Origin of the sequence: Guptibacillus hwajinpoensis (assembly GCF_001039475.1) — a bacterium.
GTDB classification, from domain to species: Bacteria; Bacillota; Bacilli; order Bacillales; family Guptibacillaceae; genus Guptibacillus; species Guptibacillus hwajinpoensis.
Genome location: NZ_LELK01000001.1, coordinates 1,841,853 through 1,899,523, shown reverse-complemented (window position 1 = coordinate 1,899,523; position 57,671 = coordinate 1,841,853). Strand labels below are relative to the sequence as shown.

At 40.3% G+C, this 57,671-nt stretch carries 56 protein-coding genes, 1 pseudogene, 1 riboswitch and 1 other annotated feature (2 of these 59 cut by a window edge); of the genes and pseudogenes, 34 read left to right on the top strand and 23 right to left on the bottom strand.

Translation table 11 applies throughout. The features are described from left to right. The 4 genes from AB986_RS09510 to AB986_RS09495 all read left to right on the top strand — a co-directional run. Window positions 1-170, top strand: the 3' portion of a protein-coding gene (locus tag AB986_RS09510) for a penicillin-binding transpeptidase domain-containing protein (protein WP_053216107.1). It extends 1,831 nt beyond the left edge of the window; 170 of the gene's 2,001 nt are visible here — the last part of the coding sequence; its start codon lies off the left edge, out of view; the stop codon is at window positions 168-170. A gap of 276 nt (window positions 171-446) precedes the next feature. Next, a complete protein-coding gene (locus AB986_RS09505) occupies window positions 447-974 on the top strand; it encodes a DinB family protein (protein WP_048310583.1) in 528 nt (175 codons plus the stop codon). A 41-nt stretch (window positions 975-1,015) separates the two neighbouring features. Then, a complete protein-coding gene (locus tag AB986_RS09500; RefSeq protein WP_048310582.1) occupies window positions 1,016-1,573 on the top strand; it encodes a GNAT family N-acetyltransferase in 558 nt (185 codons plus the stop codon). Next, a complete protein-coding gene (locus AB986_RS09495; protein WP_236690342.1) occupies window positions 1,518-2,237 on the top strand; it encodes an alpha/beta fold hydrolase in 720 nt (239 codons plus the stop codon). Before AB986_RS09500 ends, AB986_RS09495 begins: the two co-directional genes overlap by 56 nt. Before the next feature lie 207 nt (window positions 2,238-2,444). Here the strand turns inward: AB986_RS09495 and AB986_RS22060 are convergent, their stop codons facing one another. Continuing rightward, window positions 2,445-2,606 carry a Fur-regulated basic protein FbpA gene (locus AB986_RS22060; protein ID WP_236690341.1) on the bottom strand — a complete coding sequence of 54 codons (162 nt, stop codon included), beginning with the start codon at window positions 2,604-2,606 and terminating at the stop codon, window positions 2,445-2,447. 219 nt (window positions 2,607-2,825) lie between these two features. Here AB986_RS22060 and AB986_RS09490 point away from each other — a divergent pair, with 219 nt between their 5' ends. Both AB986_RS09490 and AB986_RS22710 read left to right on the top strand, forming a co-directional pair. Beyond that, window positions 2,826-3,176: a GNAT family N-acetyltransferase gene (locus AB986_RS09490; RefSeq protein WP_236690340.1), complete on the top strand. Its 351-nt coding sequence runs from the start codon at window positions 2,826-2,828 to the stop codon at window positions 3,174-3,176. 9 nt (window positions 3,177-3,185) lie between these two features. Continuing rightward, the gene (locus AB986_RS22710; protein WP_236690339.1) at window positions 3,186-3,323 is read left to right on the top strand and encodes a GNAT family N-acetyltransferase; all 138 of its coding nucleotides are present in this window, start codon (window positions 3,186-3,188) and stop codon (window positions 3,321-3,323) included. Window positions 3,324-3,334: 11 nt separating this feature from the next. Here the strand turns inward: AB986_RS22710 and AB986_RS09485 are convergent, their stop codons facing one another. Beyond that, window positions 3,335-3,661, bottom strand: coding sequence for a YciI family protein (locus AB986_RS09485; RefSeq protein WP_048310581.1), 327 nt, complete (start codon window positions 3,659-3,661; stop codon window positions 3,335-3,337). A gap of 257 nt (window positions 3,662-3,918) precedes the next feature. On the opposite strand from AB986_RS09485, the gene AB986_RS09480 reads away from it, so the two are divergent. Together AB986_RS09480 and AB986_RS09475 are read left to right on the top strand one after the other, a co-directional pair. After that, window positions 3,919-5,508 (top strand): solute:sodium symporter family transporter, encoded by a 1,590-nt coding sequence (locus AB986_RS09480; protein WP_048310580.1) that lies wholly within the window; start codon window positions 3,919-3,921, stop codon window positions 5,506-5,508. A 66-nt stretch (window positions 5,509-5,574) separates the two neighbouring features. After that, window positions 5,575-5,823, top strand: coding sequence for a hypothetical protein (locus AB986_RS09475; protein WP_048310579.1), 249 nt, complete (start codon window positions 5,575-5,577; stop codon window positions 5,821-5,823). Between the two features lie 46 nt (window positions 5,824-5,869). Here the strand turns inward: AB986_RS09475 and AB986_RS09470 are convergent, their stop codons facing one another. Next, on the bottom strand, window positions 5,870-6,736 hold the full coding sequence (locus tag AB986_RS09470) for an AraC family transcriptional regulator (protein ID WP_048310578.1): 867 nt from the start codon (window positions 6,734-6,736) through the stop codon (window positions 5,870-5,872). 231 nt (window positions 6,737-6,967) lie between these two features. On the opposite strand from AB986_RS09470, the gene AB986_RS09465 reads away from it, so the two are divergent. The 11 genes from AB986_RS09465 to AB986_RS09415 all read left to right on the top strand — a co-directional run bounded on the left by AB986_RS09465 (window position 6,968) and on the right by AB986_RS09415 (window position 21,498). Further along, complete coding sequence (locus AB986_RS09465) at window positions 6,968-9,217, top strand: alpha-galactosidase (RefSeq protein WP_048310577.1); 2,250 nt, start codon at window positions 6,968-6,970, stop codon at window positions 9,215-9,217. Further along, entirely contained in the window at window positions 9,214-10,380 is a 1,167-nt protein-coding gene (locus tag AB986_RS09460; RefSeq protein ID WP_048310576.1) for a galactokinase, read from the top strand. The genes AB986_RS09465 and AB986_RS09460 overlap by 4 nt, the downstream gene beginning before the upstream one ends. Then, complete coding sequence (galT, locus tag AB986_RS09455) at window positions 10,377-11,885, top strand: UDP-glucose--hexose-1-phosphate uridylyltransferase (protein ID WP_048310575.1); 1,509 nt, start codon at window positions 10,377-10,379, stop codon at window positions 11,883-11,885. Before AB986_RS09460 ends, galT begins: the two co-directional genes overlap by 4 nt. A gap of 235 nt (window positions 11,886-12,120) precedes the next feature. Beyond that, window positions 12,121-13,548, top strand: a complete 1,428-nt coding sequence (locus AB986_RS09450) for a sodium:solute symporter family protein (protein WP_053216105.1) — start codon at window positions 12,121-12,123, stop codon at window positions 13,546-13,548. Next, window positions 13,526-15,208, top strand: coding sequence for a sensor histidine kinase (locus AB986_RS09445; protein ID WP_048310574.1), 1,683 nt, complete (start codon window positions 13,526-13,528; stop codon window positions 15,206-15,208). Before AB986_RS09450 ends, AB986_RS09445 begins: the two co-directional genes overlap by 23 nt. Continuing rightward, window positions 15,209-16,585 carry a sigma-54-dependent transcriptional regulator gene (locus AB986_RS09440; protein WP_053216104.1) on the top strand — a complete coding sequence of 459 codons (1,377 nt, stop codon included), beginning with the start codon at window positions 15,209-15,211 and terminating at the stop codon, window positions 16,583-16,585. A gap of 144 nt (window positions 16,586-16,729) precedes the next feature. Then, complete coding sequence (locus AB986_RS09435; protein WP_048311045.1) at window positions 16,730-17,956, top strand: NRAMP family divalent metal transporter; 1,227 nt, start codon at window positions 16,730-16,732, stop codon at window positions 17,954-17,956. Window positions 17,957-18,058: 102 nt separating this feature from the next. Beyond that, window positions 18,059-18,787, top strand: coding sequence for a 5-oxoprolinase subunit PxpB (gene pxpB / locus AB986_RS09430; protein ID WP_236690338.1), 729 nt, complete (start codon window positions 18,059-18,061; stop codon window positions 18,785-18,787). A gap of 2 nt (window positions 18,788-18,789) precedes the next feature. Continuing rightward, entirely contained in the window at window positions 18,790-19,563 is a 774-nt protein-coding gene (locus AB986_RS09425; protein ID WP_048310572.1) for a LamB/YcsF family protein, read from the top strand. After that, a complete protein-coding gene (locus AB986_RS09420) occupies window positions 19,556-20,509 on the top strand; it encodes a 5-oxoprolinase subunit C family protein (RefSeq protein WP_048310571.1) in 954 nt (317 codons plus the stop codon). The genes AB986_RS09425 and AB986_RS09420 overlap by 8 nt, the downstream gene beginning before the upstream one ends. 236 nt (window positions 20,510-20,745) lie before the next feature. Continuing rightward, a complete protein-coding gene (locus tag AB986_RS09415) occupies window positions 20,746-21,498 on the top strand; it encodes a putative hydro-lyase (protein WP_048310570.1) in 753 nt (250 codons plus the stop codon). A 287-nt stretch (window positions 21,499-21,785) separates the two neighbouring features. Here AB986_RS09415 and AB986_RS09410 read toward each other — a convergent pair whose 3' ends face one another. The 6 genes from AB986_RS09410 to guaC all read right to left on the bottom strand — a co-directional run bounded on the left by AB986_RS09410 (window position 21,786) and on the right by guaC (window position 27,485). Further along, window positions 21,786-22,031 (bottom strand): hypothetical protein, encoded by a 246-nt coding sequence (locus tag AB986_RS09410; protein WP_048310569.1) that lies wholly within the window; start codon window positions 22,029-22,031, stop codon window positions 21,786-21,788. Window positions 22,032-22,059: 28 nt separating this feature from the next. After that, a complete protein-coding gene (locus AB986_RS09405; protein ID WP_048310568.1) occupies window positions 22,060-22,632 on the bottom strand; it encodes an HMA2 domain-containing protein in 573 nt (190 codons plus the stop codon). After that, the gene (locus AB986_RS09400; protein WP_084006472.1) at window positions 22,581-24,710 is read right to left on the bottom strand and encodes a heavy metal translocating P-type ATPase; all 2,130 of its coding nucleotides are present in this window, start codon (window positions 24,708-24,710) and stop codon (window positions 22,581-22,583) included. The genes AB986_RS09405 and AB986_RS09400 overlap by 52 nt, the downstream gene beginning before the upstream one ends. Beyond that, a complete protein-coding gene (locus AB986_RS09395) occupies window positions 24,707-25,237 on the bottom strand; it encodes an HMA2 domain-containing protein (RefSeq protein WP_048311042.1) in 531 nt (176 codons plus the stop codon). The genes AB986_RS09400 and AB986_RS09395 overlap by 4 nt, the downstream gene beginning before the upstream one ends. Further along, the gene (locus tag AB986_RS09390) at window positions 25,234-25,563 is read right to left on the bottom strand and encodes an HMA2 domain-containing protein (RefSeq protein ID WP_048310567.1); all 330 of its coding nucleotides are present in this window, start codon (window positions 25,561-25,563) and stop codon (window positions 25,234-25,236) included. Before AB986_RS09390 ends, AB986_RS09395 begins: the two co-directional genes overlap by 4 nt. Before the next feature lie 938 nt (window positions 25,564-26,501). Further along, the gene (guaC, locus tag AB986_RS09380) at window positions 26,502-27,485 is read right to left on the bottom strand and encodes a GMP reductase (protein WP_048310565.1); all 984 of its coding nucleotides are present in this window, start codon (window positions 27,483-27,485) and stop codon (window positions 26,502-26,504) included. A gap of 237 nt (window positions 27,486-27,722) precedes the next feature. Between guaC and AB986_RS09375 the strand changes: the two genes are divergently transcribed. Continuing rightward, the gene (locus AB986_RS09375) at window positions 27,723-28,154 is read left to right on the top strand and encodes a VOC family protein (RefSeq protein WP_048310564.1); all 432 of its coding nucleotides are present in this window, start codon (window positions 27,723-27,725) and stop codon (window positions 28,152-28,154) included. Between the two features lie 125 nt (window positions 28,155-28,279). Further along, complete coding sequence (locus AB986_RS21590) at window positions 28,280-28,573, top strand: TIGR04104 family putative zinc finger protein (protein ID WP_084006471.1); 294 nt, start codon at window positions 28,280-28,282, stop codon at window positions 28,571-28,573. Between the two features lie 112 nt (window positions 28,574-28,685). Here AB986_RS21590 and AB986_RS09370 read toward each other — a convergent pair whose 3' ends face one another. Further along, complete coding sequence (locus AB986_RS09370) at window positions 28,686-29,306, bottom strand: class I SAM-dependent methyltransferase (RefSeq protein ID WP_048310563.1); 621 nt, start codon at window positions 29,304-29,306, stop codon at window positions 28,686-28,688. Between the two features lie 239 nt (window positions 29,307-29,545). Next, window positions 29,546-30,721 carry a S8 family peptidase gene (locus AB986_RS09365; RefSeq protein WP_048310562.1) on the bottom strand — a complete coding sequence of 392 codons (1,176 nt, stop codon included), beginning with the start codon at window positions 30,719-30,721 and terminating at the stop codon, window positions 29,546-29,548. A gap of 330 nt (window positions 30,722-31,051) precedes the next feature. After that, window positions 31,052-31,303, top strand: a binding site (T-box leader). A gap of 71 nt (window positions 31,304-31,374) precedes the next feature. Between AB986_RS09365 and AB986_RS09360 the strand changes: the two genes are divergently transcribed. Beyond that, complete coding sequence (locus AB986_RS09360; protein ID WP_048310561.1) at window positions 31,375-32,613, top strand: MFS transporter; 1,239 nt, start codon at window positions 31,375-31,377, stop codon at window positions 32,611-32,613. A gap of 44 nt (window positions 32,614-32,657) precedes the next feature. Here the strand turns inward: AB986_RS09360 and AB986_RS09355 are convergent, their stop codons facing one another. Continuing rightward, complete coding sequence (locus AB986_RS09355) at window positions 32,658-34,109, bottom strand: MDR family MFS transporter (protein ID WP_236690337.1); 1,452 nt, start codon at window positions 34,107-34,109, stop codon at window positions 32,658-32,660. A 333-nt stretch (window positions 34,110-34,442) separates the two neighbouring features. Between AB986_RS09355 and AB986_RS09350 the strand changes: the two genes are divergently transcribed. Beyond that, a complete protein-coding gene (locus tag AB986_RS09350) occupies window positions 34,443-34,985 on the top strand; it encodes a GrpB family protein (protein ID WP_236690364.1) in 543 nt (180 codons plus the stop codon). 45 nt (window positions 34,986-35,030) lie between these two features. Here the strand turns inward: AB986_RS09350 and AB986_RS09345 are convergent, their stop codons facing one another. Then, window positions 35,031-36,542 carry an esterase/lipase family protein gene (locus tag AB986_RS09345; RefSeq protein ID WP_048310559.1) on the bottom strand — a complete coding sequence of 504 codons (1,512 nt, stop codon included), beginning with the start codon at window positions 36,540-36,542 and terminating at the stop codon, window positions 35,031-35,033. A 376-nt stretch (window positions 36,543-36,918) separates the two neighbouring features. Then, the gene (locus AB986_RS09340; RefSeq protein WP_048310558.1) at window positions 36,919-38,715 is read right to left on the bottom strand and encodes an LTA synthase family protein; all 1,797 of its coding nucleotides are present in this window, start codon (window positions 38,713-38,715) and stop codon (window positions 36,919-36,921) included. 170 nt (window positions 38,716-38,885) lie between these two features. On the opposite strand from AB986_RS09340, the gene AB986_RS09335 reads away from it, so the two are divergent. Then, the gene (locus tag AB986_RS09335; protein ID WP_048310557.1) at window positions 38,886-39,332 is read left to right on the top strand and encodes a DUF4385 domain-containing protein; all 447 of its coding nucleotides are present in this window, start codon (window positions 38,886-38,888) and stop codon (window positions 39,330-39,332) included. 381 nt (window positions 39,333-39,713) lie between these two features. Beyond that, window positions 39,714-40,394, top strand: coding sequence for a RibD family protein (locus tag AB986_RS09330; protein ID WP_161797358.1), 681 nt, complete (start codon window positions 39,714-39,716; stop codon window positions 40,392-40,394). Between the two features lie 263 nt (window positions 40,395-40,657). Here AB986_RS09330 and AB986_RS09325 read toward each other — a convergent pair whose 3' ends face one another. Both AB986_RS09325 and AB986_RS09320 read right to left on the bottom strand, forming a co-directional pair. Further along, window positions 40,658-41,383 (bottom strand): Bax inhibitor-1/YccA family protein, encoded by a 726-nt coding sequence (locus tag AB986_RS09325; RefSeq protein ID WP_048311039.1) that lies wholly within the window; start codon window positions 41,381-41,383, stop codon window positions 40,658-40,660. Window positions 41,384-41,454: 71 nt separating this feature from the next. Then, entirely contained in the window at window positions 41,455-41,910 is a 456-nt protein-coding gene (locus tag AB986_RS09320) for a GNAT family N-acetyltransferase (RefSeq protein ID WP_048310556.1), read from the bottom strand. 223 nt (window positions 41,911-42,133) lie between these two features. On the opposite strand from AB986_RS09320, the gene AB986_RS09315 reads away from it, so the two are divergent. The 6 genes from AB986_RS09315 (at window position 42,134) to AB986_RS09290 (ending at window position 46,963) form a co-directional block, all read left to right on the top strand. Continuing rightward, complete coding sequence (locus AB986_RS09315) at window positions 42,134-42,337, top strand: hypothetical protein (RefSeq protein ID WP_048310555.1); 204 nt, start codon at window positions 42,134-42,136, stop codon at window positions 42,335-42,337. A gap of 149 nt (window positions 42,338-42,486) precedes the next feature. Beyond that, the gene (locus tag AB986_RS09310) at window positions 42,487-42,996 is read left to right on the top strand and encodes a GNAT family N-acetyltransferase (protein WP_048310554.1); all 510 of its coding nucleotides are present in this window, start codon (window positions 42,487-42,489) and stop codon (window positions 42,994-42,996) included. A gap of 161 nt (window positions 42,997-43,157) precedes the next feature. Then, complete coding sequence (locus AB986_RS09305; protein WP_048310553.1) at window positions 43,158-44,417, top strand: ATP-binding protein; 1,260 nt, start codon at window positions 43,158-43,160, stop codon at window positions 44,415-44,417. A gap of 77 nt (window positions 44,418-44,494) precedes the next feature. Continuing rightward, window positions 44,495-44,701: a PspC domain-containing protein gene (locus AB986_RS09300; protein WP_084006469.1), complete on the top strand. Its 207-nt coding sequence runs from the start codon at window positions 44,495-44,497 to the stop codon at window positions 44,699-44,701. Between the two features lie 526 nt (window positions 44,702-45,227). Beyond that, window positions 45,228-45,331, top strand: a riboswitch (purine riboswitch). A gap of 180 nt (window positions 45,332-45,511) precedes the next feature. After that, on the top strand, window positions 45,512-46,393 hold the full coding sequence (locus AB986_RS09295) for a 5'-methylthioadenosine/S-adenosylhomocysteine nucleosidase (RefSeq protein ID WP_048310551.1): 882 nt from the start codon (window positions 45,512-45,514) through the stop codon (window positions 46,391-46,393). Between the two features lie 150 nt (window positions 46,394-46,543). Next, entirely contained in the window at window positions 46,544-46,963 is a 420-nt protein-coding gene (locus tag AB986_RS09290; RefSeq protein WP_048310550.1) for a carboxymuconolactone decarboxylase family protein, read from the top strand. 236 nt (window positions 46,964-47,199) lie between these two features. Here AB986_RS09290 and AB986_RS09285 read toward each other — a convergent pair whose 3' ends face one another. From AB986_RS09285 to AB986_RS09275, 3 genes and pseudogenes are all read right to left on the bottom strand, one after another. Further along, window positions 47,200-48,009, bottom strand: coding sequence for an alpha/beta fold hydrolase (locus AB986_RS09285; protein ID WP_048310549.1), 810 nt, complete (start codon window positions 48,007-48,009; stop codon window positions 47,200-47,202). A 183-nt stretch (window positions 48,010-48,192) separates the two neighbouring features. Then, a pseudogene (locus AB986_RS09280) lies at window positions 48,193-49,638 on the bottom strand (alanine/glycine:cation symporter family protein). A gap of 89 nt (window positions 49,639-49,727) precedes the next feature. Beyond that, complete coding sequence (locus AB986_RS09275; RefSeq protein ID WP_053216102.1) at window positions 49,728-51,578, bottom strand: choice-of-anchor I family protein; 1,851 nt, start codon at window positions 51,576-51,578, stop codon at window positions 49,728-49,730. 158 nt (window positions 51,579-51,736) lie between these two features. Between AB986_RS09275 and AB986_RS09270 the strand changes: the two genes are divergently transcribed. Both AB986_RS09270 and AB986_RS09265 read left to right on the top strand, forming a co-directional pair. Continuing rightward, window positions 51,737-52,456: an MBL fold metallo-hydrolase gene (locus tag AB986_RS09270; RefSeq protein ID WP_048310548.1), complete on the top strand. Its 720-nt coding sequence runs from the start codon at window positions 51,737-51,739 to the stop codon at window positions 52,454-52,456. Then, complete coding sequence (locus AB986_RS09265; protein ID WP_053216101.1) at window positions 52,453-53,019, top strand: TetR/AcrR family transcriptional regulator; 567 nt, start codon at window positions 52,453-52,455, stop codon at window positions 53,017-53,019. Before AB986_RS09270 ends, AB986_RS09265 begins: the two co-directional genes overlap by 4 nt. Window positions 53,020-53,075: 56 nt before the next feature. On the opposite strand, the gene AB986_RS09260 is transcribed toward AB986_RS09265, so the two are convergent. Next, complete coding sequence (locus tag AB986_RS09260) at window positions 53,076-53,909, bottom strand: STAS domain-containing protein (RefSeq protein ID WP_048310547.1); 834 nt, start codon at window positions 53,907-53,909, stop codon at window positions 53,076-53,078. A 197-nt stretch (window positions 53,910-54,106) separates the two neighbouring features. After that, a complete protein-coding gene (locus tag AB986_RS09255) occupies window positions 54,107-54,373 on the bottom strand; it encodes a hypothetical protein (RefSeq protein ID WP_048310546.1) in 267 nt (88 codons plus the stop codon). A 405-nt stretch (window positions 54,374-54,778) separates the two neighbouring features. On the opposite strand from AB986_RS09255, the gene AB986_RS09250 reads away from it, so the two are divergent. Further along, window positions 54,779-55,561: an SDR family oxidoreductase gene (locus AB986_RS09250; protein WP_048310545.1), complete on the top strand. Its 783-nt coding sequence runs from the start codon at window positions 54,779-54,781 to the stop codon at window positions 55,559-55,561. 53 nt (window positions 55,562-55,614) lie between these two features. On the opposite strand, the gene AB986_RS09245 is transcribed toward AB986_RS09250, so the two are convergent. Beyond that, a complete protein-coding gene (locus AB986_RS09245; protein WP_048310544.1) occupies window positions 55,615-56,574 on the bottom strand; it encodes a sodium:calcium antiporter in 960 nt (319 codons plus the stop codon). Between the two features lie 230 nt (window positions 56,575-56,804). Further along, on the bottom strand, window positions 56,805-57,671 hold the 3' portion of the coding sequence (locus AB986_RS09240) for a catalase (protein WP_048310543.1). 702 nt of this gene lie beyond the right edge of the window; 867 of the gene's 1,569 nt are visible here — the last part of the coding sequence; its start codon lies beyond the right edge, outside the window; its stop codon occupies window positions 56,805-56,807.

The following is a 57,671-nucleotide window of genomic DNA, read 5'->3' as shown; positions in this document are numbered from 1 at the left end:
GTACTGCTGAATTAAAAGGAGCGGGTGAAGAAACCGGTCAGGAAAACGGTTTGTTCGTCGCTTATAACACAGATCGCAAAGACTTACTTATTGCGATGATGGTTGAGGATGCATCAAGTCACGATATTACTGGTAAAGTGAAGAAGGTTTTTGCTGAGATGCAGCCTTAAGCATTTCGTTTTGATGAGGAACAAAGGTTTATTGTCCAAAACGCGGATTTAATAGCCGAATTCGAAAGATATGAGCCAAAATTCGATTATATTGTCCAAAAGCTCATTTTATTGTCTAAACCCAACTAAATACAAGCAAGGTTCCTACTCAAATTGACAACTTTCAACGGGTAGGAACCTTTTTTCGTGAAAGTAAGGAATAGAAGAGGAATTCATGAGTCGAAAAAAGAAAGTAGTTAAGGATGGATAAAAAAGGATAAGAAAGGCGGATGTTTCATGAAGAATGACCATAGCCTTTGTTTAATAGGTGAAAAAGAAGGATTCACACCTGAAATTGGCAGGCTAATTTCAATGATGGACTATGTGCGACATACAACAGAGGAAGAGATTAAAGGATTAACGATCGAGCAGCTAGATTTCAAGCTTGACGAAAAAGGGAATTCGATCGGGATGCTCCTTCAGCATATGGCAGCAACTGAAAAAGCTTTTCAAATCATGACGTTCGAGGAACGTGAAATGAATGATGCCGAATGGAATGAGCTTAGCGTAGGACTTAATCTCGATGAGAGAGCGAAGCGGGAGGTACATGGACATGACCTTGATTACTATTGGAGTGAACTTAGTTTCGTGCGTGCGCAAACACGTGATGAATTTCGCAAAAAGGACGATGACTGGCTCGAGGGTGTTACCCCGTTTGGATGGGATGAACGAGCAAATCACTATTTCAAATGGTTTCATGTCATGGAAGATGAGATTAGTCATCGAGGTCAAATTCGATTAATTAAGAGAAGGTTAACTACATAAGAATTCATTCAGTCATCAAAGGAAGAGAGAGGAAAAGACACATGTTTAAATACCAGGTTAATGAAGATCTCTATTTAAGAATGTACACAATAGACGATGCTGCACCACTCTATCATTTAATTAATGAATCACGTGATCACTTGAAAGAGTGGCTAGCGTGGGTGGATTTCAACACGGACGTTGAAGCGTCGAAAGAGTGGATTAAGGGCACATTAAATGGCGTGATTGAAACAGGTGGTTACCCGAAAACGCTAGCGATTATTTATCAAGAGGAGCTTGTTGGAACGGTTGGATTTAACGAAGTGAATCGGACACATCGGTATGCATCAATCGGCTACTGGCTTAGTGAAAAAAATCAAAAAAAGGGGATCATAACTGACGCTTGTCGGGCAATTGTTACCTATGGTTTTCAAGATATCGGACTCAATCGAATTGAAATTCGCGCTGCATCAGGAAACAAGAAAAGCCGTTCGATCCCTGAACGTCTAGGTTTTCAAGAGGAGGGCATCCTCCGCCAGATCGAACTAGTAAACGATGAATTCTATGATCATATTGTCTACAGCATGCTTGCGAAAGACTGGCCAAAGAACGATGGTTGATGGCGAATTTGAGTATTATGTTGAGCGCATAGGAAAGGGAGAGTCGCTTGTTTTTCTACCTGCCGGAGGGTTTCCGGGCAATGAGGGAATGAATATCGCACACCAGTTACAAGAACACTATGAAACTCACATGCTTGATCTGCCTGGAATGGGAAGAGGATCTGGATTCGAAGAGCGAGTGTCCTCGATTGATATGGCAGATTGGATAAAGAATTATCTTGATGCTAGAGAGATAAAGCAAGCTGTAGTTGTAGGCCATTCACTTGGTGGCGCGATGGCCCTTAGCTTTGCAGTGCATTACCCTGAACGAGTAGATAAATTAGTTCTTCTTGACCAAGGGCATAAGCCATTTCCTAGAGTTCCAGTATCTGAATTCGGACCATTTGCAATCGCTTTTCCGCTAATGAATGTAATGGTTAGGACCATTGGCAAGCCTTTTACTGAGAGAATGGCGAGCTTTTTTAGTTCAGGTGACAGAGAGCTTGAAGATCAAGTTGATGCATTTTGTAAAGCCGTATCTATTGAGGAATCGGAGTATGTTCGGTTGGCCATTAAAGACCAGGTGAGCATGTCTGGTGATTCTCTTAATCTAATGTTTGGGTTCTATCATTTGAATCAAAAAAGGTTATGGAAACAGTTGCATGTTCCTACCTATCTTGCGTAGGCAACATTTAAAGGAATGGATCAAAAGGAAGCGCGAAGAACCCGAAAGCATATTCAAAAGTTAAAGAAAACGAATCTTCCTATCACGTATCGTTCAGTGGAAGGTGGCCATTACGTGCATTGGAGCGACGCACTCCTTTTACGAGATATCCAAACTTTTATCCAACAATAAAAAAGCCTGCAGAGGAGTTCCCTTTCTCTGCAGGTATTATTTCATATCAACTTGCCCCATTAGTGCTTGTAATTCTTCGATTGTGCATTCGTATAATTGTTTATCTTTTAATCTATAAACGCCACGGTCCAATAGTCGTTGAATGAAAGACTGTTTTTGTTGGTTTGATTTTCTGTCAGTTGTTCTAAGATCAGTCACTGTTAAATTCCTCCTGTTAGTTATATCCAGGTAATATGTTCCACTGAAACAGGTAAGTTAAACATCGTAATGTTCACTGGATTAAATAGGAATGTGTTATTTTATAGCGAATGATCTGTTATCATGTAGCAACGCTTGATTATGATAAAGAAGAAATTGATGAGAGATGTAAAACGTTCATCAAGAAATTAATTGGTTAACTGAGAGAGGGAGAAAAGCATGGAAATTAGACGTCTAACTGCCGACGATGCAGAAGCTTATTATGAGTTAAGGTTAGAAGCTTTAAAGAAAAATCCAGAAGCCTATGCCGCAAGCTATGAAGAAGCGATTCAAAAGGACGATCCTATTGAACAAACGGCTAGAAACATGAAATCTGGTTTCACGTTTGGCGCTTTTGAAGGAAAAAATCTTGTTGGAGTCGTTACGCTAGTTAGAGGTAGTGGAATGAAAGTTCGCCATAAAGCCGATCTCTTCGCTGTTTATGTGACACCAGAGCAACGAGGTAAAGGGGTAGGACGTGATTTACTGTCTCACGTGCTAGACTTTGCGAGGAATTTGGATGGTCTATAGAAGTTAAGTGTGTCTGTTGTAACGACGAATGAACGTGCAAAGACATTATACAAAAGCTTTGGATTCAAAACGATTCTAATTGAAGAGAAAGCATTATATGTGAAAGGCACCTTTCTAGATGAAGAACATATGGTGCAATTTCTTTAGTAAAGCAGACGTTATGAAGTCTGCTTTACTGTGAATTCTTCATTATAGAGAGCAACCTGATAAGGAAATAGCTCAGCGGTCATGATCCCGTTACGAACGGCGGGGTCATTTCTCATGAGCTTTTCTGCTTCATCTTCTGAAGACGCTTGAATAACTACGATTCCAAAAGAGGATGGATCGTTATTGGTTGTCCTACCCGCCATGATTAGCGTATTATTCTTTAACAGTTGCTGAAGCGAATGGAAATGCTCTGCTACGATGCTGTTTTCTTTCTCAGTCCAATTGCTTTCTTCCAATAGAGCTGGTATTAATGAGAGTTTATAAAGAAACTGTTTCATGTTGAACCTCCAGAATAATAGGGATACTACCTTTTTCTTGTTAACATTTTGAATTCCTGCATTTAGTCGCTATTCCGCTATTGGAAAGCGGCTTTTTTTGTGTTTATTTTTAAGAAATAGCAAAAAAGTGCAATAATTCCTGGTTTTTTTACCGTTGAAACGCTTACAAGTAGAGGTATAAAATGATACACAGACAATAAAACGCATACATAATTTTGTGCGAAACTTTGATTCCGCTTACAGAAGGAGAGGCAGCGATGAATATATTTACAATAGGTTCATTTCTATTCTTTACAGGTATGGTGGCATTAATTTCTTACCTGTTTACGAGAAAAGAAAACTTGGAAACACAGGACGGCTATTTTCTAGGAGGGAGAAGTCTAGGGGCATGGGTTATTGCTGGCTCGCTAATGCTGACAAATCTATCAACAGAGCAGTTAGTAGGTTTAAATGCACAAGGCTATTCCGATACGATCGCTGTGATGGGCTGGGAAGTAGGATCGGCGATTTCGTTAGTGATTGTCGCTTTCTTCTTACTTCCACGTTATCTTAAGGGTGGAATTACTACAATTCCTGATTTTCTAGAAGAGCGATATGACTTTGGAACAAAGCAAATTGTTACCATTCTATTTCTTTTTGGATACGTTTTCAACTTGCTTCCTCCCATTTTGTATTCTGGTGCGGTTGCGCTTAATGGATTGTTCGAAATCCCTGAGATACTAGGCTTAGGTCGAATTGCTAGTCTGTATGTTACCGTGTTTGCAATCGGTATTATTGGGGCTATATACGCGATTTTCGGTGGTCTTAAAGCGGTTGCCGTATCGGATACAATCAATGGCATTGGCTTGCTTATTGGTGGGTTGATGATTCCGATTATCGGCTTGTATGTTCTTGGTGATGGATCCATTTTCAGCGGGTTCAACACGATCGTAGAAAATTCTCCTGAGAAGTTAAATTCGGTTGGAGATGAGAACAGTCCTGTACCTTTTGGTACGATGTTCACAGGAATGCTTCTTGTTAACCTATTCTACTGGGGTACAGCGCAGCATATTATGCAGCGTGCGATTGCGGCAAAGAACTTAAAGGAAGGACAGAAGGGCGTACTGATTGCAGCGTTCTTGAAATTGCTAGGTCCAGTCTTCCTTATCTTGCCTGGAATTATCGCTTATAATATGTTCGGGCCAGGTCTTGAACCAACAGATGCTTATCCGCGACTTGTGACAGAAGTATTGCCAAAGCCGCTTGTAGGATTTTTCGCTGCAGTTCTGTTCGGTGCAATTCTTTCATCCTTTAACTCAGCGCTTAACTCATCTGTTACATTGATTGCACTAAATATCTATAAACCTTACTTTAATCCAAAAGCACCTGATCGGGTAGTTGTTCGAAAAGGGAAGTTTGTAGGAATTATACTGGCGCTATTTGCAATGTGCATCGCGCCACTAATTGATAAAGTGCCTCAGGGATTCTTTCAATACTTACAGATTGTGAATGGATTCTATAACGTTCCTATTTTTACCATTCTAATAGTAGGTTATTTAACTAAACGAGTTCCTTCGATTGCAGCGAAAATAGCGCTGTTTGTATTTATCTCAACATACGCTATGACGCAGCTTGTTTGGGACACGGGGATCCACTTCTTACACATCCTTGGCATCTTGTTTGTAGCATGTACCACTCTAATGTTAGTCATTGGTAAAATTGCACCACGTGATAAAGATTTCGAACTTGAAGAAAATGCGAAGGTAGATATGTCACCGTGGAAGCTTCTTTATCCAGTAGGGATAGCAGCTTCAGTAGCAATGATTGTAATTTATATTCTACTTTCACCAATTGGAATCATTTCGTAATGTTCCCTTCTACTTCCATTTGATATAATAGGTGCAATGTCAAATGAAATGAAGGAATGATGTGTGATGAGTAAGGCGAGTGAGCCAATCGAATCGCTATATCATAGCGTATACGAATCATTAGAAAAGTTACAATCACAAGTTCACGATCTAGACGAAAAGCTTGATCTTAAAGATCCAGCTGATATAGAGAAGCTTGAACGAACGCAGTTTGCACTTCAGCTTTCAAAAGACGTATTAGAGAACTTTGTAGCATCTGGGAAAAGCATGACCATTAATTATGACAAACGTTCGGTTACAATTGAAGTCTCCTAATGAAACAGGACCGCCAATGCGGTCCTGTTTTGTCTTTATTCCAAGGTTAGAGTGATAAATTTGTACTTGATCGATACTTTCCAGGCGACGTACCGGTTACCTTTTTGAACACTTTGTTGAAATAATTCGCATTCTTATATCCAATCAGTACGGCGATATCTTCTGAAGAATATTTCGTATTTAGCAGGAGTTCCTTCGCTTTCTTGATGCGAATATCGGTTAAATATTGAATGGGCGTCTGATTTGTATATTGCTTAAATTGCCTCGTGAAATGGTAGCGAGACATACCGGATGAAGCTGCCATTTCATCTGGTCCGATTTCTTCTCCGTAATGATTCATCGCATACATCGATGCTTCTACAATCGCTTCTGGCCACTGAGAAAGTCTCTTCTCAAGATTTGAACAATAGGTAAAGAGTTTCATTGTAAATTGATACGCATATCCTGAGGCCTGGTGAGCATTCGCTATTTGTTGTGATGCTGCCATTTCAAACAAATTTAATAAGTAAAGAACAGGCTCAGAATCGGGTTGGAAGTGTATGATATGTCCAATTTCCTTCTGAATATCGTTCCAATATCTCTCCACCACATCACCGTATAGTGTGAGGTAGATGAACTCCCAGCGCTCGCTATCGTCTGGTAGATAGTAGCGATAATCCCCAGGGATATTAACGATAAAGCCCTGGCCAGGTGTGAGTTCATGCGTAAGCCCATCGATTTCAATACACCCTTTTCCGGAGATGGTGTATTGAAAAATATACTTCCCAGTGTCCCTGCGATTTGTTCCATCCCAATCATAAAGAGAAGAAGTTTGCTCATCCCAACCGAGCGACCAAATTTGAGCAAGGCCTTGAAGCATTGGATCTGAAAAACGATACCCGTAGGATCCATATAATGTTGGCTTTTCTTCCATAGTAATTCTCCTTCATAAGCAAAATAGTGCAATTAATTTAAATAGATACAGGATGTCTATTACTTTCTATTAACTAGCTTAGCTTAAGAGTGAGGCTATGTCTAAGCAAGAAAAGGCAATAATTCTAATTTTATTTACCATTGAAGGTAAGGGTCCAATTTTCTAAACTAAAGGTGGATAAGAAATCACTTAAATGGAAACGTTTTCGAAAAACGTTCGGAGGTTACGACTATGCCAGTAATGATGAATAAAGATCTTTTGCAGTTCCATCTACAAGGTCAAAATGTAAGCTATATTTTTCATGTGATGGAAAATGGCCAGATCGGACAGCTATACTATGGAAAAAAGCTACGCGATCGAGCAGACTTTAGTCACTTATCGAAGAGAGAGACACGGGTTGCATCTTCTTACATAGAAGAGGATCCCTCGTTTTCCCTCGATTTGATTAAGCAGGAATACCCAGGCTACGGAACGTCAGATTATCGAGAGCCTGCTTTTCAAATTCAGCAGCCAGATGGTAGTAGAATATCGAACTTCACTTATCGTTCATTTGAACTCGTGAAAGGAAAGCCAGAACTTCCTTCGCTCCCTGCAACTTACGTAGAGAAAGAAGATGAGGCGGAGACGTTATTGATCTATTTAGAAGATGCCTATACGAATTTAGCGTTAACACTTATGTATACGGTTTACCATGATCGCGATGTGATTGTTCGATCCTCTTCCTTTAAGAATAATGGGGATTTAACTCATGAGATTAAGCGAGCGCATTCTGCTTCGGTTGACTTCCCTGATGCAGATTATGAAATGCTTCAGCTTTCAGGTTCGTGGTCACGTGAAAGGCATATTCATGAAAGACGCCTTATGCCTGGGGTGCAAAGTATTCAGAGCACGAGAGGAACGAGTAGTAGTCAGCACAATCCGTTTCTGGCTCTGAAGCGTCCGATGACAACGGAACATAATGGGGAAGTTTACGGATTTAGTCTTGTATATAGTGGAAACTTCTCAGCACAAGTAGAAGTGGACCACTATCATACGTCACGAGTAACGATGGGTATTAACCCATTTGATTTCTCTTGGAAGTTAAATGGTGGAGAACATTTCCAAACGCCTGAAGTTGTAATGGCGTATTCACCTAATGGAGTAAATGAATTAAGCAGAACCTATCACGAACTGTATCGAAGTCGCCTAGCACGTGGGGTATGGCGAGATGCTGAACGTCCGGTTCTCCTAAATAACTGGGAAGCTACGTATTTCGATTTTGACGAAGATAAATTACTGAATATAGCTAGAAAAGCGAAAGAGACAGGTGTAGAGCTGTTTGTTCTTGATGATGGCTGGTTCGGTAAGCGAAATGATGATAAAACTTCCCTAGGGGATTGGTTCGTTGACTCTGCAAAGCTACCAAACGGTTTGCCAACTCTTGTGAGTCAGGTTAATGATCTTGGGATGATGTTTGGGCTTTGGTTCGAACCAGAGATGATTTCAAAAGAAAGTGAGTTATATCGAAAGCATCCGGAATGGGTTATACAAGTGCCGGGACGTAGCCATTCGATTGGGCGACATCAGCTTATCCTGGATTTCACTAATTCTGAAGTTGTGGATTATATATATGAACGAATGGCAGGACTCCTAACGGAATCGAACATTGAATATGTGAAATGGGATATGAACCGCTACATGACAGAAGTTGGTTCGCTACAGTTGCACTCCGATCAGCAGGCTGAAGTGCCACACCGCTATATTCTTGGTGTTTATGATCTATATGAACGTCTGATAGCGGCGTTTCCACATGTGCTATTTGAATCGTGTGCAAGTGGAGGGGCTCGATTTGATCCAGGAATGCTTTACTATGCCCCCCAAGGGTGGACAAGTGATGATACAGATGCCATTGAGCGGCTAAGCATTCAATACGGAACGTCGATGGTGTATCCATTAAGCAGTATGGGTGCTCATGTGTCCGCTGTTCCAAATCATCAAGTAAAACGTATTACAACACTTGATACGCGAGCAAATGTAGCTTATTTCGGTGCATTTGGGTATGAGCTAGACGTAACAAAAATGAGCGATGATGAACTCAACCAAATGGAACATCAAATTGACTGGTACAAAGAAAACCGCACACTGCTTCAGTATGGAACATTCTTCAGATTGCTCAGTCCATTTCAAAATGGAGGAAATGAGACAAGCTGGATGGTCGTATCCCAGGATCAAAAGAAAGCGATTGTCGGGTATTATCAGGTTCTAGCTGAACCAAATCCAGGGTTTAAGCGACTGCTTTTACATGGACTGGACAAAGAGCAGGAGTATTGTGTGAGCGGGTATAAAGAAACTTTCTTCGGAGATGAGCTCATGAGTGCTGGACTTCAGCTGTCAAGCGGTTACGATGGGTCACAAACTGGTGGACTAGAGGAGTCAGGAGACTATTCGTCACACGTATTTGTGCTTACAGGAATAGATCAAGGTAGAGGTGATAAGTCATGAGAGAGCTAGAACATGTATTTAACGAAAAATTCGGCACAAAAGGGGAGGCCGCATTTTTCGCACCAGGACGCGTTAATTTAATTGGAGAACACACAGATTATAACGGAGGTCATGTGTTTCCGTGCGCATTAAGTGTTGGTACTTACGCTGTTGCGAGAAAGAGGAATGATGATGTTGTGCGGTTATACTCAATGAACTTTAAAAATCTGGGTATCATTGAGTCTTCCCTATCTAACTTAGCGTATGTGGATCAACATGATTGGGCGAATTATCCGAAAGGTGTAATCGCCATGTTTAATCAAGTTGGTTACACCATTCCAACTGGCGTAGATATTGCATTTTATGGAAATATCCCGAACGGGGCAGGACTGTCCTCTTCCGCTTCAATCGAGCTTGTGACATCTGTTGTGTTAAAGGACCTCTTTCAACTATCCATCGAAATGGTTGAAATGGTTCAGCTGTCACAAAGAGCAGAGAATGAATTCGTTGGAGTGAATTGTGGAATCATGGATCAGTTCGCGATTGGAATGGGGAAGCGAGATCATGCACTTCTTCTTAATTGTGACACCTTAGAATACAAGGAAACGCCGATTACGTTATCTCATCAGTCATTGATTATTGCTAATACAAATAAGCGACGCGGACTTGCGGATTCGAAATACAATGAGCGTAGAAATCAATGTGAAGAAGCGTTAATCGCATTACAGAAGAAGCTCGCTATTGCATCACTTGGCGATTTGACGGAAGAAGAATTTGAAGCGAATAAACATCTTATTCAAGATCCACTTGCACAAAAGCGCGCTCGGCACGCTGTTTATGAGAATCGGCGAACGATGAAAGCCGTTAACTACTTAAACGATGGAGATATGGAATCATTCGGACGATTGATGAACGAATCACACGTTTCCTTACGGGATGACTATGAAGTTACTGGACAAGAATTAGATGCAATGGTGGAAGCGGCATGGGAAGAAGGAGCCATCGGATCACGGATGACAGGAGCTGGTTTTGGTGGTTGTACGATCAGTATTGTAGATAATGAGAAGGTAGATCAGTTTATTGCAAATGTTGGTGAATTATATAAGAAGCAAACGAATCTTGAGGCAGCGTTTTATGTGGTAGAGATCGGTGATGGCGCAAGAAAAATGGAGAATTTACAATGATTGAACTTCAAATCGAACGACTCATTCAATTTGGTTTACAGAAAAATATGATAGCAAGATGGGATGTTGATTATGTTCGAAACGCGCTGTATCACCTTTTCGAGTTAGATGGTGAAACTAAACTTCCCATCCCGCAAGAAGAGCGGTTAGAGACGCCTGTTCCAATCATTGAAAAGATGTTGAATTATGCAATTGATAAAGAACTGATCGAAGAAGATACCGTGACGGAACGAGACTTATTTGACCCGAAGATAATGAACACACTTGTTCCTCGACCGTCAGAAGTGATCGGTACATTTTATGAGTTATACAATACGGAAGGTCCGATCACTGCAACAGATTATTTCTATCAGCTTTCAAAGGATTCGAATTACATTCGTACAAATCGCATAGCAAAGAACGTTCACTGGTTCAGTGAAACGGATTATGGTGATTTAGAAATTACGATCAATTTATCAAAACCTGAGAAAGATCCGAAAGCCATAGCAGCTGCAAAATCGAATACAGCGTCAACTTATCCTAAGTGCTTGCTTTGTAAAGAAAATGAAGGGTATGCAGGAAGACTTGATCATCCTGCACGGGATCAGCACCGCATTATTCCAGTTGAGTTAGAAGGGGAGAGCTGGTATGTCCAGTATTCCCCTTATGTCTATTACAATGAGCACGCCATTATTTTATCCGAACAACATCGTCCAATGACGATTTCAAAAGACGGTTTTGATCGACTTCTTCACTTTATAGAACAATTTCCACACTACTTTGTCGGATCGAATGCAGATCTTCCAATTGTAGGCGGATCGATTTTAAACCACGACCATTTTCAGGGCGGTCATCATGATTTCCCAATGGCAAAAGCAACGATTCAAGAAGAAATTCAAGTGGAAGGCTTTAGCGATGTGACGGTGGGGATCGTCAATTGGCCTATGTCGGTTATTCGCTTAAGAGGCGAAGATCGAAAGCGGCTCACTGAGTTAGGCGAAACCATTCTTTCTTCATGGCGAACGTATTCAGATGACGCGGTTGATATTCTCTCTTATTCTGATGGAGAAAATCATAATACGATTACACCGATTGCGAGAATGAGAGATGACTATTATGAGCTCGACCTCGTTCTGCGAAACAACCGAACAAATGAGGAGCACCCAATGGGTATTTTTCATCCTCATGAAGAAGTCCATCATATGAAGAAAGAGAACATCGGGTTAATTGAAGTGATGGGGCTTGCGGTTCTGCCTGGGCGTCTTGTTGAAGAAATGGAGCTTCTAGCTCGTTATATCAAGAATAACGAACTGGATCAAGCTGCTGAAGATGCGATTGTTTCGAAGCATGTACCTTGGGCGAAAAGGGTTGTAGCGAAATATAAGAATATAGATGACAAGCTAGTAGATCTATTGAAACAAGAAATGGGTCTTGTTTTTTCTAAGGTGCTAGAACACGCTGGGGTGTTTAAGCGTGATGAAGCTGGACAAAAAGCTTTTAAACGATTTCTCCATCAGTTAACTTAACGAACTTACGAGAAGGCCGCTATACAAACGTGTAGCGGTCTATTTGGGATTGTTGGTCTGCTTTTGTATTGAAAAAATCCCATTATATTTAGGCACGAAGCTCTACGAAAATACCCCTCTAAGCGAATGCATTTATCAAGCGTTGACTTAGATTCCTCTGACCATACTTGGTTCACGTCTATTTTTTTGTATATAATGAAATCTGAACGAATGAAGAGGTGAAAGGGGGACGAATATGGATGAATTGCTTTATTTAGGGGTTTTCCTACTTTATACAATTGTCATCTTAATTCTCGGGAAACACGGATTTGATAAAACAGATGAGTTAAAAGGATACTTTCTTGCTGGGCGAAATCTATCGTTATTTCCTAGTATTGCCTCTTTTTGCGCCACGTGGTTTAGTGCTGCATCGCTTCTCGGTTTACCAGGGTTAATCTACGAAGGAGGTGTGTCTGTCCTTTGGACAACCGCTATTGCGTGGTTACTGGGAATTGTTGGCTTATTCTTTCTATCCTCCAAACTTTATACATATAACGTCGTTACTGTACCAGAGTTTTTCCTCATTCGTTATCAATCGAAGCTGCTTCAAGTGTGGATTGGTATCGTTCTTAGCATTAGCTATCTTTTGTATGTAGTAATCCAAATTCGAGGCTTTGGAATTGTCGTAAGCGAAATGCTAGAAGTGCCCTATATGGTTAGCGTGTTTTTAATTTATATCTTTGTTTTATACACAACGTTTGGTGGACTTCACTCTGTTGCTCGAACAGATATTTTTCATTTCTGTTTAATAGTTTTTGGAACAATTCTTGGTGCTATATTGGTTGTTAATGAAATCGGTGGGGTTTCGAGAGTTGTCACAGGTTTTGCTTCGTTTGGAGATAGAGGAGCTGATGCTTATCTTGCCCTATTCCCTGAGGGCGGTTTGCCATTTTGGACGTTATTAAGTGCCTTCTTTTCATTAGGACTTGGTGTAGCTGCGAATCCTCAGTATGCTGTACGCATTCTATCCTCTCGTTCAAAGCATGTAGCTTTGAAGATGATTTTTCTTAGTACGTTTTTCCTCGTCTTAATCTATTTCTCGATCTTTGTTATTGGTATCGGATCAAGAATACTAGATCCAGACCTTCAATTTACGAATACCGATGAAATTTATCCGTACATTATTACATACTTGCTTCAAACACCATGGAAAGGCATTTTGTTAATCAGCGTTGTAGCGGCAGCGATATCAACGGCTAACTCTCAGCTATTAATTATGGCGAGTAGCTTCGTTTATGACATTACACTTCCAATTCGTAAGCAGAAATCGCATGATAGCAAAATCATTTCCTGGACGCGATGGGTTATTTTCGTTTTTGCTACTCTTGCACTCCTTATCGCTTTTACACCTCCGAAAGGGATCGTCCAGTTTAGTGGACACGTGTGGGGAATCATTGCTGTTTCTTTGTTTTTCCCTTTATATGGAGGTTTATATACAAAAGCGTCTAGAAAAAACGCTCTCCTTTCGACATTCGGTGGATGTTTGGCTTACGTACTAGCGTTTCTCCTTATTCCTAAGGAAATACAGCCTGCCTATCATCCAGTATTACCATCAATCGTGGTAGCTGGATTCCTCTTCTTTCTGAAAGGAGGCCGTTTTAATGCGTCATTCTATAGAACGTAAAATTCTAGTCCCGTTTCTTATTATTGTTCTCCTACCAAGCTTTATCATTGGAGCCGTATCAATGTGGTCAAGTTATCAATCAGATAAACAGTTCAAACAGGCAACGGCTAGTGAACATCTTAAAAGCTTGGATCGGTATGCTGAGAATTTAGCTAACAGAGTGCAGAACGGTACGATGAGTGAAGGAGATGCAAAAGCACTTATCAAGATGATGATTTATGAAACGAATGGTTTGTATGTAGAAGATGAGAAGGGTGAACTTACGTCTGATGGAGAAGTCACTAATTCTGCTGAGCTCGATTGGTATAACGGTGAAGCAGAAAGTAGTTGGTTTGTTGAGCGTAAAGTATTAATAGAACAGCTGGAGGATTGGAATTGGACGCTCTATTCTCCTATTGAGTTCTCTTTTTATTCAGGGTCTCTTCCAGATATTCAAAAATACACGCTATTGATTAGTATTTTTACTGGTATCATTGCTGTACAGTTCACGATTATACTTTCTTATAATCTTTCAAAGCCTATCAAAAATTTGGCTGATTTCTGTAAGCAAATAGCATTGGGAGGACAGGTTAAAGATCTTGATATAAAAGAAACGCGTAAAGATGAAATTGGTGTCCTATCAACGTCTTTAAAGGAAATGGTTCAAACACTTGATGAGCGGAATATCCAAATTGATAAAATCAAACAGCTCAATGAAACGATTCTAAATAGCGTGCACGTTGGTATGGTTCTTATTACAAAGGGGTCCGAATCGGTTTATAATAAAGCGGCTCACAAGATGATGAATAACGATGCTATTCTTGAGAGACGTGTTAAACAATTCACAATTCATGAAACAAGTAAGAGAGAAGAAGAGATATGGGACCATAAGGTAAACGAAGAGAAAGTCTATTATGCGGTAAACTATATGGTAATAGGAGGATCTGGCAAGAGATCCATAATGACGTTCGAAGATATTACGCACCGCAGGAAATTAGAGCTGCGTGTTGAGCGGATGTCTCGGTTAGCTTCATTAGGCGAGATGGCATCTGGAATAGCTCATGAAATACGCAATCCACTCGCAGGGATTAAAGCGACAACTGAACTACTCATTCGAAGGTTGGAGTTAAGTGATGACCAGTTAACGTTAACAGAAAACATGCTGCTTGATATCGATCGATTAAATAAGATTATAACAAACACGCTTCAATTCTCTAGTCCAATGAATGCCGCTCCAACAGTTGTTAGAGTGGATGACGTTGTTCGATCGCTTTTTGTAGTGATGGAAAGAATCGCGAACGAGAAAAATGTTCGATTGCATCAGGTTGAAAGTAATGCTGAACTAATGGTTGATCGAGATCATCTTCGTCAAATTCTCTTGAATTTAATGATTAATGGGATGAGCGCGATGCCTGAAGGTGGAGATCTTACGATTGATTGTCATGGATCGGAGAATGATCGAACGATTACGATAACAGACACTGGGATTGGTATGAGTGATGATGTGATCGAGAAAATATTCGATCCATTTTATACAACACGTGCTGAAGGAACGGGTCTAGGACTATCTATTGTTCACCAGCTTGTTGTCCAGAATAATGGAGAAATTGATGTGAGAAGCACACCTGGAAAAGGGACAACGTTCTATCTAACATTTCCATCAAGAGAGGAGGAGATTTAATTGGCTGTAAGAGTAGGAATAGTTGATGATGAAACAACTCTACGTCTAACCCTACAAATGTTCTTAGAAGATGAAGGCTATGATGTACGAACGGGCGCTACACTTGAAGAAGGATATAGGTTAATTGATGAATTCAGTCCACAGGTGCTGTTGTTAGATATTCGATTGCCTGACGGAAACGGTCTTGATTCTCTTCATGATATGAAAGAACGCTATCCAGAAATGACAGTTATGATGTTGACGGCATTCGGTGATGCCAAAACGGCTGTGCGAGCGATTAAAGAAGGTGCTTTTGATTACTTAACAAAGCCGTTTGAGCTAGAAGAACTGAAAATCACGCTTGAAAAGTGGATTAAGCAGCATCATCTTGAGAAAGAAGTTGAACGGTACAGAGAAGAAGAACGTCGAACAAAGCTTGTTCGTATGATTGGTGAAAGTGAACAAATGAATGAATTGAAAGCGAAAATTTCACTTATAGCGGAAAGCAATGATACGACGGTTCTTGTCAGAGGCGAAACAGGAACAGGGAAAGAGCTCGTAGCAAGAAGCGTTCATCAGCAAAGTAAACGAGCTGAAGGACCGTTTGTTGCAGTGAACTGTGCAAGTATACCATCAGACTTAATTGAGATTGAATTGTTTGGTCGAGAGAAAAATAGTGTATCCGATCATTCTCAGCCAAAAGTTGGCTTAATGGAATGGGCAGATGGTGGAACTCTTTTCCTAGATGAAATTGGCGATCTCTCCCTTGAGATTCAAGTAAAGCTTCTGCGCTTTTTGGAAGACAAGAAAATCAAGCGAATCGGTAGCGTTCATGATATTGAAATGGATGTACGTGTGATCGCTGCTACAAATCGTTCACTTGAAGAAATGATTGAGGAGAAAGAGTTTCGGTCGGATCTGTATTATCGATTGAATGTTGTCCCGATTAAATTAACTCCTTTGCGTAATAGAGATCGCGATATCTTGATGTTAACCGAGCATTTTCTAGATGAATTCTGTCAGCAAATGCGAAAAGAGACTCCAATTCTTAGAGCAGATGCAAAGAAGCGGTTATTACATTACGACTGGCCCGGAAACGTGAGGGAGCTCAAGAATACAATCGAACGAATAGCTATTTTACATCAAGAAAGAGAGCTAGCTGCTCATCACTTTGATTTTCTTAATCCTGTTGAAGGGAATGTCGAAGGCTCAAAGCCCGTTGATGATGTTGTTTTTGATGAGTTGTTTTCATTAGAAGATCATATCGAATCAATTGAAAAGAAATATATCGAGAAAGCAATACAGGAATCAAAGTGGAATATCACACAAGCTGGGAAGCTACTGGGTATTAGTCGATATGCATTACAGCGTAGAATCGAGAAATATAATATAACGTGAGCGAAATCGCCCAATTCGGGCGGTTTTTTTGTGCGGAATATGATAAATTTATCTGAAAATTACGTGATATTGTAGAGGGAAGAGATCATTTGTATCGTTTCAGCTAAAAGTTGAATGATACTCATAAGGGGGTATTTGATGGGAATGGAAAATAATAAACCAATTGAACCACTAGAGAACGGTCCAACTAAAAGCAAATGGGGTGTTATTCTTGGCGCTGCATTCTTAATGGGTTCATCCGCAATTGGACCGGGATTTCTAACACAAACAGCTGTCTTTACTGAGCAGTTACTCGCAAGCTTTGGATTCGTAATTTTAATGTCCATTATCTTAGACATCGGAGTACAGGCGAATATTTGGCGGATTATTGCTGTATCGAAAAAAAGAGGACAAGATATCGCAAATATGGTCGTACCTGGACTCGGGTACTTTCTAGCATTTGCAGTAGCGCTCGGTGGACTTGCCTTTAATATAGGGAACGTTGGTGGCGCTGGACTTGGAATGAATGTATTGTTTGGGATTGACCCACGAATTGGAGCAGCAATTACTGGCGTCATAACAATTGGAATCTTCCTGTCTAAAGAAGCAGGAGTAGCGATGGATAAAATTGCACGTATTCTTGGTGGATTAATGATTCTACTTACACTTTATGTAGCATTTCAAAGTAACCCACCGGTTGGAGACGCAATCGTTCACACATTTGCACCAGATCGAATTGAAGTTTTTGCCATTATTACATTAGTAGGTGGAACGGTCGGCGGCTACATTACATTTGCTGGAGGGCATCGCTTGCTGGACGCGGGTATTTCAGGAAAAGAAAACCTTCATCAAGTAACGAAAAGCTCGGTTTCTGGAATTTTAATTGCTTCAATTATGCGTGTCTTTCTGTTTCTAGCGGTATTAGGTGTTGTAGCGACAGGTTTCAAATTAGATCCGTCTAATCCACCTGCATCTGTTTTCCAACAGGCTGCAGGCGCAATTGGCTATAAAATGTTCGGGATTGTATTATGGGCAGCTGGGATTACATCCGTAGTTGGAGCAGCTTATACGTCCGTCTCTTTTCTACGAACGTTATCGAAAAAGGTGGATCGTCATCATTCAGGCGTCACGATCGGATTTATCGTTGTATCGACAATCATTTTTACATTTATCGGTAAGCCGGTCCTATTGCTGATTCTTGCAGGTGCTTTTAACGGGTTAATTCTGCCAGTTGCTTTGGGAACACTGTTAATTGCTGCATACAAGAAGTCAATTGTAGGTGACTACAAGCATCCGATGTGGTTGACGATTTTCGGTGGTTTTGTCTTTGCCATCACAGCTTATTTAGCCATTGTGACATTAATAGATAAAGTACCACAGCTGTTTTCTTAAACCGTCCGCCCTGGAAAGCGGGTAGGAGTGTAAATCAACTACTCCTCTTAAAGCAATAAAGGATACTAAAAGAACTTTTCTTATATGTTAGGAGGAACATGTGTGAATCTTGATTATCATCCACTCGGTGATACAGGAATCCAACTTGTATTCGGTACCGAGATTTCAGAAGAAACGAATCAGAAGATAAGAATGTTTGCGGAAGAACTATCGGATCATCCGATTGACGGTGTAGTGGAATGGGTTCCGGCTTACACAACGTTAACGATTTATTATGTTCCAAACAAAATTTCGTACCGACTACTACAAGAAAAGCTTGAAGCGATAAATGACCAACAGCATGGAAGAGAAGCAGCGTCTGCTTCTCTTGTTTATATCATCCCAACTTATTATGGTGATGAAGACTCAGATCTTTCGTTTGTGGCAGAATCAAACGGTATGAGTGAGGAAGAAGTGGTTAACGTTCATGCTAACAAGGATTACCTTATCTACATGATGGGCTTTGTACCTGGCTTCCCTTATTTAGGAGGAATGCCAGAGGAGATTGCAACGCCAAGACGCGTTGATCCACGTGCGGAGATTCTTCCTGGATCAGTTGGTATTGCCGGCTCTCAAACAGGAATATACCCACTCGAATCTCCAGGCGGCTGGCAAATCATTGGTCGAACACCAGTTAAACTATATGATCCTTCAAGCGAAGAACCAATTCTACTAGAATCAGGACACTATTTACGATTTGTGTCGATTAGTAAAGAGGAATATACAGAAATCGATTCTGCGATTAAACGTGGAGAGTACGTTGTACAAACAGAGGAGAAAAAGGTGGGATAGAGATGAAGTCAGTTGATTTAAATAGTGACCTTGGTGAAAGTTTTGGTGCCTACACAATTGGAAACGATGAGAACGTACTTGAGTTTATTTCATCTGCTAATATCGCTTGTGGGTATCATGCTGGTGACCATAATGTCATGATGAAAACAGTGAAATTAGCTCATTCACTTGGAGTTGGAATTGGTGCACATCCAGGATTTCCTGATTTAGGAGGCTTCGGCCGTCGTGATATGAACCTTTCTCCTGATGAGGTATTTAACCTAGTTGCTTATCAAGTTGGAGCTATTCAGGGTATCGCGAATGTGCACCAAGCACGTGTGCAGCACGTAAAGCCACATGGTGCTCTTTATAATCGAGCTGCGAAAGATTATCCAATTGCCAAAGCGATTGCAAGCGCTATCTATTCTGTGAATCCAGATCTTGTTTTATATGGATTAGCTGGAAGTGAACTTGTTCGTGCGGGTAAAGAAGTTGGTTTAACTGTTGCAGAGGAAGTATTTGCAGATCGTACGTATCAACCAGATGGGACGTTAACGCCAAGGTCAGAACCGAACGCCATGATTCACGATGCTGATACTGCAGTTAAACGCGTCATTCGAATGGTGACCGAGCAAAAAGTAACGGCTGTAGATGGACAGGATATCTCAATCAATGCTGATACGATATGCGTTCATGGGGACGAGCCTGAGGCACTGCGTTTTGTACAGCAATTAAGACGCCGCTTAGAAGAAGAAGGGATTCATATTGAATCTGCTGGAGTGAAAGGCAATGAGTAATGCGATTTTCAAAGTTACAAAACCAGGTCTTTTAACGACGATACAAGATTGTGGACGAGTAGGGTATCAGCAATATGGCATCGTTGTTTCAGGTGCAATGGATTCGTTCTCTATGAACATCGCTAATTTTCTAGTAGGAAATCCGAGGAATGAAGCGGTTATTGAAGTAACAGTGATGGGACCCAAACTAGCGATTATGAAAGACGTCATTATCGCGATTTGTGGAGGTAACCTCTCGCCAAAGGTGAATGGTGAGAAAGCACCAATGTGGAAAAGTTTAGAAGTAAAAGAGGGAGATACACTTGAATTCGGCCAGCCTCTTGAAGGCGCTCGCTCCTACATCAGTGTAGCCGGAGGATTCGATCTTCCTTTTGTGATGGAAAGTAAATCCACATATCTAAAAGCAGGCATAGGTGGTCTAGAAGGACGCGCCCTTGAAAAAGGGGATGTGCTTTATGGAGCTCGCGAAGAAAACGGGAAAAGTGGACGTGCGTTGCATCGAGACAAGGTTCCAACGTATTCAAACGAAATGGAGATTCGCGTTGTGTTAGGTCCTCATCATCGTGCGTTTTCAGATGAAGCCGTTCATACGTTTCTATCATCAACGTATGAAGTAACCCCACAGTCAGATCGAATGGGCTTTCGGTTAAAGGGACCTACATTAGAACACACAACCTCTGCTGACATCATATCAGAAGCGATTCCGCTTGGTGGGATTCAAGTTCCGGCAAATGGGCAGCCGATTATTCTGATGGCTGATCGTCAGACCACGGGAGGATATACGAGAATCGCGACGGTTATTTCAGGTGATATTCCTTACCTCGCGCAGGCGATGCCAGGTTGCAAAATTCACTTCCGAGAAGTATCTGTAGAAGAATCTCAAGACATATACGAAAACAATGATCGATTGATTCGCACGTTAGAAAAGGTTTCTAGTCTACGTTAGTGAAGGGGAGTTGTAGCAATCAACTACCTAAAAATTCATGAATTAGTAAGGCTCTTTTCTAAAAGATTGTTGCTTTTGAAAGAATTTCTTATATAAAAAGCCACACTTCGCTAATTGGAGCGGAAGGAGGCTCACCGCCCGCCCCGCGGAAAGCGAGCGTCCTGGAGCGGAAAGTAACCCTCGCTTATAGCAAAAATGTCTACGAAAAGAGGAATTAGTAAAGAGGAGAGATGATGATGCATCCTAAAGAACAGCGCCTTAAATATAGGGAGAATGTTGAGAACGGAACTACTTCAGGAATATGCGATGGTTATCTTCAAGCAAATATGATTTCGCTACCAGCTAAATACGCGTTTGAGTTTCTATTATTCTGCCACCGTAATTCGAAGCCATGTCCAGTTGTTGATGTACTTGAAGCGGGACAAGTGATTCCAAGGATTGCTGATGCAGATATTCGAACAGATCTTCCTAAATACCGTATATACAAAAACGGAGTTCTAGAGAGAGAAACATTTGATTTAACAGACGTGTGGGAGGATGAGTTTGTAACGTTCCTGTTAGGGTGCAGTTTCACATTTGAGAAAGCCTTGAATGAAGCCGGAATCAGTTTACTTCATCAAGAAATGAAGAAGGTTGTTCCAATGTATCAAACATCTATTTCATGTGAGGAAGCGGGTAGCTTTAAAGGAGATATGGTCGTGAGTATGCGTGCGATCAAGAAAGAGGAATTGGAAGAAACCATTCGAATTACCTCAATGTTTCCACATGCGCATGGAGCACCCGTTCACATCGGAGATCCTGCCGAAATTGGCATTCACACATTTGAACACCCCGACTACGGAGAATTCACACCTTTTAATGAAGAGGAACGAATTCCTGTATTTTGGGCCTGTGGTGTAACTCCACAGTACGTAGGATTGAATGCAAAACCTGAAATCATGATCACTCATGCACCAGGCCATATGTTGATTACTGATCAAAAAGAATAGAACCAGTGCAGAGCAATATACAAAAAGCCTACATTCAATAGTGAATGTAGGCTTTTTAATCGTTTTTTTGAAACAGGTTCTTCAAGAAAGTCTTGTAGATAAGTTTACTATTTAGAACTGTGTCATTCCAATCAGCTATTGATTTTGAAAGAGGTTTTGTTTAAATAACCACACTTCGCAGATTGGAGCGGAAGGTGCTCGACTCCTGCGGGATTAGCGGGACAGGTGAGACCCCACTGGAGCGGAAATCAACAACTTTCAAAAGTCTGCGTTATTACGTTATTACATTAACTATTGTTTACTTTCTTCTCAGCAATCAAATCTTCAAGACGCTCTTTTTGTAGAATTAAATCCTCTACTGTAAGCTCTTGCTTTTGTGGAAAAGCCTGTTGTAGAGATTGCATGCCGTTTGAAACCGGATTTTGAATTAATTGAGACAGCTGACCTTGATTTTGTTCATAAATACGATAACCAACAGCACCTACAACAGTACCCGATACGAAGCCCATTACAAAATCTTTATTCATAACCATATTAATTCCTCCTAGAAGTTTTTATTTATTATAAAAGCGCTTTGCTTTTATTCATATCATTTAGTAATTCGATAATGTTCACGGCCCACGTTAATGTAGCTACGTGGAGAATGTTACCTGTTCCTAAGGAAAGCATGCTGACAATCCCAGTGATAACATCAGGATGCCGAAGCTTATTCTGTCCGTGAGAAAGTACGGTATAGGCAGTGGAGATGACGACAGCATAATCGAGAAATCCAGGTGTAGCAACGGACGACTTCCTTAAATAGGCAAGAAGCAATAGAAAGCCTGTTACGAGCGATCGTAGAAAGTTCTTTCTAAGAGCTGGGGTAATCGTCACCATAAAATCATCTAACGGATCAAACATCGTTTGCTTAAAGAACAGGCTAATAAAACGTAGAATCATTTTCTTGTTCATGATACTTGTGTTGTAAGATATAACCATCGATTGTATTAAAGGTTCGATTCGTACCTCTTCAATTCCTTTGATAGAAGAAAATAACTGACTAATTTGCTCATGTTCCTTCTTATCAATTAAGGCAGGAATAATCAGGCGGATTCGACCAGGGATGTCGTGGGCAATTGCGAAGGTTGCTTCCATTGCACTCGCTCCTCCTTCAACAATAATTTCGTGCTATTCAAAAGAACACCTATTGTAGCTGCATTATGAATAGCTGCACCAACAATAGGAGCAATTGCTCCAAATGCGCCTAGCATTATCGCAATACTATTAACGGCAATTGTAATTGTGAAATTCTGTTGAATCGTGCTCATCGTCCTTTTAGAAAGCTGCACCATTTCACCCAACAGCAACGGGTTGTCAGAAGTGATAACCACGTCGCTTGCTTCGACTGCAATATCTGTTCGTTTACCACCCATCGTGACGCCAACGTCAGCATAAGCAAGTGCAGGAGCATCGTTGATGCCGTCTCCTACCATCATGACGGTATTACCAGCATTCTTATAATCTCTTACATATCTAGCTTTTTCATGGGGCATTACTTCTGCATAGAAACGATCAAGTTGAAGCTCTTGATGGACCTCCTGTGCAACTTGATGTTTATCACCGGTAATCATGACCACTTCATCTACGCCTTCACGCCTGAGTTGATTGATGGTTCTTTTCATTCCATCGCGGATAGCATCTTCAATTACGATAATCCCAGCTACATGCCCATCAATGGCCACATATACTGCATTGCTTCTATTTTCTAATTTACTAATGAACGTTAATCCAGCAGGTTCAACCTTTTCTTTTAGTAGAAGACGTCGGTTTCCAACTAGAACTTCTTTCTCTCCGATGACTGCTTTGACGCCATGGCCGACAATTTGTTCAATTTGCTCATGATTATGTTCAGGTAGATTCAGATTCCATTCTCTTGCTAAATTAACCATTGCTTCTGCAATTGGGTGAGATGAGTGTTCTTCTGCAGAAGCCACATAGCGAAGGATTTCACGTTCTGAGAACCCTGTGTATGGAATGATTTGTTTCACAACGGGCTTTCCTTTTGTAATCGTCCCCGTTTTATCTAGAATAATAGTATCTAACTGAGCTAATTTCTCAACGTATTCGCCACCCTTAATTAAGGCGCCAGTTCTTGCTGCTTTACCAATTGAGGCTGAAATCGCAGTTGCTGTTGATAATTTAATTCCGCAAACAAAGTCAATTACCAACATATTTAAAACACGATCCCAGCTTCTTGTAGTAAGGAAAATTGCACCTGCAAGTAAAAAGGATAGAGGGACCAGCCGTTCTGATAATTGATCTGCGTAAGATTGAATAGGAGCTTTTTTCTGCTGAGCATCTTCAATCAACTTAACGATGCGAGATACGGCCGTTTCATTACCTACTTGCTCCACAAGAATATGAAGGTTACCAGATGTGACGATTGTACCTGCATAAACCTCATGTTGCTGATGGACATCTTTTGGAATGTACTCTCCTGTTATTGACGATTCATCAACGCTTGCAGATCCTTTCGTGATCGTACCGTCCGCACAAATCTTCTCTCCCTCAAATACTACAATTTCATCACCAGGTTTGATTTCTTGCATCGAAACTTTCTTTTCAACTCCATTACGATCAACTTTCCAAACGGTTGATATATCGAGGTTCATCATATCTCTAACGTAGTTTTTCGTCTTATTCGCAGTTAGCTCTGTAATCATTTCACTTAGTGTGGACATAAAAAGAATGACAAGGGCCGAACGCGGATTACCTTTCAAGAGAGAAGCGATAATAGCTGCAGAGCTTAATGTATCAGCGTTTGGTTTTTTGTCATGCAGAAGGGTACCAGCACCATTACGAAGGATGTTTCTAGAAGCATAAACACTAAGAATGGCTCCTGGTCGTAGAAGCTGTTTATACCCGAGTAAGCTTCTCGCGGGAATGAGAAGGTCAACGATTAGAGCTGATACACCAAAAAGTAATTCCCGTTTATAGCTGAAATTGTTTTCTTTTGGGGGATGAAAATGGTGAATATATTGTACGAGTTGCCTAGCGTGAATGAAGTACTCATGATGAATGAGGATTGATTTCGTTTCAGTGTTGTAGGTGGCAGAGAATACCCCTGGATAGGACCGAACAATGGATTCGATTGTACCTGGATTCCATTCATTTTGAAGAGAGAGCCTGGTTCGACCAGGCAACTGGTGCCTTATCCTGATTAAGGTATTCACGATCTGCCATCCTCCCTTGTCAGTAGCGTATATGCCCAATACAATAAACTACCTGCAAATGCTGGATTAGTCGTAAACCCCGTCGCGCCTTTAAACACCAGTCCAAGTACTAATAAGGATTCAATATCGGCATTTCCGCCTGTTTGCTTCTTTATCATCGTATCAACGGAATGTACGCTTTTTTTCATCGACTTCTTCATCTTAGAATCTATGTAGCGATAGCATTCTGTAGAAGTAGTAACCGCTAGCTGAACGATTTCATCGAATTGTTCGGGTGTAAGGTGGTCGCTAGTAAATTCTAATAGTAAGCTTCCTGTTATTCCGGATGCGCTTACATTTTTTACGAGTGGAATTGTTGAGAATTCGCTCTCAAGTGCACGTGCAATTTGTTCGTTTTTCCAGTGATCACTTTGCAATCGAACGCGACCTGGCATCGCATGAACAACTTGAACTTTCTGGTCTTTTAATTTCTTCATTAGGGTCGGAGCGATTAGTGACGCGCCTAAACCGATAAGTGATTGCATCATAAGTGAGTCACTTCTTTAGTGATTACGTTGTTATGAACTTTCTGAACAAGTTCGAACCACGCTTCAATTTGGGCTGATTGAACATCTGGAGTCGCGTCGTATTCCACTAAAAGCGTTCCGGTTTCAGGTGTATGTCGAACTGAGAGGATTTTATCTTCCATTTTAAGAATAGGCATTAACGTTTCAATGATCTTTGAGTTTCCTGTCCAGTAGGGTGATGAAATCCGAATCCGACCGGGAATATAATGCATCACATTGATTTGATAGTTTGAGAGCATTTTTTCTAAACGTCTCATAAATATGGCCTGTTTCACTTTTGACAGCATAGAAGGCTCCTTTACAGAAAAAGTATAATAACTTAATAGTAAAACAATTCAGAATGAAATAACAAGTATATATTTTCCTGTTTTTGTTAAGGAACGTCGTTTTGATAAAAAAGTTCTTTTCTTATACCCTGTTGGTATAAGTGTGGGTGAATTTCCGCTCCAGGATGCTCGCTTTCCGCGGGGCGGGCGGTAAGCCTCCTCGTCGCTAACGCTCCTGCGGGGTCTCACCTGTCCCGCTCATCCCGCAGGAGTCGAGCATCCTTCCGCTTCAATTAGCGAAGTGTGGTGGTTTATACTAAAATCTTTTCAAAAGCAACGATCTTTTAGAAAGGTTCCTTTCGTATACATTGTTGCTGTAAGAGTGGGTGAATTTCCGCTCCAGGATGCTCGCTTTCCGGGGGGCGGGACACTTGAGCCTCCTCGTCGCTAACGCTCCTGCGGGGTCTCACCTGTCCCGCTCATCCCGCAGGAGTCGAGCATCCTCCCGCTTCAATTAGCGAAGTGTGGTGGTTTATACTAAAATCTTTTCAAAAGCAACGATCTTTTAGAAAGGTTCCTTTCGTATACATTGTTGCTGTAAGAGTGGGTGAATTTCCGCTCCGCTCGCTTTCNGTGTGGTGGTTTATACTAAAATCTTTTCAAAAGCAACGATCTTTTAGAAAGGTTCCTTTCGTATACATTGTTGCTGTAAGAGTGGGTGAATTTCCGCTCCAGGATGCTCGCTTTCCGGGGGGCGGGACACTTGAGCCTCCTCGTCGCTAACGCTCCTGCGGTGACTCACCTGTCCCGCTAATCCCGCAGGAGTCGAGCATCCTTCCGCTTCAATTAGCTAAGTGTGGTTTTTTATTACACATACTTTTCAAAACAACAATCTTTTAGAAAAGAGCCTATAAAAAAAGCAGTGCTACTATAGCAACTGCTTTTCTTGTTATATAATTCTAGTAAACTTTATCGCCGTTAAAGATGGAGTTCTTTACAACAACATAATCGACTGTGCGAATGGCTTCTAATTTGTCTCCGCCAGAGTAGGAGATCGCTGATTGAAGGTCTTGCTCCATTTCGATCAATGTGTCCTTTAGTGAACCTTTGTGCTCAACAAACATTTTCTTGCCTTCCACATTCTTCTTTTCCCCTTTTTGGAATTCAGAAGCGGATCCGAAGTACTCTTTGAAAAGCTTACCGTCTTTTTCAAACGTCTCACCTGGAGATTCTTCATGTCCTGCGAACAAGGAACCAATCATAACCATGGATGCTCCAAAGCGAACAGATTTGGCAATATCTCCATGTGTGCGAATACCACCATCTGCAATGATCGGCTTCGTTGCTGCTTTTGCACACCAACGAAGTGCAGCTAGCTGCCAGCCTCCTGTGCCAAAACCGGTCTTAATCTTCGTAATGCAAACCTTACCTGGTCCTATGCCTACTTTCGTAGCATCTGCTCCAGCATGTTCTAATTCTCTCACTGCTTCAGGAGTTCCAACATTTCCTGCAATTACAAAGCTCTCTGGTAAGTGCTCCTTGATGTGTCCAATCATATCAATAACTGCATTCGAGTGCCCGTGAGCGATGTCAATTGTAATGTAGTCAGGTGTAAGGTTCTGCTCGGATAATTGTTCGATAAAGGCATATTCTTCCGACTTCACACCAACACTTATCGAAGTGATTAAGTTTCGAGCGTTCATATCTTTCATAAAATTAATTCGTTTCTCAGGTTCAAAACGATGCATCACATAGAAATATCCGTTTTCAGCTAACGAAACGGCTACTGTTTCATCGATGATGGTCTGCATATTCGCAGGAACAACTGGTAGATTAAATGTATGTTTGCCAAGCGTTACAGAAGTATCGCATTCCGCTCGACTATTAACGACGCATTTCGCGGGAATTAATTGAATATCTTCATAATCAAATACGTTTTCCATGAAAATCACTCCTAAAAACGAATAATACGTTTTTTATTGGTGTAAATGTTCGTCCATTTGATAATTTACAGTAAATCTCTTAAGATGTCAAAACTTTTTCTGAAAACTTCTGTTTATTGCAATTTCAGAAGGATTTCTTTTGAATATGGTGAACAGTACAAAGTGGAATGACAGTGAGGGGAGATGGAGAGGTGGGCACTGTATTAAGTACAATCTATGTAGGAAGGAGAAATGTACATGTTCCGAGTTGGTAGTATTTTTATCCCTGTAACGAAATTAGAGGAAGCAAGCTTGTGGTATGAAAAGAATCTAGGTGTGAAGAAAATTCAGGAGTGGGGAGAAGGATCTGAAAAAGGAATTGGCTATTATTTCTCGGATGGTTTGACGCAGTTGGGGCTAGTACAAGTTGAAAAAGCAGCTTCTTCTGAGTTTCAAGTTAACGAAAAGGTAAGAAATGCGTACTTTAATTTCTTAGTAGAAGACATCGAAAGTGTATATAACCAATTAAGAAATAATGGTGTAAGAACAACACAGCTTAGTGATTTTGGCGGGATGACGTGCTTTGATTTCTATGACCTTGATGGAAATTCATTCAGCGTGGTGAATGAGGTGAAAGATTCTCCGTTTCATACAGATCACGTAAAGAAGCTTCAGCAGCGTGAGGCATAAGAAACTCGATTAGGTAACTTCACAGAAGTTACCTTTTTCAATGAACGTGAAACTTTAAAGTTCCTCCCCTCGTAATACGAGATATACATATGAAATAAAAGAATCAAATTTTTGGAGGGATCAAGATGCCAATATGCCAGAACTGTGGCTACCAATGGCGATGGAGTGAATCGCTGAAATTAACGTTTAACTATAAATCTACTTGTCCAAATTGCAATAAGAAACAATACTTAACGCCTAAAGCGAGGAAGCGTTCAAGTCTAACATCGATGCTTGTTCTTATTCCTCTTGCCTGTTCCGTTGTTATCAATATGTCGCTCTCATTTTATCTTATATTTAGCTTAGCGATTTTCAGCATGACAATCCTTTTATCTCCTTTTTATATTCAACTAAGCAATGAAGATGAGCCACTCTGGTAATTGAATGGTCAAACCTACAATGATATGATCTTACGAAGCGAATGCTTGTTTGTTGGATTTTATGAAGAATAGTAGACCGCTAGACAATAACACTCTGAGCGGTCTATTAGCATCATTTTTCTGCAAAGATGGTGACAGTTTGGTACTGCTGTGAATTTACTTCTCCCTTAATGCATTTAATATTTTGAAACCCTGTTCGAAGCATGTTTGGCACAAGGTTATGAGTGATCAGTTTCTGAATTTCGCTTTTCGACTCACCGTTACGTCCATTACAAAGCGTAATGAGTAGCGTTCCCTTTGGCTTTAACACTCGATACACTTCTTCTATCGTTTTCTGGTAATCACCCCAAAAATACACCGAATGAATGCTATAAACCTTAGTGAAGTAGTCATTTTCAAACGGAAGATTTTTAACGTCACCTTGTTCTAATCTCACCCTTCCTTTCGTTCTTCCTTTCCAATTCCTGATCGCAGCAGATTTTAAAATAGATTCTGAGATGTCTATCCCTACAGCTTCTTTAACTTCAGCATGCTCCAGTAAACGTTTCAGTGCATATCCTGAACCACAACCTAGCTCTAATAAGCGCTCGTTATTGGATAACTTCAATAAACCTAATGTCCATAATGTGTCGGGTCGATGTTCACGAATCATCCGTTCTCCGACATATAAACCTAGCAAGCCAACTGGTTTCTGGTATTGTGTGCCAATCGATCTCCTTATGCGTTTCAACATACCATCACACCCTTTGTTCAGTCATTTCGAAACTCTAAAATCTTTAAGTATTTTATTAGCGAAAGTCGTAATAAATGAATGTGAAATAGAAATTATGTATTTCAGTTTCAGGTGAAAGGGAGGTGATAGTGAGAAGGATCTATTAGGTATGCGATGCAAAGGTTTAGAAAGAAAAGCATTTAGGTTTAAAGAAAAAAGGATGCCCTTATAAGGGCATCCTCTTAAACTACTTCTTAGACTTAGTACTGAACAGCGTTCGCTGCGTTCACACGTCCGTTTTGGAAAAGTGCTCCCGTTCCAGTAATGTAATCTGCCGTTTCTTCAAGAGCTGTGCGAATCTCAGAAGCGCTACGTCCTTGTGCAGCTAGAAGTCCTGCAACACCTGCAACAACTGGTGATGCCATAGAAGTACCGGACAAGTTGTCATAGCTATTCCCGGGCATAGTGGAATAGACGCTAGATCCTGGCGCAGCAATATCAACCCACGTTCCGTAATTCGAATAGTATGCGATTGTGTCGTTCTGATCTGTTGCTGCTACAGCAATTGCATTAGAGTAGTAAGCAGGGTAGCTTGGCTTTGGTGAGCTTTCGTTACCAGCAGCTGCGACTACGACCGATCCTTTATTCCAAGCGTAGTTAACAGCATCTTTCAATGTTTGAGAACCAAGAATGCCTCCAAGGCTTAAGTTAATAACTTGAGCACCTTGATCTGCTGCATAACGAATGCCTTGTGCAACGTCATCAAGTGAACCGCTACCACTTTCATCGAGAACACGGACTGCTAGAATGGAAGCGTTCGGTGATAGACCTGCGATTCCAATTCCGTTATTCGTGTTAGCTGCTGCAATTCCGGATACGTGTGTACCATGGTAATGCTCATCCATTGGGTCATTGTCATTATCCGCGAAATCATAGCCTTTAACGACCTTGCCAGCAAGATCTGGGTGATTGTAATCAACACCTGTATCAATAACAGCAATCTTAATAGAGGAATTGCTCTGAGTTACATCCCAGGCTTGCTCAGCTTTTACTTTTTGAGGAGCGTACTGTTTTGTTTTGTAGAAAGGGTCGTTAGGAACATGGTTCGCGTGAAACATAGAGTTCGGTTCTGCATACTCAACAGAGCTATTTTCTTCCAACACTTTAATAGCTTCAGTAACAGAACCATTCACTTTTACAACCATGAATTCATCTGTTGTTTCTATTACTTTTCCGCCATGCTTAGAAACAAGTTCTTTCGCGTATGTAGATTTGGTCGAGTCGTTAAAATGCACAATAAGTTCTTGTGGAGCAAGTTGTTGCTCGTTTGCATAGCTAGGTGCTTCTTTTCCTTCTAAATTTGTAGCTGAAGCTGGTAAAGCCACTGACATGAGTAGAGTTGCGGATGTAGCAAATGCTGCGAGACGCTTAAACATTCTTCAATCACTCCTCAAGTGTAATCCCGACGATGTTTTCTCTTCGGGTTAAGGAGAGGATTCAACAGCTTTCTACATTGTCCTTTACCATTTCCGACAAATAATCGAAATGAACTACTAAATTCGCTAGTGTAATTAAAAGTTTGTAGTTCAAAGTAACTGTTTGTAGTTCAAATGATCTAGCTTTTTTATAGTCACTATTCAAAGGTGATAGGAGGGGAAATCAACCACTTTATAGCATCGAAACATAAGGCATTCTTTGGAAGAGAAAATCAGTGATTTCAGAAAAGTGTTTACATTTATTACGTCGTTCTGGTAATCTATAACAAATTAAACGCAATGAAGAGAAGAGTAGATTACATGATTCTATACAGAGAGCTCTGTTAGCTGAAAAGGAGCAAGAATAGTGTAATCGAAACAAGCCTCCGAGCTGTACATTGGAGCCGAATGTGGTGATGGTGTAACGGGTGCTCCCGTTATAGAGCTTAGGGTATAAGCAGTTCATGCCGTACCCGATAAGAGTGATGTGGCGACACATGACTAAACTGGGGTGGCACCGCGATAAGTAATCTCGCCCCCAGGACTATACGTCCTGGGGGTGAGATTTTTTTAGTTGGTTAGACCATACTTATCGCGATTGGAGTGAGCTAGTTATGAAAAAGGTAACGAGAAATCTATTCATTCTTTTATGTGGGATCGGAATTTCGAATGTTGGGAGCTGGATTTACCACATTGCCCTTAATTTAATTATACTTGATCGAACAGGGTCAGCGCTTGCGGTGATAGGGCTGTATTTACTTAAACCTCTCGCGATTCTTTTTACGAATGGATGGTCAGGATCGTTAATTGATCGTATGAACAAAAGAAGATTAATGATAGGGCTCACGATCTTTGAAGCGGGTGTCATTACCTGTCTTCCTTTTATAGGATCGCTCTGGATCCTATATGGTTTCGTTCTCGTTATTAATATGGCAAGCTCGGTGTTTCATCCCACTTCAATGACGTATATCACGAAGTTGATTTCTAGAAACGAGCGTAAACGATTTAATGCAGTACGAAGTTTAGTCGATTCTGGAGCTTTTGTTATTGGACCAGCAATTGCGGGGTTATTGTTTATGATCGGAACGCCTATCGACGCTATTTTCATCAATGCAGCTGCTGTTCTAGTAGCAGGAGGACTCTTTTACTTATTACCAGATGTAGAGAGAGGTAAAATGACAACAAGAGCTTCTGGCAATTTTTCACTAGCAACACTACAAGAAGATTGGCGTGCTGTTTATCACTTTAGCCGCAGATCAAGCTATGTTATGATCATCTATTCTTTTTTCAGCGCAGTTACCGTGATGACTTGGGGAGTAGATTCGCTTGAAGCGGCATTTGCTAAAGAAGTCTTGTTGTTAACGAATACAGAATACGGCTTTCTCGTAAGTGTAGCGGGAGCGGGTATCCTACTCGGCGCCATCATCAATACGTTGGTCGCAAGAGTGCTATCCGATTCCTGGCTAATGGGAATGGGAGCTATGGTTCTAGCATGCGGGTACCTAGTGTTTACGTTATCTTCTAGTTTTACACTAGCTTCGATTGGATGCTTCGTTTTATCTTTTTCGCTTGCATTTATGAATACAGGTTTTTACACGTTCTATCAAAACAATGTACCCGTTGACGTTATGGGGAGAATTGGGAGTTTATATAGCTTTGTTGAAGCACTTTTCACCATACTTGTTATGCTAGCCTGCGGGGTACTTGCTGAGTTGATTTCCATCAGGTTTAGTGTTGTCACTGGATCGGTGGTCATGCTTTGTTTTGCTATTGGGTTGCTCATATATGAAAGTCTACCTTCAAAAAGAAAGACTTCTCAAAGCGATAGCGTGCTAGATTCACTGGATGTGTAACAAAAAACGCTCAGCGCAAGTTGGCTGAGCGTTACTTCGGTAGGTTACATATTCACTGTTTTAGCAGTTTCTTCTTCCTCGACTTGCGGTATTTCTTTCGAAACATCTTCTTCACTAGGACCATTCTTTTTAATGAAAAACGTCAGAATTAATCCAACAAAAGTTAGAGCAAGAATCACTAGGAAAGCAACATTTACACCATAAATATCTGGATTGGATATAGAAGATTCCTGTGCCGTTTGTGTTGTTGTTGTCATCACAGTAACTAGAATCGCCGTACCCACAGATGCCGCAACTTGGCGCATCGTATTATTCATCGCTGCCCCGTGCGGGATAAGGTGCCGAGGCATTTGGTTTAATCCAGCAGTTGTTACAGGCATCATCACCATCGACAAGCCAAACATTCGAATGGCATACATAATAGTTAAGAACGTAATGGTTGTTGCTGTACCAAGGAATGAGAAACCAAGCGTCGCTGCTGTTACAATCGTTAACCCAACGATCGCAAGCATGCGTGCACCGAATTTATCAAATATGCGTCCAGTAAGAGGAGACATGAAAGCAACTATGACTGCACCCGGTAATAGAACTAATCCTGATTCAAAAGCAGTGAAATCTCTCATGTTCTGCATATAAAGTGGAATCAGCGTCTCTGCACCAATTAATCCAAGAAACATAATCATACCGATAATGGTCGTAATCGTAAAAATCTTGTCTTTGAATACTCTAAATTCAAGCATAGGATGCGACATTTTAAGCTGTCTTAAGATAAAGGTGGTGAGTGCAATTATTCCGATGAGAAGTACAACGATCGTTCTTGCACTGTCCCATCCATAGTTCCCAGCACTTGTAAATGCATAAAGTAAACCGCCGAACCCAATTGATGAAAGAATGATCGAGATTGGATCGACTTTCGGATACGTAAGTTCTGTTACGTTTCTCATAACAAAGCGAGCAATGATGAGAATGAGTAGTGCTAGCGGTAGAATAGCCCAGAAAAGCAAACGCCAAGAATAGTTCGCTGTAATCCAACCAGACAATGCAGGTCCAATGGCTGGCGCGAAAGAGATTACTAGACCAATGTAGCCCATCGCTGTACCGCGTTTGTTAACTGGGAATATCATCAGAAACACGGTTTGCATTAGTGGGAGCATAACTCCAGCTCCAGCAGATTGAATGACTCTACCCATAAGCAAGACGCCAAAGTTAGGAGCAAGCCCACCAACAATCGTTCCAACTGCAAAGATTCCCATCGCCGACATGAATAACTGTCGAGATGTAAATCGTTCAAGTAAGAACGCACTAATTGGAATCATAATTCCGTTTACGAGCATAAATACGGTTGTCAGCCACTGAGCCGTGTTAGCTGTAATGTTCATTTCCTCCATAATAGGCGGGATCGCTGTAATCATAAGGGTTTGATTCAAAATCGTAATAAAGGACCCAGCCAGCAATAACGCGGCTATGAGAACTTTATTATAAGGTTGAGTTGCCAACTTCAACCCTCCTCTCATTTTTTTGATTTTTATAGAAAGCTAATGTGCTAAAGTTCAATTTCAACAATCAATTATCAAATTATACTCCTAAACGACTCAGCTTACAAACCTATTGTTTCAGGGCTAAATCCCCGGAATGAGGTGAGAAAATGTTGCTTTGTCAGTGATTAGACTTATTCTAGTTAGCTAATAAAAGAAGAAATTGGCTAATATATTTCGAATTTGGACAATACATTTCCGTTTTGGCTAATAAAACAAAAAAGTGGACAATAAACCATACTAGAGAGGTGCAGGACTGCCAGATATAGAAGTTTATCCGGAGGGAACAAGTTGATGAAGGTAGGTGAGGTGAAAGAAATGAGAAAAGTCGAGGTTCACGAGTATAAAGAAGTATGGTTAGAAATGTTTCAGCTAGAAGCACAGAAATTGGAGCGTGTTTTTGGAGATAATGTGATTGAGATTCATCATATCGGCAGTACATCAATTAGTGGAATGAAGGCAAAGCCAATCATTGATCTCATGCCTGTTGTGAAGAATTTAGCTCTTATTGATTCGAAAAATGAGCAGATGAAAGAAATAGGATATGAAGGAAAAGGTGAAAACGGGATCAAAGAACGGCGCTACTTCCAAAAAGGTGGGGATAACCGCTCGCATCACGTTCATGTATTCGAAAGCGGAAGTCAAGACATCGATCGTCATCTAGCGTTTCGAGACTATTTAAGCGAGCATCGGATAGATCATCAACGCTATAGTGAGAAGAAAGAGGAGCTAGCGAGTAAGTATCCTTTTGATATGGAGTCTTATATTAATGGCAAAGATTCCTTAGTTAAAGAGATTGAAGCGAAAGCGTTGGAATGGTATCAGAACAGAGGATAAGGCAACAGAAATCCAGGCCTGATGAGCCTGGATTTCTGTTTTTATTTATGGCTTATACATTTTTCCATTTTGATCGACGTAGATCGTATAAAGAATGGTTCGCTCGAACTGTTCGCCTTTTTTTGTATCTCCTTTTACATCAAGCATAATGTGATAAACGCCTTCACCTGCATCTTTGATTGGAAATGATTCGAGAGAGTTGAATTTCTTTTGGGAGATCTTCTTTTGTTTTGTTTTCCCATTCTTGCTATATTGGATAACAATATCGCCGCTAATGGACTTACGATCAACTTTTGTTGGATTAACTTGAAGCTTTACCTCTTTTTTAGAGCTTGCTTCAATGGTGAGATCGGCATTTAGTTCACTTTCATATACTACTTGCATCAGGTAACTTTCTTTCTTAGGCTGTTTCACCTTTACTTTCCAAGTTCCAGCAGCGGGTGATGTGACGCTCATTTGATGGTGAATTGCGCCTTGAAACATGCCGGTATCGTATGTTTTTGTCATATTTGTATACGTTTGATGGTTAGGTCCTTCAAGCGTAATGACCGAATCGCTATTCTGACTCATCCAATCGAATGCAATACTTTTCGTGTTTTCTTCAACCTCGAACGTTTCAACTTTCTTACCAGTAAATTTTCCGCCCCGAACAACGACATTTGCTTCTTGGTCGTCCTCTGCAATGATAGAAGGTTGAAGTGATGTGAATGCAGCGACATTCTTTGTTAAATAAGGCTGGAATAAATTGAAGGTGGTGCTTCCGTTTTTAATCGTAAAGTGATCCCATTTTCCGATGCGAACCTCATTTCCATAAGGAAGCCTTGAGCTCGTGACAGTTACAGCGCCATCGTTCGAACCGTATTGTCTAAGATACAGCCCACCCCAATATAATGAGCCACCGAAGTTACCCCAACTCGTTCCACCAAACGTATAGTACGGTGTAAGTAAGGAATTTGGGTTGGAATCAGTAATTGAGCGAAAATAACTCATGTAACCGGTTTGAAGGGAGTATGTTGCATCATTTCGATTGCCGATAATTGCAGCAAGCCACCCCGCCCAATTGCTATAAGCTAGATCCGCTAGCTGTGAACCGTGGTGTGGAGTAGAAAGGGTAATGACTTTCTCAACATACTTCCCGGCATTGGAATGAACGAGAGCAGCTTGAGCATCCACGCCGCCCTTGCTATGGGTTACCAGAATCATTTTCTTACCAAAATACGTATACATTTCAGAAAGCTTACTAGCAAGGAGCTGGCCGTTGTCCCACATGTTTTTCGTAGGATAGAGGTTAATGAATGCTGTTTGGTAGTTCTCGTTGTAGGTGATTTCATCCATGTCGTTCTGATCAATCCAGATATTTGAGGAACTGTTTAATCCATGAACAAATACAATTGGCAATGAACCAGGTTTAACAGTTGCAGGCTGGTCACCTATATACCATTCACCTGGGGTGCCTGTAGCATCCCCTTTGCCTAGGATTCCTGCATGAACTTCATTGGCGAGTAACGGCGTACATAAGAGAACCAAAACGAGCATAAACATCAACCATTTTTTCATAGAACCCTCCCGTAGTTTTGATACATGTCTTGTCACCATAACTATAAGAAGGTTCTGAATGTTAAACAAGGAACTATTTAGCTATATTTCCCAATTAGTGAATAGGTACAAAGCAACGATCTAACTGTCGTTTCGACAGAATATCATGCTAGTAAAGGATAGTGGAAATAGATACATGAGCAAAAGGGTCTGGTATGAATGATATGAAATGGTAAGAAGGAATAGGTTTTAAAAACGAAAGAAGGCTGGGTTTATATGCTAACGTGTTTAAAAGGCTATATGAAACATGGTGTTAATTTAAGAGCATCAATAATAAAATAGTCCTGAATTCCATAAAAAACGCATTGAACCTACTATAGGTCAATGCGTTTTTCTTTCATTCCTCTAATGCATTTTTCTCAATGATACGATCAGATAATTGAAGCTGATCTGAAATTTCTTCTACGTGTTTTTCGCATTCTTCAATAGGAACTTCTTTTTCTGTGGAAACAGAATAGCACGTTCCTTCATCTATATCCTTCGTTAAATCAGGCTTATAATAAAGGTCTTGATAGCGGAAGGATCCGTCGCGAAAGCCTGTCAAATTCGGTTTTTCATTAAGCAATGAATCACCCATCATGTATGGTGGTTCTGTTCCTAGAATATCAAGAATCGTTGGGGCAATATCAATTTGACCGCCACTCTCGTTGATCACTTCTCCTTGTTCTGAGTTAGGACGCTTAATAAAGAGTGGAACTTGCCGATCTAGTTCAAAATAGTCTACTGGACTTTCAGCATTCACTTTGTTTGCCATTTCTCCGCCAGGTTTCGTGAGACCACTATCATGATCTCCATAGAAAATAACGAGAGAATCGTCCCACATGTTTTTCTGTTTCAATTCCTTAATCATCAGCCCTACGGCCTGATCGACATAATGTGCCGTTTGGTAATAGCTTTTTAAAAGGGAGTTATCATAGCCGGTTAAATCTAGTTGGGCTTGATCTTTAGGTATTTCGTAAGGCGTGTGACTTGTAAGAGCAACCATGAATGCAAAGAAAGGTTCATCCAGTTCTTCCATATGTTTAATGGATTCAGTGAAAAAGCGCTTATCATTTAATGCCATTCCGATTTTCTCTCCATTTGGATAATCTTGATCGCTGAAAAAGTGATCGTAACCTAAATTTTCATAGCTTCGATCCCTGTTCCAAAAACCTTTTTCAAAAGCATGCATCGCTGCTGTTTCATACCCAGCATTTTGAAGAAGCTCTGGTAACGCGGCAAATTCATTCGTAGGGTAGCGTGTATATACAGAACCTGACTTCAAAGGATAGAGAGACGTATTCGTAATGAATTCGGCATCAGACGTTCTGCCTTCATGTGTTTGATGATAAAACGATGGGAAATAGAGCGACTCTTCCTTTAGTCCGTTCAGGTTTGGTGTTAGTACCTGGTCGTTTATTTCCTTATCGATCAATGAATCCTGAAACGATTCGAGTTGAACAAGGATAATATTTGGTGCGTTTGCAATCTCAAGATTCTTATTCATAGGTTGATTGTTTTTGACAGTTACGTTTACGTCAGTATCTTCATTTATCTGCTGCTTAACAAAAGTTAAAAGATCGGCTCCATGATAACCCCAGAAACCTAGATGATAATATTCGCGCATATCTGAAATGGATGAATTGACCAACCACTCCTCCTTGTCTACATAACTAGTGTAAAGAGGGGTAACAAATAGGACTATACCGGTAAAAAGAGTCACTCCTGCAAACAGCAATCTTCTCTTTTTGGTTGCTTTTTGTCCCTTCTTACGCAAGAAGTAGAAAACGAAGCTAAAGATAACAAGGTCTAAGAAGAAGACAAAGTCTTTCAATTGTATTAGCGTCATAAAACCGCCACCCACATCGCTCATCTGAAGCATTTGAGAAAGTAGGGAAACCGAGAGTAAGTCACTGAAATAGCGGTAGTACCACATATCCGATAATAGCAAGGTGCTATGTAAAAAGAGCAATGTAAACAAAACCCATCGCCTTTTTTTCATGGTAAGTAATAAAGTCCAACTAGAAAGAATTAAGATTCCAGCAAGGTTTACTAAGAAAATACTAAAATCAAAAGCTGTAGTTGTATAGAAGCTAAATAAGAATATCTTCAAAATGGAAAGTAATACATAAATCAAGTAATCGAGAATAACCACAATACACCTCCGGAATCATAAGCGTCATATGTCTGCCTTTTTCCTATCTTTCCTCTATCACATCAGGTGAAAACCTACAGATGTGCGATTACTAGAGAATGATCAAGAAAGTTTTATTTGTTTAGGTGATTGATCCCCCAGGGAATACTCCCTGAAAAGGAGGGGTCTACATGGCTTTTGATTATGATCTTGATTTTGATAACATTAATTTCCGTGAGCAACCAGAGAAATATCGTGTAGGACGAGGCGAGCAAGGTGTACTAATGGTCGAGCCGTATAAAAGTGAGATCTTACCTCATTGGCGTTTTAAAACACCTGAGATTGCAAAAGAATCGTCAGAGAAGATCTTTGAGATGTTCAAAGAGTATCAAGATAACGATGACTTTGTCGGAATGGATATGGCGAGAAAATTTATTCAAATGGGCTACACAAGAGCAAGAAGGTATGCAAACTATAAAGGTGGAAAAAAGTATGATAGTGACGGTGATGTAAACGAACGAGAGATCGATGATGAGAAAGCTGAATCTGCAAGAATTTTTGAAGAGAAGTGGAAAATTGTTCGAACAGATGAAGCGTATTTAGAGAAGAAGAAAGAGCATCAAAAGAAATACGGATAAAAAGGCGTAGCTACGTCTTTTTTTAATTTTCTAGACTCTCCTCTTAAGGATTGTTTTTTAAAAGCTAAGATTTTATATAAAAAGCTACACTTCGCTAATTGGAGCGTAAGGATGCTCGACTCCTGCGGGACTAGCGGGACAGGTGAGACCCCACAGGAGCGTTAGCGACGAGGAGGCTCACCGCCCGCCCCGCGGAAAGCGAGCATCCTGGAGCGGAAATTTATCCACTCTTAGAGAAAATGCCCACGAAAAGAGCCTTCCTCTTCAATCAACTCCCCCTCCCAAATTAACAAAGTCTATGAAATGAGTCATTTTCAAAAAAACACTGACATTCATTTTCTGGAAATTTTATAATGGAGATAAACAGAAAGGATGATGAGTGTGAAAAAAAGACCTGAAGTTGTGCTAAATGTTTTCTCATCAATTGATGGAAGGATTACTACTGCGCCGAACCACAATGTGATGGAATGGACAGAACATGACGTAGATGGAGATGCGAATGATCTGACACACAGACTTTATGATGAATTGAATTGCGATAGCCTCCTATCTGGTAGTGAAAGTCTCCTCGTATGGAGTGGAGATTGGATAGAGTTAAAGCAGCCAATTACTGTACCAAAAAAGTCAAAGGGGTATATTGTGTTTGATGGAAGAGGGCGAATGGATTGGGGTCAAACGGAAGGTCTTGTTGTTGTAACAAGAGAGAATGTAGAGCCTTCCTATATTGAGCAGTTGGAAAGTAAAAACATTACATATGTACAGTCGGGTAGTGGGGATCACATTGACCTTAGTAAAGCACTTGAAATGCTCTATGATCGTGGATTTAGACGTCTTGGTCTTAGTGGTGGAGGTTCAATCAATGGTGCGTTTTTGCGTGAAGGACTTATTGATGAAGTGAGTATTGTTCTAGCTCCACTAGCGATTGGAGGGAGGAAGACGCCAACAATTTTTGATTGTGACGATTTATCTTCCATTCTAGAAGCTACTAAGCTCGAGTTACTAGAATCAAAAACGCTAGGTGATAAAGGAGCTGTGTGGCTTTATTACCGTATAATAGCATAAGGCTCTTTTCTAATAGAATATTGCTTTTGAATCAATTTATGAAAAAAAAAACCGCACTTAGCTAATTGGAGCGGAAGGATGCTCGACTCCTGCGGGACTAGCGGGACAGGTGAGACCCCGCAGGCGAAGCCGAGGAGGCTCACCGCCCGCCCCGCGGAAAGCGAGCATCCTGGAGCGGAAATTAACCACTTATATAAAAGCAACAATGTATACGAAAAGAACCTAACATAAAGAAGAGGGCGCAACTTTTGCGCCCTCTCTTTTTATCTTCGTAATTTCTGTAAAAGATGAAGAATCTCGATATAAAGCCAAACAAGAGTGACCATCAATCCGAATGCGCCGTACCATTCCAGGTGTTTTGGGGCCCCTCGGTTCGCACCGTTTTCAATAAAGTCGAAATCGAGCACAAGGTTAAGTGCAGCGATCGCAACAATAAAGAGGCTAATTCCAATACCTATTAATCCATTCGAATGAAGGTACGGTACGTTTGCGTTAAGAAAAAGATTAAGACCAAGATCAATGATATAAACAACGAAAATTGCAAGCGTTGCAGATACAATCATGAGTCTGAAATTCTTCGTTACTTTAATAATTCGTGCCGCATATAGAAAGAGCAGGACGCCCATCACAGAGAAGGTTAGTGCAGCCGCTTGAATGACAATCCCGGGATAACGCGATTCAAGAATCGCGGATAAACCACCAATTGCAAATCCCTCTAGCGTTGCATAGATGGGTCCAGTTATCGGTGCAGCTCGATGGAAGAAAGCAGTAATTAAAGCGAAAATCAATGCTCCAATTGCCCCTACGACCATCATCGTATAAATATCTTCACCTTGAGAATAACGGTACCATGTGTAAATCGACGATCCTAGCAGAAAGAGGAACAGGAAGAACGTTTTGGCCACAGTTCCGCCAATTGTCATTGCCTCGCCTTGATCGCGTGTTCGATTGAACGTGTTATTTTTTAAAACGGGATTTCCGCTTCGCATCATTCGTCTTCATCCTTTTCCTGAGTTAGAGTTTACTTATAGGGTGTTCCCAATATTCATGCTCACCTAACTTACGAATGATGTGAGGATTTAGTTTCAGGTAGTTTCTTCCACATAAGCACGTGTGGTATACCATCTTCCATAAAAACGTCAGAGTCTGTTTGATACCCAAGCTTTTGATAGAATCTTTCTGCTTGCACTTGACCATGAAGCTTTACCCGATCAATGCCTTTCGTAGCTGCGAGTTCTTCCAGTTTGTTAACAATCTTGTTACCAATCCCTAGCTTTCGATGAGACTTTAGAATGCAGATTCGCTCTAATTTACCTATGCCGTCAACAACACGCCATCTAGCTGTTCCGACTGCTTTGTTCTTGTCTAGAATAAGAATATGCTCGGCTGTGTGCAAAGAGTCATATTGGTCATATTCATCTTCCTCAGGTGTACCTTGTTCTTCAATAAACACTTTTTTGCGAATATAAAATGCTTGTTTCAGTTCTTCTTCTGTTTGAATCGTTACTGCTTTCATGCTAATAGCCCCCCTGCACGTCAAGTGATATAGACTTTAGTATAATGATAGATCTATCTTCTGTAAATAAATGAAGAGGAGATAAAAATGTGAATATTCATATTAATTATTTATTAAATATGGATATTTATATTGGAAGAAGAGAGGAATAATGATAGGTTAAATAATAAGGGAGAGATGCTCCTCTCTTCTCATACCTAGGAGAGGAAGTGGCCGACGTTCTATGAGTCATCAGCTATTAAGTAAGTATACAAAGGTTTTGTATCAGGTCATGGTAGCCGTTCAATTCATAAAGAAGTACCAGTCTAGAACGTGTGACATTAGGCAAATTTCAATACTCACAGGATTTTCCGAAGAAGCTATTTTGGAGGCGATTGAATTTGGCGAGTTTCGTCAGCAAGATCGGCATGAAAATACGCAACAGTAAACAATCGGAATGATGAAGAGATTGAGCGTCCCCCTTTTCACGACATGAATGTTTTATAAATAATGGTATATGATAAATAGTATGGAAGCTAACGTCAGCATTGGATGTTAGCTTTTTCTCATGCTCTAAATTGTATAAGGCGGGCTAAGATGACAAGAAGAGTAATAACAACAGATCGTCTACTAATACGTGAAATGGAAGAAAAAGATTGTGAGTGTCTTTTTGAAGTCTTTAGTGACAAGGAAGCAATGAAATATTACCCAATGCTTAAGGATCGAAAAGAAACAATGAATTGGATTCAATGGACAAGAGATCATTATAAGAAATATGGATTTGGGCTTTGGATTGTGGAACACAAAGATCAAGGGGTATTTCTCGGGCAATGTGGACTTGTTCTGGAGAAGATTAGAGGATCAGTCGAAGTAGAAATAGGTTACCTTTTCGCACGGAAGCATTGGGGAATGGGGTATGCGACAGAGGCGGCTAGCGCATGCAAGGCATACGGTTTTGAACAGTTGAAACTCCCGAAGTTACTATCGCTAATCGATCCGTTGAATCAAGCGTCCATCAATGTAGCGGAACGTATTGGAATGAAGCGTGAAAAGTACGTAGTGAAAAGTGGGAGGAAATTAGATATATATACCTGTTATAATGGTTAAATATGGGATTGTGAGGGAAAAAACTTTGTTTTTCGAGAAAAAGAGGCATGATCGGTAGTAAATCGGTCATGTTCTCTTTTTTCATTTGATGTAAAATAGAGGAGTAGAACAGACAATAAAGAAGTTATTGTATACATAAAAAAATCGAGGGGTGAAAATGAGTGCTTCTCACAGCTAAGACCTTCCTATTGAATCTATTACTAGTATTTGCCCCTTTAGGTATTATGCAAATCCTCTATCTTTTGAAATATACGAATTTTCTTAAGAAATCATCTGGATGGTTACTAGCACTATTTCCGTTACTATCTGTTCTCCTCTGTATGATGTATCCAATTGTTATTAATGATAACTTCATCCTTGATTTCAGGAGAATCCCATTTATTTTAGGTGCGTTATATGGTGGGAAATGGGTTGGATTAATTTACCTGGTTGTTATGTTAAGCTATCGTTTCTCACTCGGTGGTACTGGATTTTATCCAACTCTATTTTCGTTTTCTCTTGTCACGATCGCAACCTCTCTCATTTCTGGTCATTTTCTTAACCTTGATTTAAAGAAAAAATTGCTTGTTGCTGCAGCAATGGATGGTCTGGTAGGGATGGTTTCAACATTCATCTCTCTTACTTTTTTCAATTCCCAAATCGAACTGTCCATGTGGATATTGTTTAGCTGTATTAGTGTCATAGGTGTGGTTCTAGCCACTCTTATTTATGAAGTATTTATCAACCAATTTAAGCTGCTTCATTCAGTGATGGAAGGACAGAAATTAAAGGTTGTTAGCCATCTTGCAGCTAGTATTTCACATGAGGTAAGGAATCCTTTAACAGTTAGCAGGGGTTTTCTTCAATTAATCGATGGTGACCTTGAGGATAAAGAAAAGAAAGAGTACATGAAGCTTGCTATTACTGAACTCGATCGTGCCACGGAAATTATTAATGACTACTTAACCTTTGCAAAACCTTATCCTGAAAGTGTTGAACGAATCGACGTTATTAGTGAAGTCAACCATAGCATTAGTGTGATTCAGCCACTTGCTTCTATGATGAACGTCTCCATTAACGCTAAAATAGATCTTCCTTCAGCGTACATGCATTCCGAAAAACGTAAATTTCAGCAATGCCTATTAAACTTCTCTAAAAACGCGATAGAGGCTATGCCAAATGGAGGCACGTTAACGATTGAAACTACTAGGCAACATAATGAATTAAAAATCAGTATTCAAGACACAGGAATCGGAATGACTGAAGAACAGCTTTGTCGCATCGGAGAGCCCTTTTTCACTACGAAAGAAAAAGGAACGGGACTAGGCATGATGGTTTCGCATAGTATTGTGAAAGGTATGGGGGGAGAATTGCTTTACAAAAGTGAACCCGGTATGGGAACGACAGTACATCTCGTTTTTCAAGTGGAAGATGTGGACTAATATGAAACTTATAAATGTTTGTAACGTAAGATTAAGAGGAAACAATAGAAGTAGAGGTAAAAAAGAAATGGAGGCTAATGATGAAAAAATTCTATAAATCGACAACTAACAAAATGTTTGCAGGCGTAATTGGTGGTTTAAGTGAGACTTTTAATATTAACGCTAGCTTGTTAAGGTTCATTTATTCTCTTTTGACTGTATTTACATCAGGTGTATTTCTACTAGTTTATGTTGCGGCAGCTTTCCTTCTACCAAAAGATAGTGAAGTTAAAGCAAATAACTAATATGAAGCCAAACGGTTTCTATAGTGTAGTATCGATAGTTAGTTCTTTCTTTTTATTCTGCATAGGCCTGATTTCCTTTTTCGGATGGATTCAGTTATTCTCTAGCATGCTGTCTCTTATTCTAGCTGCGACAGGTTTTGTAGGCGTGATCCTAAATAGCTTGCAGTTAAAGAAGACTATGTAGAATAATTCTTAAGGCTATAAGAGTAGTGGTTGATTTCCGCTCCAGGTACTCGTTTTCCTCGGGAGTCGAGTACCTTCCGCTGCAACCAACTTAAATGTGTAGTATACAACTCTTCTTTCAACACAATATTCTTTTAACAAAACCGTCCATATTCTTGATTATGGGCGGTTTTCTGATTGAAAAACTCTAGTGGTTTATAAATGACTAGCTACATACAACTGATCATTTTTTAGTGTAGTAATTGTATTTAAATACCAAAAGACGAACAATTTTATTGTTTTATTGTTTAATATTCGTTTTTAGGTTGATTCTGTGAAATGTGTTTGATATAGTTGCACAGTACTAATCGTAAATAAAATTTCTCGTATATCCTCGGTAATATGGTCCGAGTGTCTCTACCTAGTTCCCACGATAAGAACTGGACTACGAGTTGAAGTATTTGGTTGTTTGCTGCAACTTATCTCTGATTGAGCAAAGTCCTCTTTTGTTTGTTCATGAATACTTTAACTTTTGTAGGTCTAGAAGGTAGAAGTCATACCTAATCTAGCCCTTTTTTTATTGTGGAAATGTAGAACAGTAAAAAGCGAGAGAGTAGTAGTCAATTTCATTCTAAGGAGAGATGCTTTATGAGAAGAAAAGAATTTGTGAAATATGGTTCGATGGTGATGGGGGTTCTATTGCTACTTGTTCTAGGTGCATGTCAATCATCAAATTCAGAATCGTCTGCCGAGACTGAGGCTGCTCAAAAACCTGTTATCGTTCAAGGTCCAATGCCGATAGAAGCTGAAGAATTTGCCCAAAAGCTAGATGATGTGAAAGAAGAAACCTCAGGTTCGTTCGTATTCTATAAAGGTACGCTTGATGGTTATCCTGTAATTGTTACGAAAACAGGGAAAGGAATGGAAAATACTGCAGCTGCAACAGCTATTGCAATTGAGAAGTATGAGCCACTAGCGATTATTAATCAAGGTACTTCAGGTGGACATGATGCGGACTTAAATGTGTTTGATATTGTTCTAGGTAAACGAACAGTTAACATTGGCTCATTAAAAACGGCTAATAAAGAAGAAGGCGAAGGTATTGATCCAACGATATGGAAACCGATGGATTTGATGGCTTCTGAAGGAAGCGCAGGAGAAGACCCTGATGCTGAAAACATTCGTTATTACGATGGTAATCAAGAGTTACTCTCAAGCGCTAATGCCGTTAAAGATACTTATACTAAAGGAAAAGTAGTTGAGGGTACGATAGGATCTGCGGATGTGTGGAACAATGAAGTTGATCGAATTAACTGGTTCCATGAGAAATATGGTACATCTGTAGAAGAAATGGAAGGAGCCGCAGCAGCACAAATTGCTTCTGCCTACGATGTACCATTCCTTGGTATTCGTGTATTATCTAATAATAAAGTAAATGATGGCCAATATAATCCAGATACCGCTGCAGCTAATCAAGAATACGTGTATGAAGTCGTAAAGCACTACATTTCTAACAGTTCTAATGAATAAATAAGATATAAACCGAATTAAGAGTTAGAACGCTTTAGTAACCTAAGGCGTTCTTTTTTGTAAATAATAATTGAGTTGTTTGTTGCTTTTTGAAATAATTGGTAGTGTGATAGAAAGGTCGAAATAACGGAGTGAGGTGTGAAGAAAACTATGACGATTATTAATCCATCAAACATTGGCGAAACACCATTTCAAAAGCTGCTAGGGCATAATCCAAAAGTGATGGAAGCATGGTCAACTTTAGGGAATGTGTTAGAAGTAGATGATCTCCTATCAGCTGATTTAAAAGAACAAGTGAGGAGAACATTAGCAGAGAACAATGGGTGTGAATATTGTAAAGCGAAAGGGAAACCTGATCCTGATGCATTTGATGAGAAAATCTCTGTTGCGGTAGGGTTTGCAGAAGTATTTAGTAAACAAAACGGAGAAATATCTCCATCTATTATGGAAGTTGTAAAGCAAAGCTTTTCCGAAGCAGAAATTAGTGAACTACTTGCATTTATTTGTTTCACGACAGCACAACAGCATTTCGGCGCTCTTATGAAATTAGAACCTGTTGAAATTGGCTAAATAGGATCCGATATTCAGCTCTTCTCGAGAGATACAGTTTCACTCAATAAAGAAAAAAGGAGTTTTTGGATAATGGGCTTAATCCTAGCAGTCTTAACGATCTTATCATCTGCTGGTTTTCTCTATTATATGGGGAAATCAGGATACAAGTGGGATTCAGATGAAAAAGGTAATAAAGAAGAGTCATAATTTGAAGATAAAGGAAAGGGAACGTCTAGATGACGTTCCCTTTATGTTTACTTTGCAGCGGGGATTGGAATAGTGGATGAACAGTTTTTGCGAATAAATGCGATGGAAGCAGCGTTGAAATTTCGTGGCTTTTCAACGTTACATACATGACCACAATTCTCTATGATAAGATGTTGTGCCTTCTCATCAGTAGCCGTGTCTTTCAGTAATGGATTTACAAACAGGTGATCTTCTTGCCCTGTTATATAAAGTTTCGCAACATCGATGCTGTTCTTTTGGACGTTTTTATAAGTTGTTCTAACCTCATGCGCTAATTTATACCACGCAAGAAAGTTACTTCTTTTCATTTTAGCTGCTTCTCGAATAAAGATTCTTCTTGAGCTAGTATGATTGGATTTAGGCATCATAATATGAGCGAACAACTTATATAGCCACATGTGTGGTACAAACCCCTTCATTACGCTCCCAGTATGAAGCAAGAATAACGAGAATGGCGTAAATCTGGTAATGCAGCCTCCAAGCACAGCACTCTTCACACGCTCTGGTGCACGTTGTAACATGTGATGAAGCACGACGGAACCAAGAGAAATTCCTACAATATGGGCTTTTTCAATATTTAGTTTGTTCATAGTCTTTAGGATTTCATTGACTACTAGATTAAAGCTAAACGGCGTTTGGTAACTTGAGGTATCTGGTGATTTACCGTGACCAGGCAAGTTGATTGCTAGTACATGGAAGTCCTTTTTGTAAGCAGCGATCTGCTTATTAAAGATACCGTAGTTGCCACCAAGCCCGTGTAATAGAATGATGGGTTCTTTGGAGTTCCCATTGCTTTTGTAATAATGATAATCTAACATCTATTACTTCCTCTCAATAAAAAAACATAAGTCCATTATACGTCCTTTCCTCATGAATGAAAGCCATTTCGCGGTATTTCTTCTATTTGTCGTTTTGTTGTAACAAATAATTTAGTACAGCAGAACGAAAAGAGCATGAGACTCCAGGCTCTTGAATACTTTTTTTCATGTTCTAACGTTCTTTTAACCTGCAGCTTTTTCCTCTTCTTCCTCTTCATCATCCCATGCTTCAGTATCTTTAATGCCAAGTTTAGAAGGATTGAAAACCGGATCTTTCCCTTCTTTACGTTGCTTTTCGTAGTCTCCTAGAACACTCAAAGCGATTTTACCTAATAACCCAATTGCTATTAAGTTAATGACAGTCATTAGTGCCATAAATAAATCTGCCATTTTCCATACAAGACTTAAGCTTGAAATCGAACCAATTAATACAAATGCCATTGTGGCGATTCGGAAGATAAACAATGCTGTTTTGCTTTCTTTAATAAACTCAATGTTCGTTTCACCATAGTAGTAAGATCCAATAATGGAGCTAAACGAAAATAAGAAAATCGCGATTGAGATAAAGATACCAGCCCATCCACCAATATGAGCGTCAAGTGAGTTCTGAAGTAGTTCAATACCTGATACTTCGCCTGTTTGGAATACAGGAGCAAGCAAGATGATAAACGCTGTAGCTGAACAAACTAAGATTGTGTCCACGAATTCACCTAGTGATTGAATAAGACCCTGTTTTGCCGGGTGTGAAGTTGTAGAAGTAGCTGCAGCGTTCGGAGCACTACCCATACCAGCTTCATTAGAGAATAATCCTCGTTTCACACCGTTCATAATCGCAGCACCTATTGCACCGCCAAATGCTTGTTCAAATCCGAAAGCATGTTCAACAATTAATGCAATAACAGAAGGTAATTCGGTGATGTTCATGATTAATACACCAATCGCAATCAAAAGATATAGTGTCGCCATGACTGGTACAATAACGCTTGATAAGTTCGCAATACGTTGTACTCCACCGAAAATAACTAAACCAGTGATGGCTGTAATAATTAGTCCCATTACAAGTCGGTTCATTCCAAATGCGTTTTCGAATGCTAATGCAATTGTATTACTTTGAACAGAATTAAAGATTAATCCGAATGTGACAGCGATTAACACGGCAAAAATAATACCTAACCATCTAGCTTTAAGACCTTTCTGAATATAATAAGCAGGTCCACCTCGGAATGAAGTAGTTCCCTTAATTTTGTAGACCTGTGCTAATGTACTTTCAATAAATGCAGTTGCTCCACCAAGAAGGGCGACAATCCACATCCAAAACACCGCACCCGGACCACCTAACGTGATCGCTACTGCAACACCAGCTAAGTTACCAGTACCAATACGTGTTGCAGCACCAACGCAAAAGGATTTAAAAGGTGAAATATTCTTCGTTCCATCTTTGAACTCTGGTTTCTCTGATAGGACACGAATCATTTCTCCGATAAATCGAAATTGTACAAATCATGAAACGATGGTGAAGTAGATTCCAATCCCTAGTAATCCAGCAATTAAGACATATCCCCATAGTATGCCGTTCCAGGCGTCAGAATTGGAGCGAAACTTGGCGGAAGGTAACTGTACTAGAGTAATAAAAGAGAGGTATTATGCCCTTACCACAACAAAATCCCCTCCAATATCGAGAGGGGATTTGTTAAATGGAACTCTATTAATCTATACTTCTACTTATTAGTTTCTTCTACTTCATGACTCTCACCATTATAGCTGTTAAACTGCTTAATCCCCAATTTTTCATATACGTATTTAATCCATTCAGGTACGTTGTTTTTTTCTACTTTAGTAACGACAGAAGCTGTTTCTTCTCTAACAGTACCTGCGAGTTTCTTTTCGACAGATAAGTTTTCAACCTCGTAAGCAGCAACCGTACCACTCACTTCATGAGCAGCAAGAAGCATCGCCTTCCCCCTTGGACTATCTTCTGCTGCTATGAATTTGAGTCCTTCAGGAGCACTATCTCCTTTCACAGACCCATCTTCAGAGGAAAAGTCACGACTCGTAAAATACGTGACGAACTGAGGCTTTTCAGGGTTATCAATATCATATACCATGATCCCGCCCTGACGTTCTAGTCCTATAAAGGCATACTGCTTTCCATTAATTTCGCCAACTTCAGCGGTCTCTGGCTCGGGTCCTTTGTCATCACTACGGTCTTTAAACACATTATTATCATTACTTGAATTAAAGTTACTCGGCAATGCCTGAGACGTAATTCTCTCAAACTCATCACCGCTATCATAGAGCTGTTCGAATTCCTCTGTTTCATAGACCGAAAAGGAGCGACCTCCGTAGCTATAAAGAGCTTCATATTCTCCATTTTTATTTAATCCATTGGCTGTTGTTACTTTTAATCTTCCAAGCTGTTCCTCATTCCATAAGCCGTCCTTCAACAGTTGATCGAGCTGTTTCTGAGTAAAGCCTTTATAATGATCTGCATCTAATTTAATGGAGTGGCCTGTGTCTCTCTCCAGATCAGCCACTCGAGTTTCCTCAGAATAGCCAGTGTAATCTCTTGAATCGCCTTCGTTTGGCGTGATGATGTAATTTTCTCCTTCTACTGTGTAAAGCACAATTCCATCGGGTTGATACATGCCAAGAACAGGCAATGGTTTACTATCAACCTCATCCGATTTATTAGATGCATCTAGTCCATTCCCTTCAATGGAATGATCCTTGAAGCCGAGGCTATTCACACTTGTGAATGTTTGTGTTTCTAAGTCAAGCTCTGCAATCGCATTATTTTCTTGCAGAGAAATATAGGCTTTTTGATTGTCGGGGGTTACCTGAATGTATTCAGGTTCAAAATCTTGAGCAGGTGTAGCATCAGGACTGAACACACGAACATTCTCATCGATCTTTTTCTCATCGAGAGAGCTAAATTCAACTGTGTTTACACTCGCGTTCTCAGCTCCTTTGCTTACGTCGACGATGGAAACACTCCCTTCAGGATCAACGGAGTAGTCATCCTTCGGTTCTCCTTCATTTGCAACAATAAGCTGTTTTCCATTAGGTGAAAATGTCACCATATCTGGTAATGAGTCTACTTCATAAGCTTTGATGAATTCCCCATTTGTTTGAAATAGAGCGACCATTCCTTTAGCTGTTTTCTCCTCAGCGGGGATCGCTACAGCAACGTATTCTGAAGTCGGATGGACAGCAACACTGGTTAAATCACCAGGGACAAATGACCCTAGGTCAATGTCTTTCAAAAAGACTTTCTTATAAAGTGGGATTTTACTATTTTCAGTAGTAGAGGATAGATCAAGAATATCTAAAGATTGATCAGCTCCGTTTACAACAAAAGTACGCTGATGCTTTTTATCGTAATCAACTATTTCTGCTCCACCTTCATCAAGTGCTGCTTCGCTTTTATATCTTCCAACGAGTGAAATGGACATTTCCTCTTGGTCTGAATAGATAGTAAGCTGTTCCTTCTCAGCAGATGAAGATGATGGATAACCTGAAATGAGTGATAGAGATACAATTGTGGCGAGTGCGAGTGGTGTTTTTTTCAATGTTTTTCCTCCCTGTTGTTACGTATATTCCATACACTGAAGGAAGATTGTTTAGAGAGTAATAGATTTTTCTTAACAAACTGTAAAATTCTATACAAAACTAATGGTATTAGTTATAATGAGATGAAACTAATACCATTAGTTTAGGGGGAGAATGAATGAGAATAACACATAAACAAACGGTCTATCAGTTATCTTTCATGGCAAAGTGGTTTCCTGTTAATTGTTATTTCGTAGAAGAAGAAAATAGTTTAACACTCATTGATACTGCACTACCTTTTAGTAAAAGAGCTATTCTAGAAACGGCTAAACAAATTGGAAAGCCCATTAAACGAGTTGTCTTAACGCATGTTCATAGTGATCATATTGGTTCTCTCGATGGTTTGAAAGCTGATTTGCCTGAAGTGGAAATCTTCTTACCCGAACGCGAGTTGAAGCTGTTACATGGTGATATGACACTTGAACCTGGTGAAGGGAATTTACCTGTTAAAGGTGGAGTTCCAAGAAATAGTAAGACTCAGCCCGATACGCTTCTGAAGGAAGGTGATCGTATTGGATCACTTGTTGCGATTGCAGCACCTGGACATACCCCTGGGATGATGGCGTTCCTAGATGTAAGAAACAACATCTTACTTGCTGGTGATGCAATGCAAACGAGAGGAGGGATCGCGGTCGCGGGCGATCTTCGTTTTCGATTTCCTTTTCCTGCACTTGCGACGTGGGATAAAGAACGTGCTATAGCTTCTGTTGAAAAACTTCTTACTTATCGTCCAACTATTATAGGTGTGGGGCATGGTGATTTTCTATATGAGCCAGAAAGTAAGGTGAAGCATGCGATTGTAAAGGCCAAAAAAGCTATTGGAGTGAGAATGAAGTGACGGCAAGAGGATTATCCAAAGATCTTATAATTAAAGAAGCGATGGGAATTGCAGAGAAAGATGGAGCAACTGCCGTTACAATGGCAACGCTCGCTAGAAGGTTAGCGATTAAACCGCCTTCCCTTTATAACCATTTCAAAAGTCTTGATGAAATTAAAAAAGCGGTAGCCATTGCTGCGCTTAATGAGTTTCTTCATTGGTTGGAGGAAAGTATGGTGAGCAACGTAAGTGGAAAAGAAGCCATTCATGCTCTTTCAAAAGCGTACGTTTCGTTTGCACAAGAGCATCCTGGCAAGTACGATTGTTCATTTCTCGCACCAAATCCGCTTGATCAAGAAGTCCAAACAGCAGGGGAGGGTATCGTTCAATTAACAATGAAAACATTGAGCGATTTTGCTCTTGATGAAGTTGAAAAAGTGCACATGGTAAGAGGACTTAGAAGTTTGCTTCATGGTCTTGTTGATCTTGAACGGAGAAGTGGATTTCAGCTTTCGGTCAATTTGGAAGAGTCACGGAAAGTGGTTGTTGAGACGTATGTAAGTGGGCTAGAGAAGTTCGATTAATAAAAATATCCGCTCTTTCTTCATTGAAGAGCGGATATTAACTTCATATTGAGTTGTTAATTCGTTCCCATCGAAATGGCTCCTGCGAGGTTTGAGGTAATATTAATTCCGCCAAAGTCGATACCTAATTGAACGGCAGTTTGTGCAATTTCTGGGCGTAGCCCTGACAGTGTTGTCGTTACACCAATTAATTTCAGTCCGTTAATGAGTTGAAAGATTTGTTGAGCGACAAGGGTATCAACAAGATAAACACCAGATAGGTCGATGAACAGATGATCAACTTTTTTGGTTGTGCATCCTTCTAGTGTATTTTCTAGAATAGCGCTTGCTCGATCAGAATCAATATCTCCTACCAACGGTAACAACGCTTTACCTTCTGGAAGATCGATAAGAGGTGAGCTCAAGTCATTAATCGTTTGCTGTTGCTCCTCGATACGCTCGTTAAGGTGATTGGTTTTCTCCTCTACAACGCGCGTCATCACAACATCAATGGCTTCAATTACGGCATACTTCCAAACATCAATTAATTCTTGGGAGGGAGGAGCACTTAGTGAATCAACATATTCTTTAATAAACCCCATGTATTGTTCACGTACACGTAGAAATTCTCTCATAATGAGGTGTGTGGGTGTATTTAAATGTTCTGGATCTCTTCCAATCTCAATAACCCACTCATCGAATTCTTTGAAAAATGCTTCTTTTTCCATAACGAATATTTTGCATAAGTGCTGATGAAATTCAAAATTTTGAGCTTTCAAATTACGAATAACGTTAGGATCAGTTGAAGCGTATACTCCTGATCCGGTTTTATCTAATGATTCATACCATTCTTCGGTAAGTTGCTCTGCTCTATTTAATAAAAATTCATGAAGTTGTTTGTTTCGTTGCATTAAAGGATATCCTCCTATTCAAGACTAATGGCTGACAATTTGATATGAATAAGTATACCATTATTTATTAAGGGAGGTGACGAATAGAGAACATTGGAGGGGAACAAATAGTTAACTTTATTAATAGAAGGAAGAGATTAATCTTGAGGAAACTGCTATAGGAAAGGAACTAGCAAGTGTTCGAAGGGTCATTTTTTTCACCTAACGCTGATTACATATGATTTTGTAAGATCAAGGCAGAGTTTTGTGATGGAAATGGAGATGTGTTTCTCTTTGTTGAGGATCTCAGGAGATGACCAAATCGCACGAAAAAGTTGAGTAATAATCTTCTCATGATCGACCGGATCGATGTCACTTTTGGCTATCATTCGCTGGATGTGATGGATGTAGTTATCGTAAAGTTCATTCATGCAATCTCTGTCTTTGTCCATTAGTCGCTGAATGACACCATTTTTATTTTGCATGTAGTAATCTCCTCGTAGTAGAAGTAATATTACTGTAATTCCACGGTAAACCTTATTTCAAACTCATACTTCTCGGATTCGAAGTATTTAGTAGACGATAGCGTGTTTTTAATAAGGTTTCTCAAAAAAATAGATTGCTTATAGTTGTAAGCGCTTGCTATAGTTAACAAAGGAGATATGTGGAAAGGAGATCGTGAGTATGTGTGGATAAATCCTGTAATGGTGAATGAATTGAATCGTCCTATTTCTGCAAAGGGATAGGTCTGTCATTTTACTACCAGTACAGGGAATGCCGCGTTCATGATTGATAAACGACGAGGGCAGGCGCCTAATAGGGGTCTGTCTTTTTCAGTATCATCTCCTTTCATTGTGGTCACCGTATTCCTTCATAAGGAGGAAGAATAAGTGAGTAAACGAATAAAGAATCAACTAGCGATCGTAACAGGTGCTAGCCGTCCTAAAGGGATAGGTGCTGCCATTTGTCGTGAGTTAGCTAGCAACGGGTTTGACATCTTTTTCACACATTTAACTAGATACGATCAAAACACTGGGTATGAAGATGCTAATCATAACTTTGCAGAGAACTTTAAACATGAATTACGTAACTATGGTGTAAAAGCTGAATCGATGGAGCTCGATTTAAGTGATCGTGATGCACCAAAGCGACTTCTAGATGAAGTGGAAAAGATGCCTAGTCAGCTATCGATTCTAGTAAATAACGCAACATTTTGTGTAGAGGTTAGTCATGAAGAAGTAACAATGGAACTGTTTGATCATCATTGTGCAGTTAACGTAACAGGAACATGCATGTTAACAGTAGAGTTTGCAAAGCAGCTCAAGAAAGAACAACACAGTGGTAGAATTGTGAATTTTGTATCCGGTCAAGATAAGAGTCCACAACCTGGAAACATTGCATACATTACGACAAAAGGAGCCCTTTCTGCTTTTACAACATCCCTTGCAACTGAACTTGCCTCGTCACATATTACGGTTAATGCGATTGATCCAGGCCCGACTGACTCAGGGTGTATGGATAAGCAAACCCAAGATTTCTTAAAACAGAAATTCCCCACCGGTCGTATTGGGACTCCTGAAGATGCTGCACGTCTTGTAAGCTTTCTTGTGAGCGATGCTGCTAGATGGGTAACAGGACAGATTATCCATTCAGACGGTGGATTCTGGGATTGACTAAAGTAATAGGAAATAAAGAAGAAGCGTGCTGGCTACCAGCACGCTTCTTTCTAGAACAAAATATATGAAGCAACAATGTACAACAAAGCCATCACGAGGGAAGGGGCAGCATAGCGCCATTGATTCCGAATGACGGATGGTCTTAACAACAAGTACACAATAACAAGTGTCATCACAACTCCTAGAATGGCGGTATAGATGTGTGAAGAACCGACAGCAGAAAGAATAGGGGCATCTCTATAGAGCACGTCTGTAAGAACTAACAATTGAATATTAAATAGATTACTACCAAGAATGGAGCCGATCGCCATGTTATAGTTTGCTAGTTTAAAAGCTGCAAGTACTGTAACAAGCTCTGGTAGAGATGTAGACGCTGCAATTAGAAAACTCCCGACAAAACTTGCATTCATACCTGTTGCTTCTGCAAGGCGATCACCGGAAATGGATAGGATACTACCTGATACAAAGACAATTAGTGCAGCGACGATAAATCCGATGACAGCCGTACGAAGAGAATAATCTTTCGTCGGAACCTCTTCTTGCTCACCGTCGTCACTTGAAATGTATTTCATGGATAGCACATACAAGAGAACAATCACAATCATCTCGATGCCTACACCAAAAAGAGAGATTGTCCCTGGAATTAGAAGCGACACAATTAAAATGATGAGAAATAGAAGACCAATAAGTGCTGATGGTACATTCGCTTTTGTATTGATTTTCTGAAATAATCTTCGTTTTCGATAAAGTAAATCGACGACAGCTAGAATTAAGAGATTAAACACGTTACTACCAAGCATGTTTCCAACTGCAATATCAGGATTATCAATATAGACAGCTGTTAGGCTTGTTGTTAATTCAGGTAGTGAAGTAGCACCTGCAATAAGGAAGGTACCAACAACAGCACCGCTTAAAGATGATTTCTTGCTGATGACATCACCGAACTGATTAAGGTAAATAGCCGCACCTACAACAACGGCTGCTGCAAGTAGAAAAATTAGAATGATCATATATTGCTCCTCTCCGCCAGCGCATACAAAAAGACCCTGGCACAATGAAATTGTACCAAGGTCTTGCGTACTAAAAACTTAGCCCAATGAACCAGGTATCGAAATACCGTATTGATGACTCATTGGCCGTTACCGGTCGCTACTCCCCTTGTTACGTTAACTATATATCGGTCCTAATAGGTTGTCAAAGAAAAGGAGGTAGATAAGGTGATTCTCATGAATAACCGTGTTTAATATGGGTCTGACGGATGACTCCGTTGCTCTGCTTCCTGTACAGCATCTTCCATTTTCTCCTCGGTTGTTGCTTTTCGTGTTGCCAATCCTTCGGAAACACGTTTACCATAGTCTTCGTCGCATTCTGTTAACATCGATATCATACGATCTTGAATCTCTTTTCGACAATCACCTAGTGCAATGACGAGGTTATCGATCAAGTCTTCTCGCTCCCAATCCTTCATTCTACGGTACGTTTCACCAGCTTGACCGAAGTTGTTTTCACGAGAGATTTTCTCTCTCTGAAGCTTACCTTCAACATAGGGTTCATACTCTTTCCCTGGATTCTCCGCTTCTTCTAAACCGCCAATAAGCGAAGGCTCATAGTTAACATGAGGGTTCTGATGATCAGCGTAGTCTTGTCTGTAATCCATTTGGCCTGCACTTTGGTTTGTTGCAACATGCTTCGTTGGCTTATTAATTGGTAATTGCAAATAGTTCGATCCTACTCTGTAACGCTGCGTATCGGAATAGGAATACGTTCGTCCTTGTAGAAGCTTATCGTCAGAGAAATCAAGACCATCGACAAGCACGCCAGTTCCGAATGCAACTTGTTCGACTTCTGAGAAATAGTTCTCTGGATTCTGATTCAGTACCATTTTCCCAACTTTGTGCCATGGAACCTCTTCCTTGTACCAGAGTTTCGTTGGATCTAATGGGTCAAAGTCGAGCTCTGGGTGTTCACCATCTTCCATAATCTGAACGTACAGTTCCCACTCTGGATAATCTTCGTTTTCAATCGCCTCATATAAATCCTGCGTTGCATGGTTAAAATTCGTTGCTTGTATATGATCGGCTTCTTTCTGCGTAAGGTTCTTAATACC

Coding starts and splice junctions, on each gene's coding strand:
- AB986_RS09360 (WP_048310561.1), top strand. CDS start 31,375: ATGAAAAAGGTAACGAGAAATCTATTCATTCTTTTATGTGGGATCGGA.
- AB986_RS09370 (WP_048310563.1), bottom strand. CDS start 29,306: ATGTTGAAACGCATAAGGAGATCGATTGGCACACAATACCAGAAACCA.
- AB986_RS09505 (WP_048310583.1), top strand. CDS start 447: ATGAAGAATGACCATAGCCTTTGTTTAATAGGTGAAAAAGAAGGATTC.
- AB986_RS09295 (WP_048310551.1), top strand. CDS start 45,512: ATGAGAAGAAAAGAATTTGTGAAATATGGTTCGATGGTGATGGGGGTT.
- galT (WP_048310575.1), top strand. CDS start 10,377: ATGATTGAACTTCAAATCGAACGACTCATTCAATTTGGTTTACAGAAA.
- AB986_RS09335 (WP_048310557.1), top strand. CDS start 38,886: ATGGCTTTTGATTATGATCTTGATTTTGATAACATTAATTTCCGTGAG.
- guaC (WP_048310565.1), bottom strand. CDS start 27,485: ATGGAAAACGTATTTGATTATGAAGATATTCAATTAATTCCCGCGAAA.
- AB986_RS09470 (WP_048310578.1), bottom strand. CDS start 6,736: ATGGAAGAAAAGCCAACATTATATGGATCCTACGGGTATCGTTTTTCA.
- AB986_RS09290 (WP_048310550.1), top strand. CDS start 46,544: ATGACGATTATTAATCCATCAAACATTGGCGAAACACCATTTCAAAAG.
- AB986_RS09450 (WP_053216105.1), top strand. CDS start 12,121: ATGGATGAATTGCTTTATTTAGGGGTTTTCCTACTTTATACAATTGTC.
- AB986_RS09500 (WP_048310582.1), top strand. CDS start 1,016: ATGTTTAAATACCAGGTTAATGAAGATCTCTATTTAAGAATGTACACA.
- AB986_RS09410 (WP_048310569.1), bottom strand. CDS start 22,031: ATGGTTATGAATAAAGATTTTGTAATGGGCTTCGTATCGGGTACTGTT.
- AB986_RS09300 (WP_084006469.1), top strand. CDS start 44,495: ATGATGAAAAAATTCTATAAATCGACAACTAACAAAATGTTTGCAGGC.
- AB986_RS09420 (WP_048310571.1), top strand. CDS start 19,556: ATGAGTAATGCGATTTTCAAAGTTACAAAACCAGGTCTTTTAACGACG.
- AB986_RS09445 (WP_048310574.1), top strand. CDS start 13,526: ATGCGTCATTCTATAGAACGTAAAATTCTAGTCCCGTTTCTTATTATT.
- AB986_RS09325 (WP_048311039.1), bottom strand. CDS start 41,383: ATGCGAAGCGGAAATCCCGTTTTAAAAAATAACACGTTCAATCGAACA.
- AB986_RS09260 (WP_048310547.1), bottom strand. CDS start 53,909: ATGCAACGAAACAAACAACTTCATGAATTTTTATTAAATAGAGCAGAG.
- AB986_RS09425 (WP_048310572.1), top strand. CDS start 18,790: ATGAAGTCAGTTGATTTAAATAGTGACCTTGGTGAAAGTTTTGGTGCC.
- AB986_RS09395 (WP_048311042.1), bottom strand. CDS start 25,237: ATGATGCAATCACTTATCGGTTTAGGCGCGTCACTAATCGCTCCGACC.
- AB986_RS09415 (WP_048310570.1), top strand. CDS start 20,746: ATGCATCCTAAAGAACAGCGCCTTAAATATAGGGAGAATGTTGAGAAC.
- AB986_RS09285 (WP_048310549.1), bottom strand. CDS start 48,009: ATGTTAGATTATCATTATTACAAAAGCAATGGGAACTCCAAAGAACCC.
- AB986_RS09460 (WP_048310576.1), top strand. CDS start 9,214: ATGAGAGAGCTAGAACATGTATTTAACGAAAAATTCGGCACAAAAGGG.
- AB986_RS09465 (WP_048310577.1), top strand. CDS start 6,968: ATGCCAGTAATGATGAATAAAGATCTTTTGCAGTTCCATCTACAAGGT.
- AB986_RS09365 (WP_048310562.1), bottom strand. CDS start 30,721: ATGTTTAAGCGTCTCGCAGCATTTGCTACATCCGCAACTCTACTCATG.
- AB986_RS09475 (WP_048310579.1), top strand. CDS start 5,575: ATGAGTAAGGCGAGTGAGCCAATCGAATCGCTATATCATAGCGTATAC.
- AB986_RS21590 (WP_084006471.1), top strand. CDS start 28,280: ATGCCAATATGCCAGAACTGTGGCTACCAATGGCGATGGAGTGAATCG.
- AB986_RS09375 (WP_048310564.1), top strand. CDS start 27,723: ATGTTCCGAGTTGGTAGTATTTTTATCCCTGTAACGAAATTAGAGGAA.
- AB986_RS09485 (WP_048310581.1), bottom strand. CDS start 3,661: ATGAAACAGTTTCTTTATAAACTCTCATTAATACCAGCTCTATTGGAA.
- AB986_RS09315 (WP_048310555.1), top strand. CDS start 42,134: ATGAGTCATCAGCTATTAAGTAAGTATACAAAGGTTTTGTATCAGGTC.
- AB986_RS09320 (WP_048310556.1), bottom strand. CDS start 41,910: ATGAAAGCAGTAACGATTCAAACAGAAGAAGAACTGAAACAAGCATTT.
- AB986_RS09490 (WP_236690340.1), top strand. CDS start 2,826: ATGGAAATTAGACGTCTAACTGCCGACGATGCAGAAGCTTATTATGAG.
- AB986_RS09405 (WP_048310568.1), bottom strand. CDS start 22,632: ATGGAAGCAACCTTCGCAATTGCCCACGACATCCCTGGTCGAATCCGC.
- AB986_RS09435 (WP_048311045.1), top strand. CDS start 16,730: ATGGAAAATAATAAACCAATTGAACCACTAGAGAACGGTCCAACTAAA.
- AB986_RS09350 (WP_236690364.1), top strand. CDS start 34,443: ATGAAGGTAGGTGAGGTGAAAGAAATGAGAAAAGTCGAGGTTCACGAG.
- AB986_RS09345 (WP_048310559.1), bottom strand. CDS start 36,542: ATGAAAAAATGGTTGATGTTTATGCTCGTTTTGGTTCTCTTATGTACG.
- AB986_RS09310 (WP_048310554.1), top strand. CDS start 42,487: ATGACAAGAAGAGTAATAACAACAGATCGTCTACTAATACGTGAAATG.
- AB986_RS09245 (WP_048310544.1), bottom strand. CDS start 56,574: ATGATCATTCTAATTTTTCTACTTGCAGCAGCCGTTGTTGTAGGTGCG.
- AB986_RS09270 (WP_048310548.1), top strand. CDS start 51,737: ATGAGAATAACACATAAACAAACGGTCTATCAGTTATCTTTCATGGCA.
- AB986_RS09255 (WP_048310546.1), bottom strand. CDS start 54,373: ATGCAAAATAAAAATGGTGTCATTCAGCGACTAATGGACAAAGACAGA.
- AB986_RS09480 (WP_048310580.1), top strand. CDS start 3,919: ATGAATATATTTACAATAGGTTCATTTCTATTCTTTACAGGTATGGTG.
- AB986_RS09390 (WP_048310567.1), bottom strand. CDS start 25,563: ATGCTGTCAAAAGTGAAACAGGCCATATTTATGAGACGTTTAGAAAAA.
- AB986_RS09495 (WP_236690342.1), top strand. CDS start 1,518: ATGATCATATTGTCTACAGCATGCTTGCGAAAGACTGGCCAAAGAACG.